Below are 57,671 nucleotides of genomic sequence, written 5' to 3' on the forward strand. Positions count from 1 at the left end.
CCAACGATCATCCCTTCTGGCGCGATCCGCGCGTGCACGTCACGCCGCACATCGCCGCGCGCACGCTGCGTGATGAAAGCATCGAGCAAATCGCCGGCAAGGTCGCGCAACTGATGCGCGGTGAAGCCATCACCGGTGTGGTCGAACGCGCACGGGGCTACTGAGCCGGGGGCGTTGGGGCCTTTTCCAGCCGCTGATACATCGACGGCAGGCGTTGCGACAGAAAATCCAGCAACGTCCTGACCGCCGGCATCATGCCGCGCCGAGACGGATAGATGCAATGCACGATGCCTTCCGGCGATTGCCATTGCGGCAGCACCTGCACCAATTGGCCCCGGCGCAATTCCTCTTGTGTGGCGATGGAGGGCAGCAGGGCAATGCCGCGGCCTCGCACCGCAGCCTCGGTCAGCACGATGAAATCGTTGCACGACAGTTGCGGCTTGAGTTCAATCTGCAACTCTTCGCCCTTGTCATTGCGCAGTGGCCAGCGCACTTCGTTTTGCGGGTCTGAAAAGCTCAGCGTGGTGTGTGACGCCAGGTCCTGTGGGGTGTCCGGCGTGCCATGGCGTTGCAGGTAGCCGGGGCTGGCCACCAAGGTGCCACGCGCCGTGCCCAGGTGGCGCACCACCAGTTCGGCGTCGGTATCCAGCTTGGTCCGCACGCGCAAGGCCAGGTCCACGCCTTCGCGGATCAGGTCCACGCGCCGGTTGGTCACCAGCAACTGCACCGATATCGCTGGCCAAGCGTCCAGGAATTCCGGCAACAAGGGCGCCAGCACATCCTGCGCAATGGAGACGGGGCAACTGACAATCACCGGTCCGGCCGGCTCGGATTGCAATTGGCGCATGGCATCGTCAGCAGCGCGCGCGGAGGCCGCCATTTCGCGGCAGTAATGCAGGTAGCGTTCGCCCGCCGAGGTCAGCCGCAGGCGTCGTGTCGTGCGTTGCAGCAGGCGCACGCCCAAGCTTTCCTCAAGATGTGAAATTCGCCTGGAAAGGCGGGATTTGGGGATGTCCAGTGCCCGGGCCGCCGCGCTGAACCCGCCCTGTTCAACCACTTGGGAGAAGTAGTAGAGGTCGTTTAGATCTTGCATGATTGTTCTATTCCTGGAACGAATAGTTCATCATATCTGGGTTTATGTGAATAATGAACCGGTCTACAGTGACGCCATGCACTCGGGATCTGCCAACGCCACCCGGCGCCCAGCCCCAGTCCGGTACCCCTTATGAATCGGACGTGGCGCTGACGGATCCCTCGCCTGCTCATGGCAGGCCACCACTGGAGAAATTCGCAATGAAGACCCTTGTCATCCTGTCCTCGATTCTTGGCAACCGTTCCCACAGCACGGAATTGGCCGATCATTTCATGGTGCGCGCCAAAGCCGCCCACCCGGCCGATACCGTGAAAATCCGCGACCTCGGCGCGCAGCCCATTCCGTACTTCGACGGCAATACCGCCGGCGCGCTGTTCACCCCTGCAGAGGCCCGTAGCGTGGAGCAGCAACGCATCGTCGAGCTCAGCGATTCGCTGGTTGCCGAACTGATGCAAGCGGACCGCATCGTGTTCGCCGTACCCGTCTACAACTTCAATCTGCCCGCCCAGTTCAAGAGCTATCTGGACCACGTAGCCCGTGCCGGCGTCACGTTCCGTTATACGCCCGAAGGCGTGCCGGAAGGCCTCGTCAAGGGTAAGCAGGTGTTCGTGCTGACGGCGCGTGGCGGCAAAGCCGAAGGCACGCCGTCCGACACGATGACGCCGTACCTGCGTCAGATGCTCAGTTTCCTTGGCATGGACGATGTCACGTTCATCGCCGCCGAAGGCATGGCGATGGGCGAAGTGGCTGCGCTGGAAGGCGTGACGCTGGCCAAGCAGCGTATCGATGCCCTGGTGCTGGGCGTGGCGCAAGACGGCATGGCCGCCTGATCGGCCTTGTTCGCGTGTCAGAAAAAAGGCGAGCCTTGTGGCTCGCCTTTTCATTGCGGCATGTTGAATGCCTAGTCGCGTAGCCGCTTCACCAGGCTGGACGTGTCCCAGCGGCCGCCGCCCATCTTCTGAACATCGGCATAGAACTGATCCACCAGCGCGGTCACGGGCACGCGCGCGCCGTTGTTGCGCGCTTCCGCCAGCACCAGGCCCAGGTCTTTACGCATCCAGTCCACGGCAAAGCCAAAGTCGAACTTGTCGTCGACCATGGTGCCGCCCCGGTTCTCCATTTGCCAGCTTTGCGCCGCGCCTTTGCTGATCACGTCCAGCACCAACTTCATGTCCAGCTTGGCCGCCTGGCCGAAAGCCACGGCTTCGGACAAGCCCTGCACGAGGCCGGCGATGCAAATCTGGTTGACCATCTTTGCCAACTGGCCCGAACCGGGCGCGCCCACCAGCGTCACGGCGCGGCCAAAACACTGGGCCACGGGCTTGATGGCTTCGAATACCGCTTCTTCGCCGCCGCACATGACGGTCAGCGCACCATTGACGGCGCCGGCCTGTCCGCCGGACACGGGCGCATCCACGAAATTCAGGCCCAGCCCCTTGGCTTGCGCGTAAAGTTCGCGGGCCACATCGGCCGACGCGGTGGTGTGGTCGACGAACACGGCGCCGGGCGCCATGCCTGCAAACGCACCGTCGGGTCCGAGCACAACGCTGCGTAGGTCGTCGTCGTTGCCCACGCAAGCAAAGACGATCTGTGCACCTGCCACCGCTTCGCGCGGCGTGCCCGCATGGCGGCCGCCGAACTCCGCAACCCAGGCCTGGGCCTTGGCGGGAGTACGGTTATATACCGTCACGTCGTGCCCGGCGCGGGCCAGATGGCCGGCCATGGGCAGGCCCATGACACCCAGGCCGAGAAATGCGACTTTCTGGGCTACGACCGCGTCGTAGTTTTTGGTTCCGATCGTTGCCATTGCAGGAAGCTCCGCTCAATGTGAGTTAGGTCAATCTTAGGGAAGTAACCTTAACGCAATCCAAAAGCCGGCGGCGAGCCCATCAAAAAAAAACCCCTGGGGCAAGCCTAGGGGTTTTGGAAAGAGGCAAGGCGCCGCGATGGGCGGCCTGACCGCTTTTTATTCTTCTTCGACGAAGGTCTCTTCGCGCTTCTTGCGGATGGCGGGCAACGCCACCAGGATCACAAGGAAGGCCGCCACGGCCAGCAGCGAAGCCGAAAGCGGACGGGTCACGAAGGTGCTGAAATCGCCACGCGACAGCAACAAGGCACGACGGAAGTTTTCTTCCATCATGGGGCCCAGAACCAGACCCAACAGCAGCGGTGCGCCTTCGCACTTCAGCTTCGACCACACGTAGCCGATGATGCCGAAGATGGCGGTGGTGAAGATGTCGAACGCGTTGTAGTTCAACGAATACACGCCAATCGTGCAGAACACCAGAATCGCCGGGAACAGAATGCGGTAGGGCACTTTCAGCAGCTTGACCCACAGGCCGATCAGCGGCAGGTTCAGCACCACCAGCATCAGGTTGCCGATCCACATCGAGGCGATAAGGCCCCAGAACAGCTCGGGGTGGCTCGTCATGACTTGCGGGCCGGGCTGAATGTTGTGGATCGTCATCGCGCCAACCATCAGCGCCATCACAGCGTTACCCGGAATACCGAGCGTCAGCAGCGGAATGAAGGACGTCTGTGCCGCAGCATTGTTTGCCGATTCCGGGCCTGCCAGGCCGGCCGGATGACCCTTGCCGAAGCGTTCCGGATTCTTCGAGATCTTTTTTTCCAGGGTGTAGGAAGCGAACGACGACAGCACCGCACCGCCACCCGGCAAGATGCCCAATGCCGAACCCAGGGCCGTGCCACGCAGCACGGCGGGAGCGGCTTCCTTGAATTCCTGCAGGTTCGGGTACAGCGTGCCGATCTTGTCGGTGATGTCGACGCGGTTTTCCTTCTGCTCCAGGTTGGTCATGATTTCGGCGAAGCCGAACACACCCATGGCCACGATGGCGAAGTCGATACCGTCTTGCAGTTCGGGAATGCCGAAGTCGTAGCGGGCAACGCCTGAGTTGACGTCAGTGCCGACCATGCCCAGCAGCAGGCCCAGGATGATCATCGCGATCGCCTTGGGCAGCGAGCCCGAAGCCAGCACCACGGCGCCGACCAGGCCCAGGCACATCAGCGAGAAGTACTCGGCGGGGCCGAACTTGAAGGCCACCTCAGCCAGCGGAGGCGCGAACGCGGCCAACAGCAGCGTTGCCACGCAGCCGGCAAAGAACGAACCCAGCGCGGCGATGGCCAGTGCGGCGCCCGCCCGGCCATTGCGGGCCATCTGGTGACCGTCCAGCACGGTAACCACCGCGGACGTTTCCCCTGGCAGCGCCACAAGAATCGCGGTCGTCGAGCCGCCGTATTGCGCACCGTAATAGATGCCGGCCAGCATGATTAGGCCGGCAATCGGGGGCAACACATACGTAATCGGCAGCAGCATTGCGATGGTGGGAACCGGGCCGATGCCTGGCAACACGCCAATCAGCGTACCCAGAATGCAGCCCAGCAATGCGTAGGCCAGGTTCTCGGGCGTAAACGCCACCGAGAAACCCAACAATAGGTTGTCAAACAATTCCATGACCGGTTGCTCCTTAGTTCATGCCCAGAAAGGACGGCCACAGCGGGAAAATCAGCCCCAGCCCCTTGACGAATGCCAGATACGAGAACAGCACGAGGAAGATCGCGTTGGCAACGGCGACCTTCAGGCTGAACTCATGGCTGGCCAGGCTGCTGACGACAACCAGGATGAATACCGAAAGATAGATGCCCAGCGGCTTGAGGATGAAGCCGTACAAGACCACGGAACCCACGACGAGAAAGACGATGCGCCAGTCGAACTTGTCGACATGCGTTTCGTGGGCTTTCTTGGAAAGTGAGCCAAGCAGCACGATGGCGCCCAGCAAAGCCAGAACAATGCCTAGCCAGAAAGGAAAATACCCTGGGCCCATTCGGGCGGCAGTACCCATTTGGTAGCTGCTGGCCTGCCAGGCGAATCCCAGTCCAAGGGCGATGAACATCACCCCCGACCAGAAGTCCTGTCGATTGCGTAGCTGCATGATTGGTTGGCTCCTATTTACAGCATGTAGATAAAAAGTTTGTAGCCGGATGGGACTCGCCGAAAGGCGAGTGACAGGCACAAAAAAGGCACTTCGGGGTGCCATTAGTTATTCTGAAAGCGGCGGCGCGGCTTCTTGAAAGGGCGAATGGTAATTGACGCCTGCCATGCTGCAAACCCTGTAAGCTCGGTGAAAGCCTGGGGTTTTCCCTAGAATTCGGGTACTCCCGAGCCTAAGATGTAACGCCGCAGGAAGAATGAGTGCTTTTTGAAAGCTAAGTGAAAGTTTATAGAAAGAAATGCGAAAGCCAGATCGGCCGGATGCGGGGATTTTGGAGGAGGCGCTTTTCTTGTTCTGCCGGAATCGGTTAGTCTCGCGCCGCCCAAATCAACACCGCATTTCCTACCGAATATTGCCGGGTTTCTCACCTTGCGTGAAGTGGCCCGGTTCACCTCAGGATGGTTTACGATAGCGCCCATGCTGCAAGACCTAGACCAACTCGCCGCCCGCATCGGGCAACTGGTGCAACGCACCCGCCAACTCCACGCAGAGCGTGATGCGTTGCGCCTCCGCTTGAACGAATTCGAAGCTGAACAGCGCGTGCTGAAGCAGCGCGCGGCTGAACGCGACGCTGACATCGCCACGTTGCAAAGCAAGCTTCAGGATCACGACGGCGCGGTTACCGCAATGCTTGAGCAAGCCCAGCAGGCTGAGGCCGCCTTGCGCGAGCAGCTTGCCCGAGAATCCGCCGAACGCCAATCGCTTGAAGCGCGTTTCTCTGCCCGCGAATCGGAATTGCAGGGTAGCCTGCAAAGCCGTGATACCGAACTACAGCGCTTACGCGTGGCCGCCGCCTCGGCTCGCGAGCGCATTGACGCCGTGCTGGCCCGCTTGCCTGGCGCGCCGTCTGGAGAGCAACACTGATGGAACGCGTAGACGTAACCATATTAGGGCGCGACTATTCCCTGGCTTGCTCCACCGAAGAGAAGCCCACGCTGATGGCCGCTGTGCGCCACGTTGACCAACTGATGCTGCGCATCCAGGGAACCGGCAAGATTTCCAGCAACGAACGCATTGCCGTCATGGCCGCGTTGCAAGTCGCTGGCGAGCTGCTCGCCATGAAAGCGCCTGATGGTCCGCTAGGGGGTTTGGCGGTTGGCGACTTCAAGCGTAGAATTGAGGACATGAACGCAGTACTCGATGACGCCTTGTCGGGTCAGGAAAAACTGCTCTAAACGTTCATAACGCTGTATTCAAGAATTTTCAGTTTGTCCCTGCCGTGTCCGTGACTAGGCCATACATTCTCTGAACCTATGTCTTTTGGCATATTGGTTGCGGGAGTGCAGAGCTGGAGTGATTGTCTCTCGTAGACGAACCCGACGCTCTTCGGAACGCGACCACCTTGAACCTCAGGGTTCGAGATGCCGGCCTTGACGGCACAGGCGGGGCATCTATCCCAGCGGGCCTGCCAACAGCGCAGGTCCGCGTCGGGTGCGACAACCATCCCCCTCTTTTTCTCTCTGTCCTCCCTCCTAGGACCCGTCCATGTTCAAACACCCTGTTTTCTCGCTGACGAAACTCGGCGCAGCGTGCGCAGCCGTGGCCGCCATTGCTGCGGTTCAGCCCGCATCCGCTCAGGCGCAGGCGCCCAATGCGCCGGCCATGGCGGAATCCACGAACCGTTCGCCGGAAATGACATTGCAAGCGGCGGCCTCGTCGGAGGTCAAGCAGGACACGGTTCGCATTTCCTTGTCTGCCGAGGTTGAGGCGCCTGACCAGCCCGCCGCCGGCAAGAAGTTGACGTCGGTGCTGGACGATGTGGTCAAGCGTGCGCGCGACACCAAGGGCGTGGAAGTCCGCACGGGTGGCTTCAACGTGTGGCCCAACACGAATAGCAAGGGCAAGATTGCATCGTGGCGCGGTCAGGGCGAGATCGTGCTGGAGTCCAAGGACTTTGAAGCAGCCGCTGCCCTGGCGGCCAAGCTGTCGGACAAGACCGCTATTTCCAGCATCGGGTTTTCGCTGTCTCGTCCAGCGCGTGAAGCCGAAGAGCGCAAGCTGCTGAAAGAAGCGGCCCAAGCGTTCAAGGATCGTGCATTGGCTGCTGCCAACGCGTTCGGCTTTTCGGGTTACCGCCTGTCCAAGCTGGAGCTCGGCGGCTCGGGCGGCCCCGTGCCGATGCCGCGCATGCTTGGCGCGGCCATGGCCAAAGACGCCTCTGGCGGCTACAGCCCGGACGTCCCGCTGGAAGCGGGAGACGTCACGGTTAGCGTCGCCGTCAACGGGACGATCGTTTTGCAGTAAGGCTGAACATGATGGCGCCCAAAGCGACCATCGGCAGGGACAGCCACTGTCCCATGCTTAATCCGCCCGCTAGCAGGCCCAGGAAGTTGTCTGGCTCACGGGTGAATTCCACCAGGAAGCGGAACGTCCCGTAACCCATCAAGAACAGCCCGCTCACTTGTCCCAGTGGGCGCGGCTTGCTCGAAAACCACCACAGCAGCGCAAACAGCACAATGCCTTCCAGGCCCAGCTCATAGAGTTGGGATGGGTGGCGCGCCAGCCCGTCGCCGCTGCCGGGAAACACCATGGCCCACGGCACATCGGTTGGTCGGCCCCAAAGCTCGCCATTGATGAAGTTGCCCAAACGGCCGAACCCCAGGCCCAGCGGAATCAACGGCGCGATGAAATCGCTGACCGCGAAAAAGGGCAGCTTCTTCTTCCGCGCAAACAAAAGCATGACGAGGATCACGCCGATCAGGCCGCCGTGGAACGACATGCCGCCTTGCCACAAGTACGCCACTTCCAGCGGATGCGCCAGATAGTAGGCAGGCTTGTAGAACAGCACATATCCAAGTCGTCCGCCCAGTACGACGCCCAGCACACTATAGAAAATCAGGTCTTCCAGGTCGCGCACGTTCAGCGATGTGGTGTGCCCGCTTGTGATGCGCCGGCGGCCAAGCACATACACCAGGGCGAAGCCCGCCAAATACATCAGCCCGTACCAGTGGATGGCGAGCGGCCCGATCTGCAAGGCTACGGGGTCGAATTTTGGATATTGCAGCATGTTCTGCCCGACACAATGAAGTTGAATGATAATAACCGGCGAGCACTGAAGATTCGCATGCATGCAAGCGAGCCAGCTTCCTGGGTGCGTTCGCCATGTCCGCGCCCCGACGGCCGACAGGAGAGACAGACCATGCCGAACAACGAACGTTCCCGCCACATCACTGAAGGCGTAGCACGCGCGCCCAACCGCGCCATGTATTACGCGCTGGGCTACAAAGAAGCCGATTTCAACAACCCCATGATCGGCGTGGCCAATGGCCATTCCACCATCACGCCCTGCAATAGCGGGTTGCAGCGCTTGGCGGATGCAGCCATCGACGCCATCCGTTCGTCCAGCGCCAACCCCCAGGTGTTCGGTACCCCCACCATCTCCGACGGTATGTCCATGGGCACCGAGGGCATGAAGTATTCGCTGGTCTCGCGCGAAGTCATCGCTGACTGTATCGAGACCGCCGCCCAAGGCCAGTGGATGGACGGCGTCGTGGTCATTGGCGGTTGCGACAAGAACATGCCGGGCGGCATGATCGCTTTGGCGCGGACAAATGTGCCGGGCATCTATGTCTATGGCGGCACCATCAAGCCGGGCCACTACAAGGGCAAGGATCTCACCATTGTCTCGGTCTTCGAAGCCGTGGGCGAATATACGATGGGCCGCATGCCCGAGGCGGATTTCAAGCAGATTGAAAAATGCGCGATCCCTGGCTCTGGTTCCTGTGGTGGTATGTACACCGCCAACACCATGAGTTCCGCCTTCGAAGCCATGGGCATGAGCTTGCCGTATTCCAGCACGATGGCCAATGAAGATGACGAAAAAGTCGTCTCGGCCGCCGAGTCGGCGCGAGTGCTGGTCGACGCGGTCCGGCGCAACCTGCGTCCGCGCGACATCATCACGCGCGAATCCATCGAAAATGCGGTGTCGGTCATCATGGCCACGGGCGGGTCCACCAACGCGGTGCTGCATTTTCTGGCGATTGCCCACGCCGCCGACGTGCCGTGGACCATCGATGACTTCGAGCGTATCCGCAAGCGTGTCCCGGTGCTGTGCGACTTGAAGCCGTCTGGCAAGTACGTTGCCACCGATCTGCATCGCGCGGGCGGCATCCCCCAAGTCATGAAGCTGTTGCTCAATGCCGGCCTGCTGCATGGCGATTGCGTCACGATCACGGGCAAGACCATCGCGCAAACGCTCGCCGATGTGCCCGATGCGCCGCGCGCGGACCAAGACGTCATCATGCCGCTGGACCGTGCGTTGTATCCGCAGGGACATCTGGCCATACTCAAGGGCAACTTGTCGCCGGAAGGCTGTGTCGCCAAGATCACGGGGCTGAAGAACCCCGTTATGACTGGTCCGGCGCGCGTCTTCGATTCCGAGGACGACGCCATGACGGCCATCATGGCCCAGCGTATCAACGACGGAGATGTGGTGGTGATCCGCTACGAAGGTCCTAAAGGCGGGCCGGGCATGCGGGAAATGTTGGCGCCCACGTCCGCTTTGGTGGGGCAGGGCTTGGGTGAAACGGTAGGGCTGATCACCGACGGCCGCTTTTCCGGCGGTACCTGGGGTATGGTCGTCGGCCACGTTGCGCCTGAAGCCTTCGTGGGCGGGCCGATCGCCCTGATCCAGGAAGGCGATTCGGTTACCATCGATGCCCACAAGCTGCTGCTGCAGCTCAACATCAGCGACGAAGACCTGGCGGCTCGTCGTCAGGCCTGGGTCCAGCCCAAGCCGCGTTATACACGCGGTGTGCTTGCCAAGTTCGGCAAGCTCGCCAGCACCGCGAGCCGTGGGGCAGTCACCGATGCATTTGAAGATTAGTCTGTGGGCGGCCACCGCCTGCATGTTGAGCGCAGGCGCGGTTCAGGCGCAAACGACCGGCCTGGATCTGGCCAAGAGCAAGGCCTGTATGGCCTGCCATCAGGTAGAGGTGAAGCGCGTGGGACCGCCGCTGAAGAGTGTGGCGGAACGTTATGCGGGGCAGGGCGACGCCATGGTGGATTATCTGGCCGGCAAGATACGTGGAGGTGGTCGCGGCGCCTGGGGGCGGTCCCCATGCCGGCGCAAACCCATGTCAGTCAGGAAGATGCCCGTCTGCTTGCCGAATGGATATTGTCGCTGGCGCCGGCCAAACAGTAGTCTTAATCTTGATCCCCCGGCGTGAAGCCGGGCTTGGGCTGCAAGGCGCGGCCCTTTATGAATGAGGAATTGCCATGACAGAACAACCCTCCCCGGGCAACGAGGTTGCCGTCCTTGGCGGCGGCTGCTTCTGGTGCGTTGAAGCGGTCTTCGTCGATCTGCGCGGCGTGAAGAGCGTGTTGCCCGGCTACAGTGGCGGGCATGTCGACAACCCCAGCTATGAACAGGTGTGCGGCAAGGATACGGGCCATATCGAAGTCGCCAGAATCGAATTTGATCCCAAGGAATTGTCCTTCAGCGACTTGCTGCGGGTTTTCTTCGCCACACACGATCCCACCACGCCGGGCCGTCAGGGTAACGACATCGGTCCGCAGTACGAGTCGGCAATCTTCTGGCAGAACGAGTCTCAGCGTGAGCAAGCTGAAGCGGTCATTGCCGAGGTGGAGGCGCAACAGGTTTACGATGCGCCCATCGTCACCAAGCTATTGGCGCCCGCCAAATTCTGGCAAGCCGAGGATTACCACAGCAACTACTTTGCCCTGCACCCCGAGCAAGGTTATTGCCAGTTTGTGATCGCACCCAAGGTTGCCAAGTTCCGCAAGCAATTCCAGGATCGTCTGCAGCGCTAACTGCCGCGTGGACGCCCGGGTCGGTTCGAACGGGCAAAAAAAACCTCACCATAAGGTGAGGCTACAAAGCCAGTGCCGATGCTAGGGCACTTGGGCACTGGCGGGGAAGCTCTTACTCGACGCTCTTCACCACGCCGCGGCGCATCTGGTCCAGTTCGATCGACTCGAACAGGGCCTTGAAGTTGCCTTCGCCAAAACCGTCGTTGCCTTTGCGCTGGATGATCTCGAAGAAGATCGGGCCGATCTGATTCTCCGTGAAGATCTGCAGCAGCAGTCCGCCGCCCGGCGCGCCATCCAGCAAGATGCGGTTTTTCTGCAGGCGTGCAACGTCTTCGCCGTGGTTCGGAAGACGGCGGTCCAAGAGTTCGTAATACGTTTCCGGCGTATCCAGGAACACCACACCCGACTCGCGCAGCGCCTCAATGGTGCTGTAGATGTCGTCCGTCGCCATGGCAATGTGCTGAATGCCTTCGCCACGGTACAGGTCCAGGTACTCCTGGATCTGCCCCTTCTCCTCGGTGCCTTCCTCATTGATGGGAATGCGGATATTGCCGCAAGGCGACGTCATGGCCTTCGACTTCACGCCCGTGACCTTGCCTTCAATATCGAAATACCGCACTTCGCGGAAGTTGAACAAGCGCTCGTAGAACTCTGACCACTCGGCCATGCGGCCCTTGTGCACGTTGTGCGTCAAATGGTCCACCAGCGTCAGGCCGGCGCCACGATGGTTCAGGTCTGCCTGGGCATTGCCAGGATCCACCGGCACGAAGTCCACGTCATAGATGCTGATATCACCAATCCCGCCATGGCCTTCCTTACCCGTCCAGCGGTCAACCAGGTAGATCAGCGAGTCGCCGATACCCTTGATGGCCGGAATGTTCAGTTCCATCGGGCCGCTGTGCGAATCAAAACCCCAAGCGCCCAGTTCCAACGCCCGCTTGTAGGCTGCATTCGCGTCTTGCACGCGGAACCCGATTGCACAGATGGATGGCCCATGCAGACGCGCGAAGCGCTGGGCGAAGGAATCAGGTTCTGCGTTGATCAAAAAATTGACGCCGCCTTGGCGGTACAGCGTGACGTCCTTGTGGCGGTGTTTGGCGATGGCCTTGAAGCCCAGTAATTCGAACACCTTGCGTAGCGCAGCGGGGTCCGGCGCGGCATATTCGATGAACTCAAACCCCGCTGTGCCCATCGGGTTTTCCCAGGGTTGGAATGCGCTGCTCATAAGTCTGCTCCCTTGCTTCGTTTTCAGGACGACTTGTTGTTCAAGTCTAGAGGAAGATTGTAGGAAGGATTGGCGGGCAGACAATTGCAAATATGGCGTAAAAGTGCAAACGTTGAGCAATAATATAGCCATGAAAATCAAATAAAGGGCAATAAATGTCTGATATCGAGCTTGATAGGACAGATTTAAGGATTTTGGCTGAATTGCAGCGCGATGGCCGGCTCAGCAATCAAGAGCTGGCGGATCGCGTATCGCTGTCACCAAGTCCATGCCTGCGTCGGGTGCGCCGCCTGGAAGAGAAGGGCTTCATCAAGAAGTATGTGGCGCTGATCAATGCCGAGAAGGTGGGGCTCGGCCTGCTTGCGTACGTCAACATCCGCTTGAACAAGCACAGCGGCTCCAGTCACGCCCCGATGAGCGACTTCGCGCGCGACGTGCAGCTCTGGCCGGAAGTGGTCGAGTGCTATGCGATGTCCGGTGACATGGACTATCTACTTCGAATACAAGTCGCTGACCTGGCGCACTTCTCCCGGTTCGCCATGGACACTTTGATGCGACACCCCGCAGTGGTGGACATGCGCTCTTTCTTCGCCCTGCAACAGATCAAGGAGACGACTGAGCTCAGGCTTTGATAACAGGAGTGGGTACGGTGCGTGCCTTCTCTATATATAGGGGGGATCTACATACAGCGGAGACGGATGGGCGTCCTAGGCGGAATATGTAGCAACACCGTGAAAAATTGGAATCGTCCCCATAACTCTTCATCTTTTTGCAAATTGGGTGTCATGAAGATCACCCGTGAGAAATTTCCGTGCTATAGTCTCGCTCCTTCGCAGTTCAGGCAGTTTTTGAACCGCGAAGCCAGGAGTAGCGCAACAGGCCAACAAGCAGGCGATCCGCAAGGAAACCTACCCGGCCTGCCGCAAAGCCACCAGTAGATAGATGTCTGGCAGCCAAGCGGTAATTGCAAGTATTGCAGCAAATCAGGCAAAAGCCAGTTGCGCAAATTGCAAAAATCGTGCTAAAGTCTTGGGCTTGGCTGGTGATAGCGATTCAGGGTTTACCCGAATCAATATTGCAAGCCACCTGAAGTGATGACCGACCTCTGGTTTCCAGAGCCAAAGCAAAGCGAAAGCGAGCGGCGGGGTTGCAAGATGGGATGCAAATTAGGCAAGAGCCGGTTGCATAATCTGCAAAAGTCGTGTTATAGTTTCAGGCTTGGCAGTTGCCGAAAACTTAGGGTTAACCCGGATGGGTGTTCTGATGTTTCGATAGCTGCTAAGAGAGGGTGATCTGAAGAGGTCGCAAGCAAGAAGGCGGTGACGCGAAAGCGAACGAAGCTGACTTGACAAGCGATAAAAACTTCTTCATAATCTCGCCTCTCTGCTGCTGAAAACAGCGAGCGACGCAAGGCGAAAGCCGCAGCGAAGCTGGCGAGTTTGGTAGGTGGCAGCAAGCAGTTGGTAGTACAGAATTTAGCAGTACCGCTCTTTAACAATTAAACAACCGATAAGTGTGGGCGCTTGATGCGATGCACTGTGATTCAGGTCTGGGGTCAAACCTTGGCTTGCTTCACAAGCACAATGAAATCAAGTGCTCACTAGAAGTGAAGTACCTTAGACGTCAAGTTTAAGAACATACCTCACTTCCTTTGAGTAGCGACGTATGACCTGGTTCGGATTTATTCGGACCAAGAATACGAAACAAATACAGAGATTAAACTGAAGAGTTTGATCCTGGCTCAGATTGAACGCTAGCGGGATGCCTTACACATGCAAGTCGAACGGCAGCACGGACTTCGGTCTGGTGGCGAGTGGCGAACGGGTGAGTAATGTATCGGAACGTGCCTAGTAGCGGGGGATAACTACGCGAAAGCGTAGCTAATACCGCATACGCCCTACGGGGGAAAGCAGGGGATCGCAAGACCTTGCACTATTAGAGCGGCCGATATCGGATTAGCTAGTTGGTGGGGTAACGGCTCACCAAGGCGACGATCCGTAGCTGGTTTGAGAGGACGACCAGCCACACTGGGACTGAGACACGGCCCAGACTCCTACGGGAGGCAGCAGTGGGGAATTTTGGACAATGGGGGAAACCCTGATCCAGCCATCCCGCGTGTGCGATGAAGGCCTTCGGGTTGTAAAGCACTTTTGGCAGGAAAGAAACGTCATGGGCTAATACCCCGTGAAACTGACGGTACCTGCAGAATAAGCACCGGCTAACTACGTGCCAGCAGCCGCGGTAATACGTAGGGTGCAAGCGTTAATCGGAATTACTGGGCGTAAAGCGTGCGCAGGCGGTTCGGAAAGAAAGATGTGAAATCCCAGAGCTTAACTTTGGAACTGCATTTTTAACTACCGAGCTAGAGTGTGTCAGAGGGAGGTGGAATTCCGCGTGTAGCAGTGAAATGCGTAGATATGCGGAGGAACACCGATGGCGAAGGCAGCCTCCTGGGATAACACTGACGCTCATGCACGAAAGCGTGGGGAGCAAACAGGATTAGATACCCTGGTAGTCCACGCCCTAAACGATGTCAACTAGCTGTTGGGGCCTTCGGGCCTTGGTAGCGCAGCTAACGCGTGAAGTTGACCGCCTGGGGAGTACGGTCGCAAGATTAAAACTCAAAGGAATTGACGGGGACCCGCACAAGCGGTGGATGATGTGGATTAATTCGATGCAACGCGAAAAACCTTACCTACCCTTGACATGTCTGGAATTCCGAAGAGATTTGGAAGTGCTCGCAAGAGAACTGGAACACAGGTGCTGCATGGCTGTCGTCAGCTCGTGTCGTGAGATGTTGGGTTAAGTCCCGCAACGAGCGCAACCCTTGTCATTAGTTGCTACGAAAGGGCACTCTAATGAGACTGCCGGTGACAAACCGGAGGAAGGTGGGGATGACGTCAAGTCCTCATGGCCCTTATGGGTAGGGCTTCACACGTCATACAATGGTCGGGACAGAGGGTCGCCAACCCGCGAGGGGGAGCCAATCCCAGAAACCCGATCGTAGTCCGGATCGCAGTCTGCAACTCGACTGCGTGAAGTCGGAATCGCTAGTAATCGCGGATCAGCATGTCGCGGTGAATACGTTCCCGGGTCTTGTACACACCGCCCGTCACACCATGGGAGTGGGTTTTACCAGAAGTAGTTAGCCTAACCGTAAGGGGGGCGATTACCACGGTAGGATTCATGACTGGGGTGAAGTCGTAACAAGGTAGCCGTATCGGAAGGTGCGGCTGGATCACCTCCTTTCAGAGCTTAAGTGCTCGTGTTAAGCGTCCACTCTTATCGGTTGTTTTTTGTAGCTGGGGTCAATATTGATTGGCCCGGCGTAGAAGTTAACGCATAGCGCTGCTTGCAGCGCTATGCGTTGGGTTTTACTCAACAGCTATATTCGTTCTTTAACAATCTGGAAGAAGCACAACGAAATGTACTTATTAAGTACTCGGCGCAAGCCGAAGAAGATAAGTACGGGTTGTGATTGCATTATTTTGTTCCAAGTTCTCAAGACTGAGGTGAATAACCTCAGACTGCTTTGAAACTTATGAACGGCACAAACGCTAATACTCAGGTCCTATAGCCTACAGCGTTATAGGATCAAGCGACTAAGTGCATATGGTGGATGCCTTGGCGATCACAGGCGATGAAGGACGTAGTAGCCTGCGAAAAGCTACGGGGAGCTGGCAAACAAGCTTTGATCCGTAGATATCCGAATGGGGAAACCCACCGCAGCAATGCGGTATCCCTAGCTGAATACATAGGCTAGTGGAAGCGAACCGGGTGAACTGAAACATCTCAGTAGCTCGAGGAAAAGAAATCAACCGAGATTCCGAAAGTAGTGGCGAGCGAAATCGGAAGAGCCTTTACGTTTTAGCATGCAAGATAGTCGAACGGAATGGAAAGTCCGGCCGTAGCAGGTGATAGCCCTGTAGATGAAATCTTGTGTGTGGAACTAAGCGTAAGACAAGTAGGGCGGGACACGTGAAATCCTGTTTGAAGATGGGGGGACCATCCTCCAAGGCTAAATACTCGTGATCGACCGATAGTGAACCAGTACCGTGAGGGAAAGGCGAAAAGAACCCCGGAAGGGGAGTGAAATAGATCCTGAAACCGTATGCATACAAACAGTAGGAGCCTCCTTGTGGGGTGACTGCGTACCTTTTGTATAATGGGTCAGCGACTTACATTCAGTGGCAAGGTTAACCGAATAGGGAAGCCGTAGCGAAAGCGAGTCCGAATAGGGCGATTCAGTCGCTGGGTGTAGACCCGAAACCAGATGATCTATCCATGGCCAGGTTGAAGGCACGGTAACACGTGCTGGAGGACCGAACCCACTAATGTTGAAAAATTAGGGGATGAGCTGTGGATAGGGGTGAAAGGCTAAACAAATCTGGAAATAGCTGGTTCTCTCCGAAAACTATTTAGGTAGTGCCTCAAGTATTACTGCGGGGGGTAGAGCACTGTTATAGCTAGGGGGTCATGGCGACTTACCAAACTATGGCAAACTCCGAATACCCGCAAGTACAGCTTGGGAGACAGAGCACCGGGTGCTAACGTCCGGACTCAAGAGGGAAACAACCCAGACCGCCAGCTAAGGTCCCGAATTATCGCTAAGTGGGAAACGAAGTGGGAAGGCATAGACAGTCAGGAGGTTGGCTTAGAAGCAGCCATCCTTTAAAGAAAGCGTAATAGCTCACTGATCGAGTCGTCCTGCGCGGAAGATGTAACGGGGCTAAGCGATAAACCGAAGCTGCGGGTGTGCACTTTTAGTGCACGCGGTAGGAGAGCGTTCTGTAAGCCTGCGAAGGTGGCTTGTAAAGGCTGCTGGAGGTATCAGAAGTGCGAATGCTGACATGAGTAGCGATAAAGGGGGTGAAAAGCCCCCTCGCCGTAAGTCCAAGGTTTCCTGCGCAACGTTCATCGGCGCAGGGTGAGTCGGCCCCTAAGGCGAGGCAGAGATGCGTAGCTGATGGGAAACTGGTTAATATTCCAGTACCGTCGTACAGTGCGATGGGGGGACGGATCGCGGAAGATCATCAGGGTGTTGGATGTCCCTGTTGCTGTATCGAAGATGGCGCTTAGGCAAATCCGGGCGCGTAAATCAAGGGTATGGCACGAGCGAGCATTGCTTGCGAAGTGATTGGAAGTGGTTCCAAGAAAAGCCTCTAAGCTTCAGCTGTACGAGACCGTACCGCAAACCGACACAGGTGGACGGGATGAATATTCCAAGGCGCTTGAGAGAACTCAGGAGAAGGAACTCGGCAAATTGATACCGTAACTTCGGGAGAAGGTATACCCCGGTAGTGTGAAGCGCCTGCGCGCTTAGCATGATGGGGTCGCAGAGAATCGGTGGCTGCGACTGTTTATTAAAAACACAGCACTCTGCAAAGACGAAAGTCGACGTATAGGGTGTGACGCCTGCCCGGTGCCGGAAGGTTAAGTGATGGGGTGCAAGCTCTTGATCGAAGCCCCGGTAAACGGCGGCCGTAACTATAACGGTCCTAAGGTAGCGAAATTCCTTGTCGGGTAAGTTCCGACCTGCACGAATGGCGTAACGATGGCCACACTGTCTCCTCCTGAGACTCAGCGAAGTTGAAGTGTTTGTGATGATGCAATCTACCCGCGGCTAGACGGAAAGACCCCATGAACCTTTACTGTAGCTTTGCATTGATCTGTGAACCGGCCTGTGTAGGATAGGTGGGAGGCTTTGAAGCGTGGTCGCTAGATCACGTGGAGCCATCCTTGAAATACCACCCTGGTTTGTTTGCGGTTCTAACCTTGGTCCGTTATCCGGATCGGGGACAGTGCATGGTGGGCAGTTTGACTGGGGCGGTCTCCTCCCAAAGTGTAACGGAGGAGTTCGAAGGTACGCTAGGTACGGTCGGAAATCGTGCTGATAGTGCAATGGCATAAGCGTGCTTGACTGTGAGACTGACAAGTCGAACAGGTGCGAAAGCAGGACATAGTGATCCGGTGGTTCTGAATGGAAGGGCCATCGCTCAACGGATAAAAGGTACTCTGGGGATAACAGGCTGATACCGCCCAAGAGTTCATATCGACGGCGGTGTTTGGCACCTCGATGTCGGCTCATCTCATCCTGGGGCTGTAGCCGGTCCCAAGGGTATGGCTGTTCGCCATTTAAAGAGGTACGTGAGCTGGGTTTAAAACGTCGTGAGACAGTTTGGTCCCTATCTGCCGTGGGCGTTGGATACTTGACGGAGCCTGCTCCTAGTACGAGAGGACCGGAGTGGACGTACCTCTGGTGTACCGGTTGTCATGCCAATGGCATTGCCGGGTAGCTAAGTACGGAAGAGATAACCGCTGAAGGCATCTAAGCGGGAAACTCGTCTGAAGATTAGGTATCCCGGGGACTTGATCCCCCTAAAGAGTCGTTCGAGACCAGGACGTTGATAGGTCGGGTGTGGAAGCGCAGTAATGCGTTAAGCTAACCGATACTAATTGCTCGTGAGGCTTGATCCTATAACACTGATGGTTATGACCTGGTGATATAGCGTTCCAAGTGTCGTTCAATACAAAATCTGGCTGCCCCGTCAGCAGCCAGCCAACACCAATTACATACCCCTTGTGCGTGACCATCGAGCTTGCCTCTGGTCACCCACACGTTGTGTTTCTTCCAAGATTGGAGCCGTTGCGCTAACCCGCAGCCGCTCAACCCGTTACGCCTGACGACCATAGCAAGGTGGTACCACTCCTTCCCATCCCGAACAGGACAGTGAAACGCCTTCGCGCCGATGATAGTGGACGGACGTCTGTGAAAGTAGGTCATCGTCAGGCTTTTATTGCGCAAAACCCCACAGGTAATCCTGTGGGGTTTTGTTTTATATAAGTGAGAACCTATACTTCTCGCCGCTGTAGGATGAAGAGATTCAGAAAGCAGCAGCGTTGCAAGGCGGTGCAAATGAGGCAGAGGCCGGTTGCACAAGCTGCAAAAATGATGTTATAGTTGAGGGCTTGGCTGCTGCCGAAAATTCAGGGTAACCCCCGATGTTTCGATAGTTGCTAAAAAGAGAAGCCAGCAGAAATGCTGATGAGCGAGGCCTGAAGGAGTTGCAAGTCAGGTAGTGCAGTAGTTGATCCGCGTTAAGCGAAACAAATGCGACACTGATTTGACAAGCGATAAAAACTTCTTCATAATCTCGCCTCTCTGCTGCTGAAAACAGCGAGCAACGCAAGGCGAAAGCCGCAGCGAAGCTGGCGAGTTTAGTAGGTGGCAGCAAGCAGTTGGTAGTACAGAATTTAGCAGTACCGCTCTTTAACAATTAAACAACCGATAAGTGTGGGCGCTTGATGCGATGCACTGTGATTCAGGTCTGGGGTCAAACCTTGGCTTGCTTCACAAGCACAATGAAATCAAGTGCTCACTAGAAGTGAAGTACCTTAGACGTCAAGTTTAAGAACATACCTCACTTCCTTTGAGTAGCGACGTATGACCTGGTTCGGATTTATTCGGACCAAGAATACGAAACAAATACAGAGATTAAACTGAAGAGTTTGATCCTGGCTCAGATTGAACGCTAGCGGGATGCCTTACACATGCAAGTCGAACGGCAGCACGGACTTCGGTCTGGTGGCGAGTGGCGAACGGGTGAGTAATGTATCGGAACGTGCCTAGTAGCGGGGGATAACTACGCGAAAGCGTAGCTAATACCGCATACGCCCTACGGGGGAAAGCAGGGGATCGCAAGACCTTGCACTATTAGAGCGGCCGATATCGGATTAGCTAGTTGGTGGGGTAACGGCTCACCAAGGCGACGATCCGTAGCTGGTTTGAGAGGACGACCAGCCACACTGGGACTGAGACACGGCCCAGACTCCTACGGGAGGCAGCAGTGGGGAATTTTGGACAATGGGGGAAACCCTGATCCAGCCATCCCGCGTGTGCGATGAAGGCCTTCGGGTTGTAAAGCACTTTTGGCAGGAAAGAAACGTCATGGGCTAATACCCCGTGAAACTGACGGTACCTGCAGAATAAGCACCGGCTAACTACGTGCCAGCAGCCGCGGTAATACGTAGGGTGCAAGCGTTAATCGGAATTACTGGGCGTAAAGCGTGCGCAGGCGGTTCGGAAAGAAAGATGTGAAATCCCAGAGCTTAACTTTGGAACTGCATTTTTAACTACCGAGCTAGAGTGTGTCAGAGGGAGGTGGAATTCCGCGTGTAGCAGTGAAATGCGTAGATATGCGGAGGAACACCGATGGCGAAGGCAGCCTCCTGGGATAACACTGACGCTCATGCACGAAAGCGTGGGGAGCAAACAGGATTAGATACCCTGGTAGTCCACGCCCTAAACGATGTCAACTAGCTGTTGGGGCCTTCGGGCCTTGGTAGCGCAGCTAACGCGTGAAGTTGACCGCCTGGGGAGTACGGTCGCAAGATTAAAACTCAAAGGAATTGACGGGGACCCGCACAAGCGGTGGATGATGTGGATTAATTCGATGCAACGCGAAAAACCTTACCTACCCTTGACATGTCTGGAATTCCGAAGAGATTTGGAAGTGCTCGCAAGAGAACCGGAACACAGGTGCTGCATGGCTGTCGTCAGCTCGTGTCGTGAGATGTTGGGTTAAGTCCCGCAACGAGCGCAACCCTTGTCATTAGTTGCTACGAAAGGGCACTCTAATGAGACTGCCGGTGACAAACCGGAGGAAGGTGGGGATGACGTCAAGTCCTCATGGCCCTTATGGGTAGGGCTTCACACGTCATACAATGGTCGGGACAGAGGGTCGCCAACCCGCGAGGGGGAGCCAATCCCAGAAACCCGATCGTAGTCCGGATCGCAGTCTGCAACTCGACTGCGTGAAGTCGGAATCGCTAGTAATCGCGGATCAGCATGTCGCGGTGAATACGTTCCCGGGTCTTGTACACACCGCCCGTCACACCATGGGAGTGGGTTTTACCAGAAGTAGTTAGCCTAACCGCAAGGGGGGCGATTACCACGGTAGGATTCATGACTGGGGTGAAGTCGTAACAAGGTAGCCGTATCGGAAGGTGCGGCTGGATCACCTCCTTTCAGAGCTTAAGTGCTCGTGTTAAGCGTCCACTCTTATCGGTTGTTTGATATAGCTGGGATCAGTTGTAGGCTTGGGTCGAGGGATTCTTCCCTGGGTCTTCAGCTACCTGACTACTGATCCGAGAAGGTTTTGGGTCTGTAGCTCAGTTGGTTAGAGCACCGTCTTGATAAGGCGGGGGTCGTTGGTTCGAATCCAACCAGACCCACCAAGTATTCTGCGATGCAGGATATGGGGGTGTAGCTCAGCTGGGAGAGCGCCTGCTTTGCAAGCAGGATGTCATCGGTTCGATCCCGTTCACCTCCACCATTGATTCTCATAATCGCCCTGGTGGTGATGTAGAGGCTAACTCATAGCGCTGTTGTCAGTGTTATGAGTTAGGTTTTACCTAACAGCTATATTCGTTCTTTAACAATCTGGAAGAAGCACAACGAAATGTACTTATTAAGTACTCGGCGCAAGCCGAGGAAGATAAGTATGGGTTGTGATTGCATTATTTTGTTCCAAGTTCTCAAGACTGAGGTGAATAACCTCAGACTGCTTTGAAACTTATGAACGGCACAAACGCTAATACTCAGGTCCTATAGCCTACAGCGTTATAGGATCAAGCGACTAAGTGCATATGGTGGATGCCTTGGCGATCACAGGCGATGAAGGACGTAGTAGCCTGCGAAAAGCTACGGGGAGCTGGCAAACAAGCTTTGATCCGTAGATATCCGAATGGGGAAACCCACCGCAGCAATGCGGTATCCCTAGCTGAATACATAGGCTAGTGGAAGCGAACCGGGTGAACTGAAACATCTCAGTAGCTCGAGGAAAAGAAATCAACCGAGATTCCGAAAGTAGTGGCGAGCGAAATCGGAAGAGCCTTTACGTTTTAGCATGCAAGATAGTCGAACGGAATGGAAAGTCCGGCCGTAGCAGGTGATAGCCCTGTAGATGAAATCTTGTGTGTGGAACTAAGCGTAAGACAAGTAGGGCGGGACACGTGAAATCCTGTTTGAAGATGGGGGGACCATCCTCCAAGGCTAAATACTCGTGATCGACCGATAGTGAACCAGTACCGTGAGGGAAAGGCGAAAAGAACCCCGGAAGGGGAGTGAAATAGATCCTGAAACCGTATGCATACAAACAGTAGGAGCCTCCTTGTGGGGTGACTGCGTACCTTTTGTATAATGGGTCAGCGACTTACATTCAGTGGCAAGGTTAACCGAATAGGGAAGCCGTAGCGAAAGCGAGTCCGAATAGGGCGATTCAGTCGCTGGGTGTAGACCCGAAACCAGATGATCTATCCATGGCCAGGTTGAAGGCACGGTAACACGTGCTGGAGGACCGAACCCACTAATGTTGAAAAATTAGGGGATGAGCTGTGGATAGGGGTGAAAGGCTAAACAAATCTGGAAATAGCTGGTTCTCTCCGAAAACTATTTAGGTAGTGCCTCAAGTATTACTGCGGGGGGTAGAGCACTGTTATAGCTAGGGGGTCATGGCGACTTACCAAACTATGGCAAACTCCGAATACCCGCAAGTACAGCTTGGGAGACAGAGCACCGGGTGCTAACGTCCGGACTCAAGAGGGAAACAACCCAGACCGCCAGCTAAGGTCCCGAATTATCGCTAAGTGGGAAACGAAGTGGGAAGGCATAGACAGTCAGGAGGTTGGCTTAGAAGCAGCCATCCTTTAAAGAAAGCGTAATAGCTCACTGATCGAGTCGTCCTGCGCGGAAGATGTAACGGGGCTAAGCGATAAACCGAAGCTGCGGGTGTGCACTTTTAGTGCACGCGGTAGGAGAGCGTTCTGTAAGCCTGCGAAGGTGGCTTGTAAAGGCTGCTGGAGGTATCAGAAGTGCGAATGCTGACATGAGTAGCGATAAAGGGGGTGAAAAGCCCCCTCGCCGTAAGTCCAAGGTTTCCTGCGCAACGTTCATCGGCGCAGGGTGAGTCGGCCCCTAAGGCGAGGCAGAGATGCGTAGCTGATGGGAAACTGGTTAATATTCCAGTACCGTCGTACAGTGCGATGGGGGGACGGATCGCGGAAGATCATCAGGGTGTTGGATGTCCCTGTTGCTGTATCGAAGATGGCGCTTAGGCAAATCCGGGCGCGTAAATCAAGGGTATGGCACGAGCGAGCATTGCTTGCGAAGTGATTGGAAGTGGTTCCAAGAAAAGCCTCTAAGCTTCAGCTGTACGAGACCGTACCGCAAACCGACACAGGTGGACGGGATGAATATTCCAAGGCGCTTGAGAGAACTCAGGAGAAGGAACTCGGCAAATTGATACCGTAACTTCGGGAGAAGGTATACCCCGGTAGTGTGAAGCGCCTGCGCGCTTAGCATGATGGGGTCGCAGAGAATCGGTGGCTGCGACTGTTTATTAAAAACACAGCACTCTGCAAAGACGAAAGTCGACGTATAGGGTGTGACGCCTGCCCGGTGCCGGAAGGTTAAGTGATGGGGTGCAAGCTCTTGATCGAAGCCCCGGTAAACGGCGGCCGTAACTATAACGGTCCTAAGGTAGCGAAATTCCTTGTCGGGTAAGTTCCGACCTGCACGAATGGCGTAACGATGGCCACACTGTCTCCTCCTGAGACTCAGCGAAGTTGAAGTGTTTGTGATGATGCAATCTACCCGCGGCTAGACGGAAAGACCCCATGAACCTTTACTGTAGCTTTGCATTGATCTGTGAACCGGCCTGTGTAGGATAGGTGGGAGGCTTTGAAGCGTGGTCGCTAGATCACGTGGAGCCATCCTTGAAATACCACCCTGGTTTGTTTGCGGTTCTAACCTTGGTCCGTTATCCGGATCGGGGACAGTGCATGGTGGGCAGTTTGACTGGGGCGGTCTCCTCCCAAAGTGTAACGGAGGAGTTCGAAGGTACGCTAGGTACGGTCGGAAATCGTGCTGATAGTGCAATGGCATAAGCGTGCTTGACTGTGAGACTGACAAGTCGAACAGGTGCGAAAGCAGGACATAGTGATCCGGTGGTTCTGAATGGAAGGGCCATCGCTCAACGGATAAAAGGTACTCTGGGGATAACAGGCTGATACCGCCCAAGAGTTCATATCGACGGCGGTGTTTGGCACCTCGATGTCGGCTCATCTCATCCTGGGGCTGTAGCCGGTCCCAAGGGTATGGCTGTTCGCCATTTAAAGAGGTACGTGAGCTGGGTTTAAAACGTCGTGAGACAGTTTGGTCCCTATCTGCCGTGGGCGTTGGATACTTGACGGAGCCTGCTCCTAGTACGAGAGGACCGGAGTGGACGTACCTCTGGTGTACCGGTTGTCATGCCAATGGCATTGCCGGGTAGCTAAGTACGGAAGAGATAACCGCTGAAGGCATCTAAGCGGGAAACTCGTCTGAAGATTAGGTATCCCGGGGACTTGATCCCCCTAAAGAGTCGTTCGAGACCAGGACGTTGATAGGTCGGGTGTGGAAGCGCAGTAATGCGTTAAGCTAACCGATACTAATTGCTCGTGAGGCTTGATCCTATAACACTGATGGTTATTGACCTGGTGATATAGCGTTCCAAGTGTCGTTCAATACAAAATCTGGCTGCACCGTCGGCAGCCAGCCAACACCAATTACACCCCCCCTTGTGCGTGATCATCGAGCTTGTCTCTGGTCACCCACACGTTGTGTTTCTTCCAAGATTGGAGCCGTTGCGCTAACCCGCAGCCGCTCAACCCGTTACGCCTGACGACCATAGCAAGGTGGTACCACTCCTTCCCATCCCGAACAGGACAGTGAAACGCCTTCGCGCCGATGATAGTGGACGGACGTCTGTGAAAGTAGGTCATCGTCAGGCTTTTATTGCGCAAAACCCCACAGGTAATCCTGTGGGGTTTTGTTTTATATAAGTGAGAACACGTAGATATGTGGTCATCGGTGGTAGCCATGATCACGAAAGTGTGCCTCGCTCAGTCACTACCAGTCAGTATGCAAAAATTCGAGTGGTTGACGTCTCGGTCAACGCTCAAGCGTTTACGCTTAACGACCATAGCAAGGTGGTACCACTCCTTCCCATCCCGAACAGGACAGTGAAACGCCTTCGCGCCGATGATAGTGGACGGACGTCTGTGAAAGTAGGTCATCGTTAAGCTCTTATTCCTCAAAGCCCCGCCGGTTTCCGGCGGGGCTTTGTCTTTGGCAAAGCGATCATGGATTGGGCGTTGAGAACTCATACGCATCGCCTCGTCAATCAGGCCGAAATCCGCGCCAATGCTGATTGTGCCGAAATAACAACGCCCGTAGATGGGCCGGTTTTGTGCGGTAAGATTGACCGAGTCAATTCGTTGGAGCGTTATCGTGAGTGATCCCCAGACCCCCTTGCCCGGTACAACGTTAGACCTGCGCACACTGACCCATGTGGCTTACGGTTTATTCGCCCTGGGCTTTTTGACGAGTGGAATCCTGGGCATTGCGACGTTGGCCGCGGTGGTGCTGATGTACTTGAAGCGTTCGGACGCTGCGGGTACGGTTTACGCTGCCCACTTTGATTGGATGCTTCGCACGTTCTGGTGGGCGATGCTGTGGTTGGCCATCAGCGCGATTGCCATCTATATCTTCATTGGTTGGATTAGCCTGATCGCGACCATCGTCTGGGTGCTCTACCGTTTGATCAAAGGTTGGTTAGCGCTGCTGGACGGTGGTTCACCGACTACCTACGCCTGACCTGCAAGGTACACAGGGCCAGCAACGGCGGCTCTGTTGAGCATTTGAAAAGCCGGCAGTCTTGCCGGCTTTTTCACGTACGGATAGATGCGTCGACTACGCGAGTCAATTACACCCGCAGCTTTGGTGCGACGCGCTGCTGGGTGTTGCCCCCGGTAATCCCGCTGGTCAAGCATGCACAGCGCAGGCATCAGGTGACGGCTGTTCGTGTACGGAAGTGGGCGCTTGGGAGCGTATGCTCCCCCTTCAGATATGCGCGCAAACAGAAGCTGGGCTGCCGTAAACAGCCGATGCTCTTGCAAGCTCTGTAGGCGCAGCGCCAGTCGAAGATCTTGAAGATCAGGGCGACAGCAAGAAAGATTTTTGACGCAGCCGCGATGTGCGGGCTCGCATGTTGCGCCGGGGGATGGCGTATGCGTGAAGGTAGCGAGCTAGCCCGGCGAAAAGCCAGGGCGTCGCGACAATCCAAGAGGCAGGGACGTACGGGGTACGCCCTTTGCCTGCTTACTTCAGATGTGCGTTGACCAACTTGGTCAATTCGAACATCGTGACCTGATCCTTGCCAAAGATCGGACGCAGCTTGGCATCGGCGTTGATGTTGCGCTTGTTGCTGGCATCTTGCAGGTTGTGCTTCTTGATGTATTCCCAGATCTTCTTGGTGACCTCGGTACGCGGCACGGCTTCCGAGCCGATGACAGCGGCCAATTCGGCGCTGGGGGTCAGGGGCTTCATGAATGCAGCGTTCGGCTTGCGCGCGGTCGCGGGTTTGGAGGTTGTGGCCATAATGCGGCGCTCCTTCTCTGGCTGTTGGAAAAATTGTCCTGCGGCCGGAGCATAACGTGTCTCTCTGGTAAAGACAAAGGCATTTATCCTCTGTAGCAACTAAAATGCGCTGACCGTCCCCTCTATCACGCCATTCTGTAACGTCCTATGTACGCACGATCTGCCTTGGAATCAATTCGGCTTTTTCATGACGAGCTGACTGCGCTGCGGCGCGATTTGCATGCTCACCCAGAACTGGGTTTTGAAGAGGTCCGCACGTCTGGCATTGTCGCCGGCGCGCTTGAGGCGTTGGGCATCGAAGTGCATCGCGGCATCGGCAAAACCGGTGTTGTGGGCGTGATCCGTGGCCGGCGCTGCGACAGCGGACGCATGATTGGCCTGCGGGCCGACATGGATGCCCTGCCCATGACGGAAGACAATGACTTTGGCCATAAGTCGACCAAGCCTGGCCTGATGCACGGCTGCGGCCACGATGGTCATACCGCCGTGCTGATCGGGGCTGCCAAGTACCTGGCGCAGACGCGTAATTTTGATGGCACTGCCGTCCTGATTTTTCAGCCGGCCGAAGAGGGGCGCGGCGGTGCCCGAGCCATGCTGGAGGATGGTCTTTTCGACACTTTTCCGTGTGATGCGATCTATGCCCTGCACAATTGGCCCGGACTGCGACCCGGTACCATCGGTATCAATCCGGGGCCGATGATGGCGGCGGCCGATCGCTTTGAAATTCAGATCACTGGTCGTGGTGGTCATGGTGCGCATCCCTATCAGACGATCGACCCGGTGACCATCGCCGGGCAGATCATCACCGCGTTGCAAACGATCGTGTCGCGCAATGTGAATCCGTTGGATTCGGCGGTGGTATCGATAGGTTCAATGCAGGCCGGACACCCTGGCGCAATGAGCGTGATTCCACGTGAGGCCAAGTTGGTGGGGACCGTACGCACCTTTCGCAAGTCGGTTCAAGAAATGGTCGAAACGCGCATGCGTGAGCTGGTCACTGCCATAGCCGGCGCGTTTGGAGGTGCTGCCGAGCTGATCTACGAACGCATTTATCCCGCAACCCTCAATACGCCGCAGCACGCCAACCTTGTCGCGGATATCGCGACCGAGATGATCGGCAAGGAGAACGTGGTGCGCGACTTGGTGCCTTCGATGGGCTCCGAAGATTTCTCGTTCATGTTGCAGAGCAAGCCGGGCGCGTATTTCCGCCTGGGCCAAGGCGGCGCCGAGTCGGGCTGCGTGCTGCACAACTCTCATTTTGATTTCAACGATGCGGTCATTCCCCTGGGCAGCGCGATGTTTTGCGCGCTGGCCGAGCGGGGCATGCCGTTGGCAGATTAAGAAGCCCTTTACATGTCTACTCAAAGCACGACCCAGCTCACGATTACTCGTCCGGACGATTGGCATCTGCATTTGCGCGATGGCGCGGCGCTGGAGGCGGTGGTGGCGGACACCGCGCGCCAGTTCGCGCGCGCCATCATCATGCCGAATCTGAAGCCGCCAGTTACGACAACCGAACAGGCATTGGCGTATCGAGACCGCATCCTCCAGGCGCTGCGCAAGGCAGGCGGAAATCCGGACGCTTTTACGCCACTGATGACGCTTTACCTGACCGACAACACGTCCGCAGACGAGATCCGCACTGCGCATGCGTCCGGCCAGGTCTATGCGGTAAAGCTCTATCCGGCGGGCGCTACGACTAATTCGGATGCTGGCGTCACGGACTTGCTGGGCAAGTGCACCAAGGCGCTGGAAGCCTTGGAGAAATGCGGGATGCCGCTGCTGGTGCATGGCGAAGTCACCGATCCGGCGATTGACGTGTTCGACCGCGAGGCCATTTTCGTAGAGCGTGTCATGAAGCCTTTGCGCCGCGCGTTTCCTACCTTGAAGGTGGTGTTCGAACACATCACGACGAAAGAGGGCGCGGAATACGTGCGCGACGCCGAAGGGCCGACTGCTGCGACGATCACGCCGCAGCACATGCTGTATAACCGCAACGCGATTTTCCTGGGTGGGGTGCGCCCACATTGGTACTGTCTGCCGATCCTGAAGCGCGAGACGCATCGACTGGCCTTGGTTGAGGCGGCTACCAGCGGTAGTCCACGGTTTTTCCTCGGCACCGACAGTGCACCCCATGCGCGCGGTCTTAAAGAGCACGCCTGCGGCTGCGCGGGTTGCTACACGGCATTGCACGCGATGGAGCTGTACGCGACCGCCTTTGACGCCGTGGGCAAGCTGGACAAGCTGGAAGGCTTTGCGAGTTTCCATGGCCCTGACTTCTATGGTCTGCCGCGTAATACCGGTACGCTGACGCTTGTGCGTGAGACGTATCAGGTGCCTGAAGAGCTGGCGTTCGGCAATACCACGCTGGTGCCGCTCGCGGCGGGCGAATCGCTGGCCTGGCGGGCGCACGTTTGAATAGCCAGGCGCTTGATCTGACGGCGGGGCCGCCAATGTAAACGAAGCGGGGTGGCCGGCATCATGCCGGCCACCCCGCTCCTTTGGCCCGACCGTCGTTGCCGGTGTGCCTATCTATATAGTGATGCCGCTTAGAGAGTGCCGTCGCGGCGTGCTTCCAGCAGTTCCCAGCGGGCAAACTTTTCTTCTAGCTCGCTTTCCAGTTTGGCGAGTTCGCCATTGATGCGCTCAACTTCTGAGGGGGCTTCGCGGTAGAGGCTGCCGTCCGCCAACTTACCCGCCAGCTCGACCTGCTTGGCTTCAAGTGCGGCGATGGCATCAGGAAGGCCTTCAAGTTCACGCAGGTCCCACGCGTTTATCTTGCTGGCCTTGGCTGGCTTCGGGCGGGCGACTTTTGCTCGCGCGGCGCCTTCGTCCACGGGCTTGGACGCCTCGTCCTCGTCGGAAGATGGGGCGACGGGCGCGGGGCGCTGTGCGACCCATTCGTCATATCCACCCACATAATCGCGCCAGCGGCCGTTCCCTTCATACGCGATCGTCTGCGTGACGACGTTGTTCAGGAACGCGCGGTCGTGGCTGACAAGCAATACGGTGCCGGCGTATTCCTGCAGCAGTTCTTCCAGAAGCTCCAGCGTTTCGATGTCGAGGTCGTTGGTGGGTTCGTCCAGAACGAGCACGTTCGCGGGGCGAGCGAACAGGCGGGCCAGCAGCAGACGCGCGCGTTCGCCGCCAGACAGGCTGCGCACAGGGGAGCCGGCACGGGCGGGCGAGAAGAGGAAGTCGCCCAGGTAGGTCATGACGTGCTTGCGGGTGCCACCGATTTCAACCCATTCGCTGCCCGGGCTGATGATGTCCACCAGCGAGGCTTCTTCGTCCAGCTGCGCGCGCATCTGATCGAAATACGCGACCGCCACGTTCGTGCCCAGGCGGGTCGTTCCCGTGTCGGGCTGCATTTCTCCCAGAATGAGCTTTAGCAAGGTGGTCTTGCCGGCGCCGTTGGGCCCGATGATGCCAATGCGGTCGCCGCGCAGGATGGTCGTTGTATAGTCGTCCACCACGATCTTGTCGCCGAACGTCTTGCCCATGTGTTCAAGTTCGGCCACAAGTTTGCCCGAACGTTGACCTTCGGCAAGCGCCAACGAGACGTCGCCGATACGTTCGCGGCGTTCGGCACGCTGAACCCGCAGGCTCTCCAAACGGCGCACGCGGCCTTCGTTACGGGTGCGGCGCGCTTCGACGCCCTTGCGGATCCACACCTCTTCTTGCGCCAGCAGCTTGTCGAAGCGGGCTTGTTCCAGACGTTCCGATTCCAGCCACTGAGCCTTGCGTTCCTGCCATTGAGAGAAGTTGCCGGGAAAGCTCAGCAGGCGACCGCGGTCGAGCTCGACGATGCGGGTGGTGACGGCGTCCAGGAATCGGCGGTCGTGGGTGATGATGACCGCCGCACCACGCCAACTGCGCAACATCTCTTCCAGCCAGGCAATGCCTTCGAAGTCGAGATGGTTGGTGGGTTCGTCCAGTAGCAGCAGGTCGGGCTCTTCGACCAGTGCGCGCGCCAGCGCCACGCGCTTGCGTGTGCCGCCGGACAACCCGGCGATTTGCACGTCCGCCGGCAGGCCCAGCTTTTCCAGGATGGCACGTACGCGCGACGGGCGTTGCCAATCTTCGTGGTCGCCTTCCACGTTGCAGACAACATCGAACACCGTGGCGTTTTCATCCAGCTCTGGTTCCTGTTCGACCGTGGCAACGCGCAACCCCGAACTGCGGGCGATGTCGCCGTCATCGGGCACGGTGCGGCCGTCAAGCAGCCTCAGCAGCGACGACTTGCCGGCGCCGTTGCGGCCGATCAGTCCAATGCGCTCGCCGGCCTGGATGGCGAAGTCGGCGTGATCCAGCAGCGGGTGGTGCCCATAAGCCAGTTGGATGTCGGTAAGAGTGATGAGGGTAGCAAGGGCCATGTAGTCGGTCTTTTCTGCGGCAGACAAGTGAGTCAGGGCGTATTGTCGCAGGAACATTGCCGGCTCGTTGGGCGGGGCGTGGGGACGGCATCATGGGGACAGTGCCGCGACCTGTAATAGAATACGAACCGCAAGGCGGGTCGGGCGATCGCGGTGGATGCGAATTCATCGAGGAAGGTCCGGACTCCATAGGGCAGGGTAACGGCTAACGGCCGTCCGGCCGCGTTTTCGGGCGCGGTTGAGGAATAGGGCCACAGAGACGAGACTGGGAAGCGGGCGCGCATTGCGCGCACCGATACGGCCATCTCCGTATCGCGCGGTTCGGCAACGAATCGCGGCGTCGCAGGGTGAAACGCGGCAACCTCTATCCGGAGCAACATCAAATAGGCATGCGTGTGGCCCTCGGGCCGCGAAGGGCGGCTCCGTCCAAGCATGCGGGTAGGTGGCTAGAGCGGCTCAGCAATGATCCGCGCAGAGGAATGATCGTCCGCCAGGGAAACCTGGTGTACAGAATCCGGCCTATAGATCCGTCTTGCATCGAATTTTCCCTCGGCATGGCTCCGGGGCGTTGATCCCGGGTCGCTCCGTCCGCCGGTCCGCTCATTTTTTAAAGCGGATAAGGCGCGCGATGGGTGGGAAGCCTTGCCAGCCGGGGCGGAGGGGCGCGGCGTAAAACAATGCAAAGGCATCGTTAGCCGCTACTTCTTACTAAGGACTTTTAGAGTGTGTCGCAACCTCCTGATATATCAGGAGGTTTTTCTTTTTGCGGTTTTACATATTGGTCTAAGTCCTTGTTGTGATTGAAAAAATTGCAACCACGCGCTTGACCGCCCCATTGCCATACCGTAGAGTGGGAAATAGTAGGAAATTGTGCAATTAAGTGGGGTAAAAGTGGTGTTTCAGGGAAGCAGCGCACTCACGCTGGATGCGAAGGGGCGGATCTCGATTCCGACCCGGCATCGTGACGCGCTGATGTCGCAGGCCGATGGCCGGCTGACCCTGACCCGCCACCCTGACGGCTGCTTGCTGGTGTACCCGCGGCCTGAATGGGAAAAGAAGCGCGAGCAGATTGCCGCCTTTCCCATGACGGCTCGTGCGTTGCAGCGGCTGTTGCTGGGCAACGCTCAGGACGTGGAACTGGATGGCTCCGGCCGGGTCCTGATCGCGCCTGAACTGCGCAACGCTTCCGGTATGACGCGCGATGTGATGCTGCTCGGTCTGGGCGCGCACTTCGAGTTGTGGGACGCCGCTACTCTGGCCAGCCGCGAGGCAGAAGATTTGGCCAAGGGTATGCCGGATGTGTTGAACCAGTTTTCGTTCTGAAAAATTTTATGGAATTCGAACATCGGCCCGTTCTGCTGGAGCCGACGGTGGACGCACTATTGCTGCCCGATTTTGGTGGCAAAGGCGCGGCACGGTCGCACTCCCAGACCGAGCCGGATACGGCTACGCGGGCGGAACGCGGCGTGTTTGTCGACGGCACTTTTGGCCGCGGCGGGCACAGTCGCGAACTGCTTGGACGCCTGGGCAAGTCCGCGCGGCTGGTGGTGTTCGACAAGGACCCCGAGGCGATCGCGGTAGCCAACGCCCTGGCGGCGGCGGACCCTCGGGTCACGGTAGTGCATGGCGGCTTTGCCTCCATGGCGGAAGAATTGCAGCAGCTTGGCATCGACAAGGTCGATGGCCTGATGCTGGATCTGGGTGTTTCGTCGCCTCAGATCGATGACGCCGAGCGGGGCTTTTCGTTCATGAGAGACGGCCCGCTCGATATGCGGATGGACACCACTCGTGGTCCCACGGTGGCGGAATGGCTGGCGCAAGCCAGCGTGGATGAGATGCGGGAGGTCATAGCGGATTATGGCGAAGAACGGTTTGCTTTTCAGGTTGCAAAGGCGATTGCTGCTCGCCGCGCAACACGGCCGCTGTGCACCACGCTCGAGCTTGCCGAGTGCGTCGCCAGCGCCGTCCGCACGCGCGAAAAGGGGCAGCATCCGGCCACACGCACCTTTCAAGCTTTACGGATTTACATCAATCGGGAACTCGAAGAGCTCGCGCGCACCCTCGCGGCAGCTCTAGACCTGCTTGCCCCGGGAGGGAGGTTGGCGGTGATCAGCTTTCATTCGCTTGAAGACCGCATGGTCAAGCAGTGCATCGTGGCGGCGGCTCGGCCTGCCGCCGCGCATGCACGCCTGCCCCTGCGCGAAAGCGAAATGCCCCAACCCGTCCTGCGGTCGCTGGGACGCGTGCTGGCCGAAGACGAAGAAGTCTCGGCCAATGCGCGGGCCCGATCCGCAGTCCTGCGCGTTGCCGAGCGTACAGAAACGCCGCTGCCCCCCGAGGGCGGTTTTGCTTTTGTGAAAATCGGTTCGCTGCCCGGCAGCGATCTGGCTCCGCCGCCTCGCCGCGGCGGCAAAGGGGGGCGGCGCTAATGGGGCGTGTCAACCTGATCGTTGCGGCTTTATTGATGCTGTCGGCCATTTCCCTGGTCACCAGCCGATACCAGTCGCGCCTGCTTTTCGTTGAGCTGGGACGCGATCAGGCGCAGGCACGCGACCTCGAAACCAACTGGCGCCGTCTTCAATTGGAACGCGCGGAACTCGCTCGCAATGCGCGGGTGGATGCTATTGCCCGCGACGGTCTGAAGATGATTTCCATCGTTCCGGATCGCACGCTGTATGTGAATCAAGCCCCTGCGGCGTCGACCGGAGGCGCGCAATGAAACGCGTTCCCTTCTTCGATAATCCTGTGTTGCGCGGTCAGTTGCCCACATGGCGCGCGCGTCTGGTACTGATTCTGCTGTTCGGCGGATTCGCCGTGCTGGCGGGGCGCGCCCTGTTCCTGCAGGGCTTGTCGACGGAGTTTCTGCAGCAGCAGGGCGAACGCCGTTATGAACGTACATTGACCCTTGCCGCCACGCGCGGCAAGATCCTGGACCGCAACGGCGCCGTGCTGGCGTCCAGCGTGCCCGCGCGAGCCATCTGGGCCATTCCCGAAGATGCCAAGCAGGGCACGCCAGCGCAAATGGATGCCCTGGCGAAGCTGCTGGACACTCCCGTGGCCGATCTGCGTCGTCGCTTGGTGGACGAAGACAAGAATTTCGTCTACCTGAAGCGCCAGGTCTCGATGGATGTGGCTGACAAGGTCAAGCAGTTGAACATGCCAGGCGTGCACCAGCAGCCCGAAACCCGCCGTTACTACCCGGATGGCGATGTGATGGCTCATGTGGTCGGCTTCAACAACGTCGAAGACCAGGGCCAGGAAGGTGTCGAGCTGACCTTCAACGAACAATTGCAGGGCCGGCCGGGCAGTCGCCGCGTCATCAAGGACCGTCTGGGCCGCGTGATTGAAGACGTGCAGGCGGTGACCTTGCCGGTGGATGGCCGCGACCTGCGCCTGTCTATCGATACACGCCTGCAGTACCTTGTGTTCAAGGAATTGAAGGACGCCATGGACAAACACCAGGCCAAGGGCGCCACTGCCGTCATCGTGGACGTGCATACGGGCGAAATCCTGGCGTTGGCAAGCGTGCCGACCTTTGATCCGAACAACCGCGAAACCTTCCACGGGTCCAAGCTGCGCAACCAGGCCATTACCGATACCTTCGAACCCGGCTCGATCATGAAGCCGTTTACGGCGGCGCTGGCTTTGGACCTCGGCCGCATCACGACGTCTACCTTGTTCGAAACCGGCAATGGCCGCTTCAGCTACCAAGGCAGCACGATCAGCGACGTCAGCCGCAACGGCACGCTGGATGTGGCGGGCGTGCTGCGCAAGTCCAGCAATATTGGCATGACGATGATTTCCGAGAAGCTGGAATCCCGGGAAATGTGGGACCGCTTCACCGAATTAGGCTTGGGGCAAGCGCCTCAGGTGGGATTCCCCGGCGCAGCGCCGGGCCGTTTGCGTCCGTGGGATCGCTGGCGCCTGATCGAAAAGGCGACGATGGCCTACGGTTATGGCCTGTCGGTATCGCTGCTGCAGGTGGCGCGCGCCTATACCGTTTTCGCCCGCAACGGCGACATGGTTTCGCTGACCCTGGTCAAGCGCGATAGCGATCCCACCAGCGTCAAGATCTACACGCCGAAAACCACCGCCCTGGTGCGCGGCATGCTTGAAGCCGCCGCTGGCCCCGAAGGCACAAAGGCCGCTCAGGTGCAGGGCTACCGCGTTGCCGGCAAGAGCGGCACCGCTCGCAAGATCGTGGATGGCAAGTACAGCACGCAACGCTACCGCAGCTCTTACGTGGGCTTTGCGCCAGTGTCGGATCCGAAGATCGTCGTGGCCGTGTCCATTGATGAGCCGACGGTAGGCGGCTACTACGGCGGCGCCATTGCCGCGCCCGTGTTCTCCCACATTGTCGGGGGAAGCCTGAGGTTGATGGGGGTGCGGCCGGACGCGCCTTTCGAATCCACAATTGTTGCTGGTATCAAGGAGCCAGGCAGATGAGCGCCACAGGCTTCCTCTTTCCCCCTGTCGCCACGGTTGCTGAAACCGTGGCGTGGTTGCATGCGCATGTGTCGTTGACCGCGCATCTCAAGCTGGACTCGCGCGATATCGAGCCGGGCGACGTGTTTGTTGCCTGCCCGGGCCTGTCCAGCGACGGACGTCTCTATATAGATAAGGCATTGGCGCTGGGCGCCAGCGCCGTGTTGTTCGAAGCACCGGTCAGTGGCGCCGTGCCAGAAGCCGGCGCCGATACGCCCATGCTGCCCGTGAATGGTTTGCGCACGCTGCTGGGCGAATTGGCTGACACCTGGTACGGCCGTCCGTCCGCCGCGCTGGCGGTGGTGGCGGTCACCGGAACCAACGGCAAGACCTCGTCGGTGCAATGGATTGCGCATGCGCTAAGCCGCAATGACAAGCCTTGCGGCACCATCGGCACCTTGGGCGCCGTGTTGCCAGACGGCAGCACGCTGGGGGGCGACCTGACGACGCCCGACGTGCTGACCGTGCATCGCACGCTGGCCGCCATGCGCGACGCCGGCGCTCGGGCCGTTGCCATGGAGGCGTCTTCGATCGGCATCGAGCAAGGCCGCTTGGACGGCGTGCGTGTGGCGTTGGCCGCCTTCACGAACCTGACCCGCGATCACCTTGACTATCACGGCACGATGGAACGTTACGAGGCCGCCAAGGCGCGCCTGTTCAACTGGCCGGGCCTGACCGCCGCCGTCATCAATGCCGACGACGAGGCCGGCCGCCGCCTGATGGCATCCTTGCCTTCGGGCATGGATGCAATGGGCTACAGCCTCAGCGATGCCGCCGATATTCCCGCCGCGATGCGCGCGCGCGATCTTCAGGCGACATCGCAGGGGCAGATCTTTACGCTGGTGTCCCCGCACGGAGAGGCCCAGATCGTGACGCGCCTTCTGGGCGCGCACAACGTGTCGAACCTGTTGCTGGTGGCCGGCGTCCTGTACAAGCTGGGCCTGCCCTTTGCACAGATCGCGCGCGAACTGGCCGCAACGGATCCCGTTGACGGCCGCCTGCAAACCGTTGAAACCGTACCCTCATCAACACAGGCCTCCACGGGCCGGGGCACGTTGGTCGTGGTTGATTACGCACACACGCCGGATGCGCTGTCGCGCGCGCTGACCGCGTTGCGCGCGGTGGCGGTTGCGCGATCGGGCCGCTTGATCTGCCTGTTCGGCTGCGGCGGTGAACGCGACCCGGGCAAGCGTCCCGAAATGGGCCGAATCGCCGCCGAGCTGGCTGACCACGTCGTCGTGTCCAGCGACAACCCGCGTACTGAATCACCCGAAGCGATTGTCGAACAGATCCTTGCCGGCATTCCTGAAGCGGCGCATGCCGACGTCCAGGTCGACCGCGCGCGCGCCATCATGCAGACCATCTGGTCGGCATCGCCCGAAGACGTGGTGCTTCTGGCGGGCAAGGGGCACGAAACCTACCAAGACATCGCGGGCGAAAAGCTGCCCTTTGATGACCGCGAATGGGCGCGCCTGGCGCTGCTGCTGCCACACGTCAAGGGCGTGTCGACGGACACGCGGCGCATTGGTTCTGGCGAATTGTTCGTGGCGTTGGTCGGAGAAAACTTCGACGCGCACAATTATCTGGACCAGGCCGAAGGCCGTGGCGCCTGCGCGGCGGTCGTGGCGCACGTAGTGCCTGATTCCAAGTTGCCGCAACTGGTGTTGGGCGATACCCGACTTGCGTTGATGCGTATCGGCGCGGCATGGCGCGCGCAGTTCACGTTGCCCGTGGTGGCGGTGACTGGCAGCAACGGCAAGACGACCACCAAGGAAATGATCTCGGCCATGTTGGCCGAATGGCAGGGCGAGTCGGGCCGTTTGGCCACCGCCGGCAATTTGAACAATGACATCGGCGTGCCGCTGACGCTGCTGCGTCTGCGCCCCGAGCATCGTGCCGCGGTGTTCGAATTGGGCATGAACCATCCGGGCGAAATCGCCCAGTTGGCCGCCATGGCGGCACCTACGGTCGCACTGGTGACCAACGCGCAACGCGAGCATCAGGAATTCATGCACACCGTTGAAGCGGTGGCGCACGAGAATGGCTCGGCCATCGCGGCGCTGCCTGACGACGGCGTTGCCGTGTACCCGGGCGACGAGCCGTATTCGGAAATCTGGGATGCGCTGGCCGAGCCACGCCGTGTGCTGCGCTTTGGCTTGCAGCCCGGACTGGACGTGTATGCCGAGCAGATTCTGGCGGATGTTGGCTCGACGCGCTGCCGCGTGGTAACGCCGGTGGGGGTCGCCGACCTGGTGCTGCCGGTGCCGGGCCTGCATAACCTGCGCAATGCGCTGGCCGCCATCGCCAGCGCCATCGCCGCGGGCGTGCCGCTGGATAGCGCCGTGCGCGCGCTGGCTGGCTTCGCCCCGGTGGCGGGACGCATGCAGCACAAGCAAATGAGCGACGGAACGCTGCTCATCGACGACACCTACAATGCCAACCCCGATTCGGTTCGCGTTGCCATCGACGTGCTGGCGCGGATCGCCGGCAAGCGCGTCCTGGTGTTGGGCGACATGGGCGAGATCGGGGACAACGGCCCCGCCTTGCATGCCGAGGTGGGCAACTATGCGCGCGAGCAAGGGCTTGATGCGCTCATTACGCTAGGCGAAGCCAGCCGGGCGGCCGCGGCCGCTTACGGTTCTGGCGCGCACGCCTGCGCATCGGTAGACGAAGTGGTTGCCGCCTTGCGCGGCTTGCGCCCGTCCTGCGTATTGATAAAGGGATCGCGCTTTATGCGCATGGAGCGGGTAGTGACGGCTTTTTCCACGAACGACGAACAGGCGGCCAAGACGCAGGGAGAGCAGCATGCTGCTTGAATTGGCCCGGCTGCTTTCCGATGATGTGCGCGCTTTGGGCGTGTTCGAATACATCACCTTGCGTGCCGTCTTGGCATGCGCGACCGCGTTGCTGATCGGCCTGGTAGCCGGCCCGCGTGTGATTCGCAAGTTGACCGAAATGAAGATCGGCCAGGCCGTGCGCGCCTATGGCCCGGAAACGCATCTGGTCAAGACCGGCACCCCCACGATGGGCGGCGTGCTGATCCTTATTTCCATCGCCATCAGCACCTTGCTGTGGGCCGACTGGACCAACCGCTTCGTGTGGGTGGTGCTGCTGGTGACGTTCGGCTTCGGCTGGATCGGCTGGATGGACGATTACCGCAAGGTGGTCTATCGCGATCCCGAAGGCATGCCCGCACGGCAGAAATTCTTCTGGCAAGCCACCATCGGCATGATCGCCGCGGTGTACCTGGCGTTTGCCGTCTCGGCCCCCGCCAACACCGATCTTTGGCCCTTGTTCAAGGCCTGGGTGGGAAGCGGCTTCTCGATGCCGCTGCCGACGCGCGCCGACCTGATCGTGCCGTTCTTCAAGTCGGTGAGCTATCCGCTGGGCGTGCTGGGATTCGTGGCGCTGACGTGGGCTGTGATTGTCGGCACCAGCAATGCCGTGAACCTGACCGACGGCCTGGACGGCCTGGCCATCATGCCCACCGTGATGGTGGGCAGCGCCTTGGGCATCTTCGCCTACGTGGTCGGCCGCGTGGACTATTCGAAGTACTTGTTGTTTCCGTATATTCCCGGCGCGTCCGAACTCATGGTGCTGTGCGCAGCGATAGGGGGCGCGGGACTCGCGTTTTTATGGTTCAACGCGTATCCGGCTCAGGTGTTCATGGGCGACGTGGGCGCGCTTGCGCTGGGTGGCGCGCTGGGCACCATCGCCGTCATCGTGCGCCAGGAAATCGTGCTGTTCATCATGGGTGGCGTGTTCGTGGTGGAGACGCTGTCAGTGATGATCCAGGTGACCTGGTTCAAGTACACGAAGCGACGTTATGGAACAGGTAGACGCATATTCCGCATGGCCCCGCTGCATCATCACTTTGAAGTGGGCGGCTGGAAGGAAACCCAGGTGGTCGTGCGTTTCTGGATCATCAGCATGATGCTGGTGCTGATTGGCCTCTCAACCCTGAAGTTGCGATGAATACGATGGAAACCTCCCGCGCTGACGCGCCGCTCGTCCTGATCCTCGGATTGGGCGAGACGGGTGTCGCCGCCGCACGCTGGTGCGCCCGCCTGGGCGCCCGCTTGCGCGTGGCCGACACACGCGCCGAACCGGGCGGGCTGGCCGCGCTGCGCGACGCGCTGGCGCAAAGCGACGTCGAATACCGTCTGGGCTGCGATGCGTCGTTCGACGCGGCCCTGCTGGATGGCGTGACGCAAGTGGTGCTTAGCCCGGGCCTGGCGCCCACGCAAGCGCCGGCCGCCGACTTGCTGCGCGAGGCCGAGGCCCGCGGCATTGAAGTGGTGGGCGAGATCGAATTGTTTGCCCGCGCGCTGGCCGATCTGGCTGACACGCGCGAATACCGTCCGCGTCTGCTGACGGTGACGGGCACCAACGGCAAGACGACCGTTACCGCGTTGACGCGTGACCTCATCGACGCCAGCGGCCTGTCGGTCGTGGCGGCCGGCAACATCAGCCCGGCCGCGTTGACGGCGCTGATGGACGCGTTGGACAACGATGCGCTGCCGCAAGTGTGGGTGCTGGAGTTGTCCAGCTTCCAACTGGAAACGACACGCTCGTTGATGGCTGACGCGGCCATCGTGCTGAACGTGACCCAAGATCATCTGGATTGGCATGGCGGCATGGACGCCTACGCGGCGGCCAAGGCGCGCATCTTGACGATGGCGCGCATTGCCATCGTCAACCGCGACGACCCGCTTACTGTTGCCATGGTCAAGAGCGTGAACGCCTTGAATGTGCGCAGCTTCGGCCGCGATATGCCCGAGCTGGTTGGTGACATGGGGCTGGAATTGGGCCAGGGCGTTGCTTGGCTGGTGGCCTGCGAACCCATCGATTTCGATGAGCCCGCACCGCCCACGCGCCGCAAGAAAGATGCACCCGAGCCGGTGCGCGCCAATGGCCGCATGAGCCGCCTGATGCCGGTGGACGCGCTGCGCATCCGTGGCATCCATAACGCCCTGAACGCCTTGGCCGCCTTGCAGTTGGCCCGTTGCCTGGACCTGGGTTGGGGCGCCATGTTGCGCACGCTGCGCGAATACGCCGGCGAGCCACACCGCGCGGCGTTTGTGCGCCAGATTGGCGGTGTCGACTACATCAATGACAGCAAGGGCACCAATGTGGGCGCCACGGTGGCCGCGCTGGAAGGTCTGGGCCAGCCCGTGGTGCTGATCGCGGGCGGACAGGGCAAGGGCCAGGATTTCTCGCCGTTGATTCCCGTGGTGTCGCGCCATGCGCGCGCCGTCATGCTGATTGGCGTGGACGCGCCCGAGATTGCGCGCGTGCTGGCGCCCACTGGCGTCAACTGCATCGCCGTTGATTCGCTGCATGCCGCCGTGCGCGGCGCGGCCGAACTGGCGCAACCGGGCGACGCCGTGTTGCTGTCACCGGCCTGCGCCAGCCTGGACATGTTCCGCAATTACCCGCATCGCGGCCAAGTGTTCGTGGAAGAGGTCGAAGACCTGGCCCGCGACCGGGGAGAGGTGGCATGAGCCTGATCGCCGACCTCACCGCCAGCGTCAATGCCGTACGGCCCGGCCGTACCAAGATGCGCAACTTCGATCTGCCGCTGGTCATCGCGGCGTCGACGCTGTTGCTGCTGGGCTTGCTGATGGTGTATTCGGCGTCAATCGCGCTGGCCGACGGCCCGCGCTACGCCTCCTATGGGCGCTATTACTTCGTGATCCGCCATGGCCTGTTCGTCAGCGCCGGCCTGCTGGCGGGCGCGGTGGTGCTGGCCATTCCCATCCGCGTCTGGCAGCGCATGGCGGTGCCGCTGTTCATGTTGGCCATTGTCTTACTGGTGGCGGTCTTGATTCCTGGCATCGGCCGCGAAGTCAATGGCGCGCATCGCTGGATTCCGCTGGGCCCGCTGAACTTCCAGCCTTCCGAATTGATGAAGCTGGCAGCCTTGCTGTACGCCGCCGATTACACCGTGCGCAAGCAGGAACACATGCAGGCGTTTGCCCGCGGCTTTTTGCCGATGGCGTTCGCGCTGGCTGGCGTGGGCATGCTGTTGCTGTTGGAACCCGACCTGGGCGCCTTCATGGTGATTGTCGCCATCGCCATCGGCATCCTGTTCCTGGGTGGCATCAACGGCAAGTACTTCAGCAGCCTGCTGGGCGTGCTGGTCGGCACCTTCCTCACGCTGATCTGGCTGTCGCCCTGGCGTCGTGCGCGTTTGTTCGCGTACCTGGACCCCTGGAACGAAGACAACGCCTACGGCAGCGCCTATCAGTTGTCGCATTCGCTGATTGCGCTGGGCCGTGGCGAATGGCTGGGCGTGGGTCTGGGCGCCAGTGTCGAGAAACTGCATTACCTGCCCGAAGCGCACACCGACTTCCTGATGGCGGTGGTGGGTGAAGAACTGGGTTTTGCCGGCGTCATGCTGGTGATCACGCTGTTTGCCATCATCATCTATCGCGGCTTTGATATCGGCCGGCAGGCCATCGCCATGGAACGCACGTTTGCGGGCCTGGTGGCGCATGGCGTGGCCATGTGGTTTGGCGTGCAGTCGTTCATCAACATGGGCGTGTGCCTGGGCCTGTTGCCGACGAAGGGCCTGACCCTGCCGCTGATGAGCTATGGCGGATCGGGCGTGGTGATGAACCTGTGCGCGCTGGCCATGCTGATTCGGGTAGATGTGGAAAACCGCGTAATGATGCGTGGGGGGCGAGTATGACCGCGGCCCGCACCATTCTGATCATGGCCGGGGGTACCGGCGGACACATCATGCCGGGCCTGGCCGTGGCTGACGTGCTGCGCGAGCGCGGCTGGCGCGTGCTGTGGCTGGGCAACCCGGACAAGATGGAAGGCAAGCTTGTGCCGCCGCGCGGTATAGAACTGGTGCCGCTGCGCTTTCAAGGCGTGCGCGGCAAGGGAATGTCCGCGCTGCTGAAGCTGCCGTTTCTGCTGCTGCGCGCGTTCGCACAAGCTTGGTCGCGGTTGGCGGATGTGCGGCCTGACGTGGTGCTGGGTATGGGCGGCTACGTGGCTTTTCCCGGGGGCGTGATCGCAGCCCTGCGCGGCACGCCGCTGGTAGTGCACGAGCAGAATGCCGTGGCCGGCACCGCGAACAAGTGCTTGGCCAAGATGTCGCGTCGTGTGCTCAGCGGCTTTCCGGGCGTGCTGCCCAAGGGCGAAGCGCTGGGTAATCCCGTGCGTGCCGACCTGTGCGCGCTGCCCGATCCGGCGGTTCGTTATGCCAGCCGTTCCGGCCCGCTGCGCCTGCTTGTCGTGGGTGGCAGCCTGGGCGCGCAGGCGCTGAATACGGTGGTTCCGCAGGCGCTGGGCCGCCTGCCGCAAGATCGCCGCCCGATGGTCGTCCATCAGGCTGGCGAACAGCATCTACCCGCGCTGCAACAGGCCTACGCCCAGACGGGCGTGCAGGCCGATTGCCGCGCGTTCATCGATGACATGGCGGGCGCCTTGGGCGATGCCGACCTGCTGATCTGCCGCGCGGGCGCCATGACGGTGTCCGAAGTGGCCGCAGCGGGCGTCGCCGCGCTGTTCGTGCCCCTGCCGCATGCCATTGATGACCATCAGACCGCCAATGCGCGCTTTTTGAGCGACGCAGAGGCCGCTTGGCTGCAGCCGCAGTCCGCCCTGACGCCCGAGTGGCTGGCGGACTGGCTGGCCCAGCGTACCCGACAAGAACTCGAGGCCGTCGCCGTCCGGGCCCGCGCGCATGCGCAGCCGGAAGCCGCGGTCCATATCGCCGATGTCTGCGAACAAGCAGCGGGGCGTTCATCATGAAACACAGAATTCAACATATCCATTTCGTAGGCATCGGCGGCTCTGGCATGAGCGGCATTGCCGAAGTGCTGCTCAACCTGGGCTACACGATCAGCGGGTCCGACCTGAACGAGTCGGCGGTGACGCGCCGTCTGGCCGGTCTGGGTGCAAAGATCGCAATCGGCCACGTGGCCAGCAACGTCACGGGCGCGGCCGCCATCGTCACGTCCACCGCGGTGGCGGGCGACAACCCCGAAGTGATCGCCGCGAGGGCCGCGCGTATCCCCGTGGTGCCGCGCGCCGTCATGCTGGCGGAGCTGATGCGCTTGAAGCGTGGCATCGCGGTAGCCGGCACGCACGGCAAGACCACGACCACCAGCCTGGTGGCCAGCGTGCTTGCCGCTGGCGATCTGGACCCCACTTTCGTGATCGGCGGACGCTTGAACTCGGCCGGCGCCAATGCACGCCTGGGTCAGGGCGACTACATCGTGGTCGAGGCCGACGAGTCCGATGCGTCGTTCCTGAACCTGTTGCCGGTGATGGCCATCGTGACCAACATCGATGCTGATCACATGGATACCTACGGGCACGACGTGGCCCGCCTGAAAAGCGCTTTCATCGAATTCACGCAGCGCCTGCCGTTCTATGGCAGCGCGGTGCTGTGCTCGGATGACGCGAACGTGCGCGAGATCATGCCGTTCGTGTCGCGTCCGATCACCACCTACGGCCTGAACGAAGACGCGCAGGTGCGCGCCTATGAAGTGCAGCCGGCCGGTACGCGCATGCGCTTCAACGTGCAGCGCACGCACCTCGACACGCTGCTGCCGCCCCTGCAAGTGGAATTGAACCTGCCCGGCCTGCACAACGTGCGCAACGCGCTGGCCGCGATTGCCGTTGCCACCGAGCTGGGCGTGTCCGACGACGCCATCCGCGACTCGCTGGCCGCTTTCAAGGGCGTGGGCCGCCGGTTCACGCAGACGGGCGAATTTCCGGTACCGGCCAGTCATGGCGGCGGCACCTTCACGGTGGTCGACGATTACGGCCATCACCCGGTTGAAATGGCCGCCACGCTGGCCGCCGCGCGCGGCGCCTGGCCTGACCGCCGAATTGTGTTGGCTTTCCAGCCGCACCGTTACACGCGGACGCGCGATTGTTTTGAAGATTTTGTGCGAGTCCTGGGCACCGCCGACGCCGTGCTGCTGACCGAGGTGTACGCCGCCGGCGAGCCGCCGCTGGTGGCCGCCGATGGCCGTGCGCTGTCGCGCGCGCTGCGGGTGGCGGGCAAGGTTGAGCCGGTGTTCGTCGAGGACGTGGCTGAACTGCCGCAGGCCGTGGTCGACTTCGTGCGCAACGGCGATGTCGTCATCGTGATGGGAGCGGGTTCGATCAGCAAGGTCCCCGCCCAAGTAGGAGAGCTGGCATGAGCGCGCAATTCGGCAAAGTGGGTGTGTTGTACGGCGGTCGTTCCGCAGAACGCGAGGTGTCTCTGATGTCCGGCAAGGGCGTGCAGCAGGCGCTGGCCAGCGCAGGCGTGGACGCGCACCTGTTCGACACGGGTGAACGCAGCCTGGCCGAACTGGCTGCCGAAGGTTTCGACCGCGTCTTCATCGCGCTGCATGGCCGCTACGGCGAAGACGGCACGATCCAGGGCGCGCTGGAACTGTTGGGCATTCCGTACACCGGCAGCGGCCCGATGGCGTCCGCGCTGGCCATGGACAAAACCATGACCAAGCGCGTGTGGCTGCAGAACGGCCTGCCGACGCCTGAATTCGAGGTGCTGGACGCCGACACGGAACTGCGCCTGGTGCCCGACCGCCTGAGCCTGCCGCTGATCATCAAGCCGCCGCATGAAGGCTCGACCGTCGGCATCACCAAGGTTGTGGGTTATTCCGACATGAAGGAAGCCTATGCCGCGGCCGCGCGCTTTGACAGCGTGGTGCTGGCCGAGCAGTTCATCACCGGCCGCGAACTGACCGTGGCGGTGCTGGGCTCGGGCAAGGGGGCGCGTGCGCTGCCGGTGATCGAGATCGCCGCGCCCGGCGGCAACTACGACTACGAACACAAGTATTTCTCGGACGACACCCAGTATTTCTGCCCCGCAACGCTACCGGACGGCGTTGCCGAAGAAGTGGCTGATATTGCCGTCAAGGCCTATCAGGTGCTGGGCTGCGAAGGCTGGGGCCGCGCCGACTTCATCCTCGACCGCAACAACCGGCCGTGGCTGCTTGAAATGAATACCTCGCCTGGCATGACCAGCCATTCGTTGGTGCCGATGGCCGCGAAGGCCGTGGGGATCAGCTATGCCGATCTGTGCGTGGCGATTTTGTCCGAAGCCTCGTGCAAAGTGCACAGCGCCTCGCGTAACGCTTGACCTGGATAATCCGTGTGGAACGACGCTCGCACTACCAACCTGATCGCCAACACGCTAGCCGTGCTGGCGGTTTGCGCCATGCTCATTGCGGGCGTGGTGTGGGTAGCGCAGCGCCCGTTTTTCACGCTGACGGCCATCGAACTGGAGTCGATGCCGGACACCGAATTGCACTACGTGTCGCCGCAGGCGGTGCGCTCGGCCATCGCGGGCCGCTTCAAGGGCAACTTCTTTACGGTGGACCTGGACGACGCGCGCGAGATTTTCGAATCGGTGCCCTGGGTACGCCATGCCACGGTGCGCCGCATCTGGCCCAATGTGCTGCGTGTTCGGATCGAGGAACAGCAGCCCCTGGCGCTATGGAACGAGAACCAGATGATCAACACCTGGGGCGAGGCGTTCACGGCGAACACGGGCGAGGTGGACGACGAAACCGTATTGCCGCAGTTCTCCGGGCCCGAGGGCACGGAGTCGCTGGTGGTGCAGCGCTACGCCGAATTGGCGCGGTGGTTTGCGCCGCTGGACATGCATGTCAAACAGTTGGAGTTGAGTCCGCGATATGCCTGGCGCGTGGTGTTGTCCAACGGCATGCTGCTGGACCTGGGCCGCGATCCGGGCGCCGATGCGCCGGACCCGCACGGCCTGCCCGGCGCTTTGCCGTTCGCTGCACGCATTCAACGCTTTGTGCAGGCGTGGCCCAGCGTAGCGGGGCGCCTGGAAGGGCGCACCATCACGCAGGCCGACCTGCGCTATCCGAATGGTTTCGCCCTGGCGCTGGCTCCGTTGCCCGCGTCGGAAACCAAATCCAAATCCACACCGAAACCTCCCAAGAAACGCTAACGCCATGACCCGTGACATCAAGGACCTTATCGTCGCCCTCGATATCGGCACCAGCAAGGTGGTGGCTGTGGTGGCTGAAATTTTGCCCGAAGGGCGATTCGAAGTGCTAGGCCTGGGCCAGCATGAATCGCGCGGCATGCGCAAGGGCGTGGTCGTCAATATCGAGACCACTGTGAATTCCATTCAGCGCGCGCTTGAAGAAGCCGAGCTGATGGCAGATTGCAAGATTCGCGACGTCTACACCGGCATTGCCGGCAGCCATATCCGCAGCTTCAATTCCAGCGGCATGGTCGCTGTGAAGGACAAAGAAGTCACCGCCACCGACGTTGCCCGCGTCATCGAGACCGCCAAGGCGGTCAATATCCCGACCGACCAGCAAGTGCTGCACGTGCTGACGCAGGAGTTCATCGTCGACGGCCAGGAAGACATCCGCGAGCCCATCGGCATGAGCGGCCTGCGCCTGGAAGTGCGCGTGCACATCGTGACGGGCGCGGTCAGCGCCGCGCAGAACATCGTCAAGTGCGTACGCCGCTGCGGCCTGGAAGTGCAAGACCTGATCCTGCAGCCACTGGCCTCCAGCCTGGCCGTGCTGACGGCCGATGAAAAGGAACTGGGCGTGGTGCTGGTGGACATCGGCGGCGGCACGACCGACGTCGCCATCTTCACCGGCGGCGCCATTCGTCATACGGCGGTGCTGCCGATTGCCGGCGACCAGATCACCAACGACATCGCGGCCATGCTGCGCACGCCGACGCCGGACGCCGAAGAAATCAAGCTGCGCTACGGCGTGGCCAAACAGGTGCTGGCCAGCCCGGACGAATCCGTGGAAGTGCCGGGCCTGGGCGACCGTGGTCCGCGCCAGGTCAAGCGCCAGGCGCTGGGCGCCGTGATCGAGCCGCGTGTCGAAGAACTGTTCACGCTGGTGCAGCAGGTGGTGCGCGATTCCGGCTACGAAGACCTGCTGGCGTCGGGTGTGGTGCTGACGGGCGGTTCCGCGCAGTTGCCCGGCATGATCGAACTGGCCGAGGACGTATTCCTCAAGCCGGTACGCGTGGCGGTGCCCGAATACGAAGGAAGCTTGGCCGACGTGATGCGTAACCCGCGCTTTTCGACGGTGATGGGCTTATTGCAGGAAGCACGGATGCAGCGGGTGCGCGGCCGCAAGGTTGCCGCTCAGACAGGTAATTTCAAGAGCCTGCTTGCGCGCATGAAGGAATGGTTCATGAATTAAAGAGGAAGGGGCAGGTTGGGGCCTGCTCCTTGGAACGCGCCGCGGCGGTATGGCGGAGCGGTCCAGAACGGGGAGGCGTCTCAAACCCGTGGCGGGCCATAGCAGTCGGCATCGGCTTTGAGGCGATTCACAAAATATAGGTTGTTGGGGAATTTTTGTGATTTGCAAAATCGGACTTGTGAGGGAGTCATCATGATGAACTTTGAGATGCTTGAGAACAACACCAAAGGGACCGTAATCAAGGTCGTTGGTGTGGGCGGTGCGGGCGGCAATGCCGTCGCGCACATGATTCGCAGCGGCGTGCACGGCGTGGATTTCATCTGCGCCAACACCGATGCGCAAGCACTGGCGGCAACCAATGCCCCGGTGCAAATTCGTCTGGGCCGTACCGGCCTGGGTGCGGGCGCCAAGCCCGAGCAAGGACGTGCGTCGGCTGAAACCGCGCGCGAGGAGATCCGTGCTGCGCTGAACGGCGCTCACATGGTCTTCATCACCGCCGGTATGGGCGGTGGCACCGGCACCGGCGCGGGCCCGGTCGTGGCCGAAGTGGCGAAGGAACTGGGCATCCTGACCGTTGGCGTGGTCACCAAGCCTTTCACGTTTGAAGGCAACAAGCGCCTGAAGATGGCCGAGGACGGCATTGCCGAACTGGCCAAGCACGTGCATTCGCTCATCGTGGTGCTCAACGAGAACCTCTATGAACTGATGGACGAGGACGCGACGCAGGAAGACTGCTTCCGTTCGGCCGACGACATCCTGCACAACGCTTGCGCGGGTATCGCCGAAATCATCAACGTCGAAGGTAACGTCAACGTCGACTTCGAAGACGTCAAGACGATCATGGGCGAGCAGGGCCAGGCCATGATGGGCACGGCATCGGCATCGGGCGCGGACCGCGCACGTGTCGCCGCCGAGCACGCCATTGCTTGCCCGCTGCTGGAAGGCGTGGACTTGAACGGCGCGCGTGGCGTGCTGGTCAACATCACCGCCAGCCGCACGCTGAAGATGCGCGAAACGCGCGAAATCATGGAAACGATCCGCAGCTACGCTTCGGACGACGCAACCGTGATCTTCGGTACCGCCTACGACGAGTCCATGGGTGAAAACCTGCGCGTGACCGTGGTTGCAACCGGCCTGGGCCGTGCGCAGTCGCGTCCGCAATTGGTGCAAAACACCGCTGAGGTGCTGCGCACCGGTACCGACAATATGCCCATGGGCACGATGCCGGCCGGTCAAGGCGGCGATTACCGCAATCTGGACATGCCGTCGGTCATGCGCAATCCGCGCAGCCAGGCGTCGGCTCAAGTGCGTGCTCTGGAAAGCTCGGGAATGGATCATTTCGACATCCCGGCGTTCTTGCGCAAGCAGGCAGATTGAACGAAAGAGCCGATCACAGGCTCTAATCGCACTCCCTCATCTCCGGCTCGCTTGTCCCCGCGGGCGAGTCGGAGGCGGAGCGGTCCGTGTTTCCCTTGCACGGTTTTAAGGGACGGAAGTATCGGTCGATCCGGGTTGCTTGATGGCGCCAGGGATCGGACAGCGTTACAATACGTCAGTTACGCCGGCAATCTGTACTCTTCTTGCCGGCTTCCTGGCTCTAATACCCAAGCACCATGTTCCGACAGCGCAGCATTCAGAATCTAGTCCGCACGACAGGCGTCGGCGTCCACTCCGGACGGCGGGTAGAACTCACTCTGCGTCCGGCACAGCCCAATACGGGCATTGTTTTCCACCGCGTGGACCTGCCTGAAGTCGTGGACCTGCCTGCTCAGGCCACGGGCGTGGGCGATACGCGCATGGCGTCGGTCCTGCAACAGGGCAACGTCCGCGTTTCCACGGTAGAGCACCTGATGTCGGCATTGGCCGGCCTGGGTATCGACAACCTGCATATCGACCTCACTGCCGAAGAAGTCCCCATCATGGACGGCAGTGCGGCAACCTTTGTTTATCTGTTGCGCTCGGCGGGCATCGTTGAGCAGAACGCGCCCAAGCAATTCATCCGCGTGAAGAAAACCGTGGAAGTGCGCGAAGGCGAAGGCCGCAACGAGAAATGGGCCCGGCTGGAGCCGCATGAAGGCTACGCGCTGGCCTTCTCGATTGACTTCCGCCACCCCGCCATTGATTCCACCGCCAATTTCGCCGAGATCGATTTCGCCACGCACTCGTATGTGCGCGAAATCGCCCGCGCGCGCACCTTCGGGTTCGTGAATGAAGTGGAAGCGCTGCGCTCGATGGGCCTGGCGCGCGGCGGCAGCCTGGACAACGCCATCGTCATGGACGAATACCGGGTGCTGAACAGCGACGGGCTGCGCTATGACGACGAATTCGTGAAGCACAAGATCCTGGACGCCATCGGCGACCTGTATCTGTTGGGTAAACCGCTGGTGGCGCGCTATGTGGCGTGCAAGTCGGGCCACGGCCTGAACAACCAATTGGCTCGCGCGCTGCTTGCTCAGCAAGACGCCTGGGAAATGGTCACCTATGAATCGCAGGCAGAAGCGCCGCAGGCCTTCCGCCATGAATGGAAGCTGGCGTAACGCCAGCTTCCCATCTGAACGCGGATAGCGGGGCGTGGCTCCGATTCTTTTTTCCGCGATTCTGCTGAAGGGATGGCGCTAGCCGTCATCCTCTAGCGCAAAAGCCGCCATCCGGTTGCAAACCATTGTCGTAGTCCGGCAAGAACTTGGTTTCGCTTCGTTTCGATGCGCCCCGGGCGCCGGACAAAGCCGGATGGCTTCAGCTACTCTTGTGATGCCTCAAAAGCTTGGCCACCGCGTCGGCCAATGGGCCTGGACGTAGTTTTTCGTGCAGCGTCTCGAATGCGCCCAGCGCGGTGTCGCCCAGGGGTTGCGCCTCTTTGGGAGGGCGAGCCTGACGGGCGCCGGGCTTCGGTAAACCCGCTTGTACCTTGACGGCAATTTCGTTAAGGTTCCAGCCTTGATCGGCCAGGGCACGCGCCACGCGCGGCGCCAATTGACGCATCTTGGCTGCATGCGCGGCGCTGGGCACCACCAGATGCAGGCACTGGTTTTCCAGCTTGCCGACCTGGCACACAGCACCTAGCGGGGCGGGCAGAACCGCCGCCACCGCATACTGAATTTGCAAGTGCTTGCGGGCGGTCGCCAACACACCGGCGCCCCGCATGTCATGACCCAGCCATCCCAGGGCGGTATTTTCCTTCCGCCGGCTGGAACTGGAACGTTGACGGTATGAAGTGGGTCTATTCATCCCGGCTCTATAGAATTAGGAAGCAATCTTGAAGATCGTGATTATGCACGCCCAGGACGGGCGGGACGGGCATTTCACCCTGGGCGGTGCGCGGCTGGCGTTGTTGCTTGGGGCCGCCCTGATGACGGCAGCCATCTTTGGCGCCGCCATTCAGCGATACCTTACTCCGATCCTGCCGTCGGTACACGCCGTGGGTTGGCCATTGGCGCAGCAGCCCGGACGCGACACAGATTTCCTGCGGGGAAACATGAACTTGCTGGCCGCCAAGGTCGGCGCGCTGCAGGCCAAGCTGGTCAGCATCGACGGCCTGGGCCAGCGCGTGGCCAAGGTGGCGGGCGTGGCGTACACGGACCCCGAATTGGCCAAGCAACTGGCCGCGGCGCAGCCCGAGGCGCTGACGCAGCCTGAAGCCACCCACGTCATGGACGACCTGTTTACCGACCACCCGCCGCCCAGCGCGGCCTCGGCCGAGGCGCTGGGTCGGCAACTGGACGAAATCCAGGCGCGCCTGGCGCAGCAGTCGGACAACCTGAGGCTGCTGGACGCGGCCCTGACCAAGCGATCCGCGGACCAGGCGCGCATGCCGACCGCCATGCCGATCACCGATTACCCCTACCTGAGTTCGTCCTACGGCTGGCGCCGCAACCCGGTCACGGGGCGCACCGCCATGCACGAAGGGCTGGATTTCGCGGCTCCGTCGGGCACTCCGATCCTGGCCGCCTCCGGTGGCGTCGTCCTCGAGGCCAAGTACCTGCCGGGGTTTGGCAACATGGTCGAGATCGACCATGGCGATGGTTTGATCACTCGTTACGCCCACGCTTCGTCCTTGATGGTGAAGCAGGGCGAGCTTGTGGAGCGCGGCCAGCAAGTGGCCCGCGTGGGCAGTTCGGGCCGCTCAACCGGGCCGCATCTGCACTTTGAAGTCCGCCTTGCCGGACAGCCGCTCGACCCTCGATTGTTCCTGGGAACTCCACAGAACGCGCCGCCTGCCTTGGCGCAAGCCGCAGGGACTGAACCTGTGGTGCGCTGACCGGTCAAACCGCACAACATAAGTACTCTGGCAATAGGTCCAGGCTATTACGCGCCAGGTGCGTTAAACTGATTCGTTTCCCAGCGGACCCCCGCTCAACCAATAAATCAAAGTCACGGGAGGCGCTGCCCTTGCCTTTTGCAGGCGCGGCGTGGCTCGTGCGGCCGACATACGCATGGTTTCTCTGCTCAAAAAACTCATAGGTAGCCGCAACGACCGGCTGCTTAAGCAGTATCGCAAGCTGGTAACCCAGATCAATGGGCTGGAGCCCAAGATTTCCGCGCTTTCCGACGCGGAGCTGGCGGCCAAGACTGACGAATTCCGATCTCGATACGCGCAGGGCACATCGCTGGACGACCTGCTGCCGGAAGCCTTCGCCGTGGTGCGCGAAGCGGGCAAGCGGGTATTCGGGATGCGACACTTCGACTCTCAGTTGTTGGGCGGCATCGCGCTGCACAACGGCAAGATTGCCGAAATGCGCACGGGGGAAGGCAAGACGTTGATGGCGACGTTGCCGGTTTACCTGAATGCTTGCGCCGGCAAGGGCGTGCACGTTGTCACGGTGAACGACTATCTGGCCCGCCGTGACGCGGAATGGATGGGGCGCCTGTACCACTTCCTGGGCATGACCACGGGCGTGGTGGTGCCGCAGCAGCCCAACGAAGAGAAGAAGGCCGCCTACGCCGCCGACATCACTTACGGCACCAATAACGAGTTCGGCTTCGACTACCTGCGCGACAACATGGAATACCGTGTTGAGGACCGCCGCCAGCGCGTGCTGTTCTACGCCATCGTCGACGAAGTGGACTCGATCCTGATCGACGAAGCCCGTACCCCGCTGATCATTTCCGGCCAGGCCGAAGATCACACCGAGCTCTACATCCGCATGAACGCGGTGCCGCCGCTGCTGACGCGCATGACCAGCGAGCCCAAGCCGCAGGAGCCGGAACCCGAAGGCGATTACTGGGTCGACGAAAAGAGCCAGCAGGTCCATTTGTCGGAAGCCGGGCACGAGAACGCCGAAGCCATCCTGGCCCGTCTGGGCATCCTGCCGGAAGGCGAATCGCTGTACGACCCGCGCCACATTGCGCTGATGCACCACCTGATGGTGGCCCTGCGCGCCAACAACCTGTTCTTCCGTGACCAGCAATATGTGGTCCAGGACGGCGAGGTGGTGATCGTTGACGAATTCACGGGTCGCCTGATGGTGGGCCGCCGTTGGTCTGATGGCTTGCACCAAGCCGTCGAAGCCAAGGAAGGCGTGAAGATCCAGCACGAAAACCAGACGCTGGCATCCATCACGTTCCAGAACTACTTCCGCATGTACGAGAAGCTGTCCGGCATGACCGGTACGGCCGATACGGAAGCGTACGAATTTCAGGAAATCTACGGGCTTGAAACGGTCATCATCCCGACCAACAAGCCGATGATCCGCAAGGACCAGAACGATCAGGTCTTCAAGACCGATCCGGAAAAATACAACGCGATCCTCGAAGACATCCGCGACTGCCACGAGCGTGGCCAGCCCGTGCTGGTGGGTACGACCAGCATTGAAAACTCCGAGCTGCTGTCGGGCCTGTTGAAAAAGGCCAAGCTGCCGCACGAAGTGCTGAACGCCAAGCAGCACGCCCGCGAAGCCGAGATCGTGGCCGAAGCCGGCAAGCCGGGTCATATCACCATTGCCACCAACATGGCGGGCCGCGGTACCGACATCGTGCTGGGCGGCAGCGTGGACAAGCAGGTTGACCTGATCCGCGCCGATGAGTCGCTGTCGGAAGCCGAAAAGAATGCGCGCATCGAGAAGATCCGCGCGGAATGGAAGCCGCTGAACGAGCAGGTCAAGGCCGCGGGCGGCCTGCGCATCATCGGCACCGAGCGCCACGAATCACGCCGTATCGACAACCAGCTGCGCGGTCGCGCCGGCCGTCAGGGTGACCCGGGTTCGTCCCGTTTCTACCTGTCGCTGGAAGACTCGCTGATGCGCATCTTCGCGGGCGACCGCGTGCGCGCCATCATGGAACGCCTGAAGCTGCCCGAGGGCGAGCCGATCGAGGCGGGCATGGTGACGCGCTCGATCGAAACCGCGCAACGCAAGGTGGAAGGCCGCAACTTCGACATCCGCAAGCAATTGCTGGAGTACGACGACGTCGCCAACGACCAGCGCAAGGTGCTGTATTCGCAGCGTAATGATGTGCTGGAAGCCGCGAGCGTGGGCGCCACGGTGAGCAACTTGCGCGATGCCGCCGTGGTCGAGCTGTTCAACACCTACGTGCCCCCGGAATCAGTGGAAGAGCAGTGGGACGTGCCGGGCCTGCAACGGGCGCTGGAAGCGGATTGGAATCTGCACCTGCCGCTGACCGAAATGTTGGACAAGGAAACCACCTTGACCGACGAAGATCTGCGTGAGCGCGTGGTGGCGGCTGCTCGTGATGCCTACCAGGCCAAGGTTGACCAGGTGGGTGCGGAATCGTGGTCGCAGTTTGAGCGTTCGATCATGCTGCAGTCGATCGACACGCATTGGCGCGAACACCTGTCGTCGCTTGATTACTTGCGCCAGGGCATCCATTTGCGCGGTTATGCGCAGAAGAATCCCAAGCAGGAATACAAGCGCGAAGCTTTCGAACTGTTCTCGGGCATGCTGGATCGCATTCGCGACGACGTGGTGCGTGTGTTGATGACGGTGCGTGTGCAGTCGTCCGAGCAGGTCGAACAGGCCGAAGCCGAAGCCGCCCAGTCGCATGTGCAAAACGTGCAATACCACCACTCCGATTACGACGAAGCGCTGGCCAAGACGGAATCGGAAGAGGGTGCGCAGCCCGTGCGCAACGCCATGCCCAAGGTCGGACGCAACGACCCGTGCCCGTGCGGCAGCGGCAAGAAGTACAAGCAGTGCCACGGCAAGCTGGTCTGATCAGGGGATAACGCCATGCTGCATTCCGTCGGCCGTACCGAATTCGACCACGCCGTCGTGATGGTGCGCGATCGGCTGGATGCGCTGGCCCCGCATTTCGAGCGCCAGGGGTTTCACCTGAGCGACAAAGCGGTGCATAACCTGGGGTCGTGCAATCGCCTGATCGTGCTGGAAGGCACGTATGTCGAACTGCTGGGGTGGCCCACGGGCGCCCCGCCAGCCCGCAAGGAAATCGCCGATTCTCCGTTTGGCCTGGAGGCGCTGGTGTTCCGCACGTATGACGCGGATGCGACCTATGAACGCCTGAAGGCGGCCGGCTTTGCGGTGAACCCGGTACAGGAACTGACGCGCCCGGCGATGCTGGACGGTCAGGAAGTACAGGCCCGCTTCCACACCGTGCGCTTTGCCGAGCAGCCTTTGCCCGGCATCCGCATGTATTTCTGTCGTCACCTGACACCCGAGTGTGTCTGGTCACCGGAATTGATGGCGCATCCCAATGGCGCTCGCAGCCTGATGCGCATTGACGCCCGCGCGGCAGATGCCCGTGCCGTGGCCGAACGCCTGGCGCTGGTGGCGGATGTCAGCGCGGAAGCCGCCGAGGGCGGCTGGGACGTTCCCTTGGCCAACCTGCGCATCCACGTGCAACAGGATGACACGTCGCCCACCCCCGCACTGTCCACGTTGACCCTGGAAAACCGCGACGGCGCCCACTACACCCTGGACACCGGGTCGTAGGATGGGTGCAGCGCGCGAATCCCGCCGCTAGAACCCCGACATCACAACGCGCGAAACCCATCAAGCAGCGATCGAATCCTTAGCGGAGTCAGCCATAGCGCAGCGGCTGCTTGATGGGTTTCGCGCGTTCTATACCGGCTTTCTTTTTATCAATTTTTTCGCGCTGCACCCATCCTACGGCCAATTGCCATCGCGGCGGCATCCCCTTTCCCCATGGGGCAAACCCTGCTTGCGTTGAAAAGTGTATGCACTTTAGTATGCACTTCATCCCCGCTGATCTTCCACGCCAATTCGACCAGCCATGACGCCGCCTTCTCCTGCCCCCCGCCCGGCCCCGCGCACCTCCGCTGGGCAGGCCGAGTTGTACGGCGCGGTCAAGGCGATGGCGGTGCGGTTTGATTTCAAGCCGGGCGAGCGCATCAATGAAGTGGACCTGGCGCGGCGCTTGAACGTCAGCCGGACGCCGCTGCGCGAAGTGCTGAACCAATTGATGGTCGAGGGCTTCCTGACTCGTTCGGTGAACCGTGGTTTTATCGCGCGCTTGCTGGACGCCAAGCAGATCCACAGCTTGTACGAATACCGGGCGGTGCTCGAGGCCGGCATCGTGCGGGCCGCCTGCGAACGTGCCAGCGACGAGGAATTGGCCCAACTGCGCCAATTCGTGGAACGGTCTCGCGACGAACCGGAAGACAGCGACGCCACGCGCCTGCTGGATTTGGACGAAGCCTTTCACCTGAATCTGGCGCGCCTGTCTCGTAATGAAGAATTTGTGCGTGCGCTGGAAAGCGTAAATGCCCGCATCCATTTCGTGCGTTGGATCGACATGCAGCAGGGCCGACGCAGCCACACGCAGGGCGAACACCTGCGTATCGTCCAGGCGCTGGAACAGCGCGACATGGACGCCTTGCCCGCGCTGATCGGCGCGCATATCGGGCGCCGCCTGGACCAGATCACCGACGTGATTCGCACCGGATTTTCAACGATTTACATGCGGGACCAGGCCGAACCCGCCACGGTAGCGACGGCCAACACCACAACAGCAGGGGAAAAACAATGAATCACACGATGAAGCGTATTTTGGCGGGCCTATGCACGCTGGCAGCCGCGGGGGGCGCCTTTGTCGCCGCACCCGCCGCCGCCGAGGAACGGCCGTTGGTGCTGGTAGTGCCGTACCCGCCGGGCGGCAGCACCGACATCCTGGCGCGCATTCTGCAGCCGCGCCTGTCGCAGCAAATGGGCGGGCGCACGGTGATCGTGGAAAACCGCCCCGGCGCCGCCAGCCAGATCGCCACTGCCTTCGTGGCGCGCGCCGAGCCCGATGGCAGCACGCTCTTGGTCAGCTTTGACAACCACGGCATCAACCCCGCCGTGAAGCCCAAACTGCCTTACGACACCTTCAAGGACTTTGTCGCCATTTCGCAGACCGTGCGCTTTCCGCTGGTCATTGGCGCCAACCCCAGCGTGCCCGGGGATAACCTGAAGGAGTTCCTGGCGGTGGCCGCGAAGGAATCGCCCAACAAGTTCAACTACGCCTCCACCGGGGTCGGTTCGCTGAACCATCTGGCGCCGGAAGAACTCAAGCGCTTGTCGAAGGTGGAGCTGCTGCATGTGCCGTATGGCGGCGGCGGGCCGGCCATTCAAGCCGTGGTGGGCGGGCAGGCCAATATGACCTGGCTGAGCTTCGCGGCGCTGCGCGGGCAGATCCAGGCCGGCAAGATCAAGGCGCTGGCAGTGGCGGGCGAGAAGCGCCTGCCGGAACTGCCCAACGTGCCTACGGTGGAAGAGTCGGGCTTCCCCGGCTTTGTCGCCTATTCGTGGAGCGGCATGTTCGCACCGAAGGGCACGCCCGAGGCAACGGTGAAAAAGCTGACCGCCGACTTCAAGGCGGTATTGGCCGACCCGGAGATCAAGAAGAAGGTGACGGAAGCGGGCTTCGAGATCGTGGCCTCGGATGGCCCGGCGCTGGATGCCTACGTGAAATCGGAATATGACCGGTGGAGCGCCTTCATCAAGAAGAACAACATCAATCTGGATAACTGAGCGACGGTTGGCCGGACGGTGCGCCGTCCGGCCCTGTGGGCGAATCACGTGGAGATGACATGGAAAACCTGAACGGCGCCGAAGCCATGGTGCGGATGCTGC

41 protein-coding genes, 2 tRNA genes, 7 rRNA genes, 2 other RNA genes and 1 pseudogene (2 of these 53 running past the window's edge) are annotated in these 57,671 nt (G+C 60.1%); 44 read left to right on the top strand and 9 right to left on the bottom strand.

All coding sequences use genetic code 11. The features are described 5' to 3' along the window. A protein-coding gene (locus ELS24_RS04030) for a 2-hydroxyacid dehydrogenase (protein WP_127183455.1) crosses the window boundary here: on the top strand, positions 1 to 164 show its end. Its footprint begins 766 nt before the window's first position; 164 of the gene's 930 nt are visible here — the last part of the coding sequence; its start codon lies off the left edge, out of view; it ends in the stop codon at positions 162 to 164. Here the strand turns inward: ELS24_RS04030 and ELS24_RS04035 are convergent. Next, positions 158 to 1,093 (bottom strand): LysR family transcriptional regulator, encoded by a 936-nt coding sequence (locus ELS24_RS04035; protein ID WP_050449188.1) that lies wholly within the window; start codon positions 1,091 to 1,093, stop codon positions 158 to 160. The two genes, ELS24_RS04030 and ELS24_RS04035, sit on opposite strands and share 7 nt — an antisense overlap. Before the next feature lie 200 nt (positions 1,094 to 1,293). Here ELS24_RS04035 and ELS24_RS04040 point away from each other — a divergent pair, with 200 nt between their 5' ends. Further along, positions 1,294 to 1,923: an FMN-dependent NADH-azoreductase gene (locus ELS24_RS04040; RefSeq protein WP_127183456.1), complete on the top strand. Its 630-nt coding sequence runs from the start codon at positions 1,294 to 1,296 to the stop codon at positions 1,921 to 1,923. A gap of 71 nt (positions 1,924 to 1,994) precedes the next feature. Here the strand turns inward: ELS24_RS04040 and ELS24_RS04045 are convergent, their stop codons facing one another. The 3 genes from ELS24_RS04045 to ELS24_RS04055 form a co-directional block, all read right to left on the bottom strand. After that, positions 1,995 to 2,900, bottom strand: a complete 906-nt coding sequence (locus tag ELS24_RS04045; RefSeq protein ID WP_127183457.1) for an NAD(P)-dependent oxidoreductase — start codon at positions 2,898 to 2,900, stop codon at positions 1,995 to 1,997. 159 nt (positions 2,901 to 3,059) lie between these two features. Further along, positions 3,060 to 4,565 carry a tripartite tricarboxylate transporter permease gene (locus ELS24_RS04050; protein ID WP_050449193.1) on the bottom strand — a complete coding sequence of 502 codons (1,506 nt, stop codon included), beginning with the start codon at positions 4,563 to 4,565 and terminating at the stop codon, positions 3,060 to 3,062. Positions 4,566 to 4,578: 13 nt separating this feature from the next. Continuing rightward, entirely contained in the window at positions 4,579 to 5,043 is a 465-nt protein-coding gene (locus tag ELS24_RS04055; RefSeq protein WP_050449194.1) for a tripartite tricarboxylate transporter TctB family protein, read from the bottom strand. A 477-nt stretch (positions 5,044 to 5,520) separates the two neighbouring features. Between ELS24_RS04055 and ELS24_RS04060 the strand changes: the two genes are divergently transcribed. From ELS24_RS04060 to ELS24_RS04075, 4 genes are all read left to right on the top strand, one after another. Then, entirely contained in the window at positions 5,521 to 5,967 is a 447-nt protein-coding gene (locus tag ELS24_RS04060; RefSeq protein ID WP_050449195.1) for a hypothetical protein, read from the top strand. Further along, positions 5,967 to 6,278: a cell division protein ZapA gene (locus tag ELS24_RS04065; RefSeq protein WP_050449196.1), complete on the top strand. Its 312-nt coding sequence runs from the start codon at positions 5,967 to 5,969 to the stop codon at positions 6,276 to 6,278. The genes ELS24_RS04060 and ELS24_RS04065 overlap by 1 nt, the downstream gene beginning before the upstream one ends. 33 nt (positions 6,279 to 6,311) lie before the next feature. Beyond that, positions 6,312 to 6,496, top strand: a non-coding RNA gene (gene ssrS, locus ELS24_RS04070) — 6S RNA. Between the two features lie 92 nt (positions 6,497 to 6,588). After that, positions 6,589 to 7,347, top strand: a complete 759-nt coding sequence (locus tag ELS24_RS04075) for an SIMPL domain-containing protein (RefSeq protein WP_050449197.1) — start codon at positions 6,589 to 6,591, stop codon at positions 7,345 to 7,347. Here ELS24_RS04075 and lgt read toward each other — a convergent pair. Then, positions 7,322 to 8,110, bottom strand: a complete 789-nt coding sequence (lgt, locus tag ELS24_RS04080; RefSeq protein WP_050449198.1) for a prolipoprotein diacylglyceryl transferase — start codon at positions 8,108 to 8,110, stop codon at positions 7,322 to 7,324. The genes ELS24_RS04075 and lgt overlap by 26 nt on opposite strands. Positions 8,111 to 8,242: 132 nt before the next feature. Between lgt and ilvD the strand changes: the two genes are divergently transcribed. The 3 genes and pseudogenes from ilvD to msrA all read left to right on the top strand — a co-directional run bounded on the left by ilvD (position 8,243) and on the right by msrA (position 10,875). Beyond that, on the top strand, positions 8,243 to 9,928 hold the full coding sequence (ilvD, locus tag ELS24_RS04085; RefSeq protein ID WP_127183458.1) for a dihydroxy-acid dehydratase: 1,686 nt from the start codon (positions 8,243 to 8,245) through the stop codon (positions 9,926 to 9,928). Beyond that, a pseudogene (locus ELS24_RS31185) lies at positions 9,912 to 10,246 on the top strand (c-type cytochrome). Before ilvD ends, ELS24_RS31185 begins: the two are co-directional and overlap by 17 nt. A 74-nt stretch (positions 10,247 to 10,320) precedes the next feature. After that, on the top strand, positions 10,321 to 10,875 hold the full coding sequence (msrA, locus tag ELS24_RS04095) for a peptide-methionine (S)-S-oxide reductase MsrA (protein WP_127183459.1): 555 nt from the start codon (positions 10,321 to 10,323) through the stop codon (positions 10,873 to 10,875). Between the two features lie 112 nt (positions 10,876 to 10,987). Here msrA and hppD read toward each other — a convergent pair whose 3' ends face one another. After that, entirely contained in the window at positions 10,988 to 12,100 is a 1,113-nt protein-coding gene (hppD, locus tag ELS24_RS04100) for a 4-hydroxyphenylpyruvate dioxygenase (RefSeq protein WP_050449202.1), read from the bottom strand. Positions 12,101 to 12,255: 155 nt separating this feature from the next. On the opposite strand from hppD, the gene ELS24_RS04105 reads away from it, so the two are divergent. From ELS24_RS04105 to ELS24_RS04155, 11 genes are all read left to right on the top strand, one after another. Beyond that, positions 12,256 to 12,732, top strand: coding sequence for an Lrp/AsnC family transcriptional regulator (locus ELS24_RS04105; protein WP_050449203.1), 477 nt, complete (start codon positions 12,256 to 12,258; stop codon positions 12,730 to 12,732). Between the two features lie 1,086 nt (positions 12,733 to 13,818). Beyond that, positions 13,819 to 15,349, top strand: a 16S ribosomal RNA gene (locus ELS24_RS04110). Between the two features lie 343 nt (positions 15,350 to 15,692). Beyond that, positions 15,693 to 18,577, top strand: a 23S ribosomal RNA gene (locus tag ELS24_RS04115). A 202-nt stretch (positions 18,578 to 18,779) separates the two neighbouring features. After that, positions 18,780 to 18,892 (top strand): 5S ribosomal RNA (gene rrf / locus ELS24_RS04120). Between the two features lie 705 nt (positions 18,893 to 19,597). Beyond that, positions 19,598 to 21,128: ribosomal RNA gene (locus ELS24_RS04125) — 16S ribosomal RNA — on the top strand. A gap of 132 nt (positions 21,129 to 21,260) precedes the next feature. Beyond that, a tRNA-Ile gene (locus tag ELS24_RS04130) sits at positions 21,261 to 21,337 on the top strand. Between the two features lie 22 nt (positions 21,338 to 21,359). After that, positions 21,360 to 21,435 (top strand) — tRNA-Ala (locus tag ELS24_RS04135). Positions 21,436 to 21,728: 293 nt separating this feature from the next. Then, positions 21,729 to 24,613, top strand: a 23S ribosomal RNA gene (locus ELS24_RS04140). A gap of 204 nt (positions 24,614 to 24,817) precedes the next feature. Beyond that, positions 24,818 to 24,930: ribosomal RNA gene (gene rrf, locus ELS24_RS04145) — 5S ribosomal RNA — on the top strand. A 181-nt stretch (positions 24,931 to 25,111) separates the two neighbouring features. Next, positions 25,112 to 25,224, top strand: a 5S ribosomal RNA gene (rrf, locus tag ELS24_RS04150). The 16S, 23S and 5S rRNA genes sit together here with 2 tRNA genes alongside, the layout of an rRNA operon. A gap of 152 nt (positions 25,225 to 25,376) precedes the next feature. Continuing rightward, positions 25,377 to 25,796, top strand: coding sequence for a DUF4870 family protein (locus tag ELS24_RS04155; protein WP_050450190.1), 420 nt, complete (start codon positions 25,377 to 25,379; stop codon positions 25,794 to 25,796). Positions 25,797 to 26,300: 504 nt separating this feature from the next. Here the strand turns inward: ELS24_RS04155 and ELS24_RS04160 are convergent. Continuing rightward, on the bottom strand, positions 26,301 to 26,579 hold the full coding sequence (locus ELS24_RS04160) for an SWIB/MDM2 domain-containing protein (protein ID WP_006217453.1): 279 nt from the start codon (positions 26,577 to 26,579) through the stop codon (positions 26,301 to 26,303). A 147-nt stretch (positions 26,580 to 26,726) separates the two neighbouring features. Between ELS24_RS04160 and ELS24_RS04165 the strand changes: the two genes are divergently transcribed. Next, the gene (locus ELS24_RS04165) at positions 26,727 to 27,920 is read left to right on the top strand and encodes a M20 aminoacylase family protein (RefSeq protein ID WP_050450189.1); all 1,194 of its coding nucleotides are present in this window, start codon (positions 26,727 to 26,729) and stop codon (positions 27,918 to 27,920) included. Positions 27,921 to 27,932: 12 nt separating this feature from the next. Continuing rightward, positions 27,933 to 28,997: a dihydroorotase gene (pyrC, locus tag ELS24_RS04170; RefSeq protein ID WP_050450188.1), complete on the top strand. Its 1,065-nt coding sequence runs from the start codon at positions 27,933 to 27,935 to the stop codon at positions 28,995 to 28,997. Positions 28,998 to 29,128: 131 nt separating this feature from the next. On the opposite strand, the gene ELS24_RS04175 is transcribed toward pyrC, so the two are convergent. After that, a complete protein-coding gene (locus ELS24_RS04175) occupies positions 29,129 to 30,955 on the bottom strand; it encodes an ATP-binding cassette domain-containing protein (protein ID WP_127186244.1) in 1,827 nt (608 codons plus the stop codon). Between the two features lie 132 nt (positions 30,956 to 31,087). Here ELS24_RS04175 and rnpB point away from each other — a divergent pair. The 16 genes from rnpB to lpxC all read left to right on the top strand — a co-directional run bounded on the left by rnpB (position 31,088) and on the right by lpxC (position 50,162). Continuing rightward, positions 31,088 to 31,493: RNase P RNA component class A (gene rnpB, locus ELS24_RS04180), an RNA gene on the top strand. Positions 31,494 to 31,849: 356 nt separating this feature from the next. Continuing rightward, on the top strand, positions 31,850 to 32,278 hold the full coding sequence (mraZ, locus tag ELS24_RS04185) for a division/cell wall cluster transcriptional repressor MraZ (RefSeq protein WP_006226256.1): 429 nt from the start codon (positions 31,850 to 31,852) through the stop codon (positions 32,276 to 32,278). A gap of 8 nt (positions 32,279 to 32,286) precedes the next feature. After that, positions 32,287 to 33,384, top strand: coding sequence for a 16S rRNA (cytosine(1402)-N(4))-methyltransferase RsmH (gene rsmH / locus ELS24_RS04190; RefSeq protein ID WP_050450187.1), 1,098 nt, complete (start codon positions 32,287 to 32,289; stop codon positions 33,382 to 33,384). Next, on the top strand, positions 33,384 to 33,674 hold the full coding sequence (ftsL, locus tag ELS24_RS04195) for a cell division protein FtsL (protein ID WP_050450186.1): 291 nt from the start codon (positions 33,384 to 33,386) through the stop codon (positions 33,672 to 33,674). The genes rsmH and ftsL overlap by 1 nt, the downstream gene beginning before the upstream one ends. Continuing rightward, on the top strand, positions 33,671 to 35,401 hold the full coding sequence (locus tag ELS24_RS04200; protein WP_050450185.1) for a peptidoglycan D,D-transpeptidase FtsI family protein: 1,731 nt from the start codon (positions 33,671 to 33,673) through the stop codon (positions 35,399 to 35,401). The genes ftsL and ELS24_RS04200 overlap by 4 nt, the downstream gene beginning before the upstream one ends. Next, on the top strand, positions 35,398 to 38,256 hold the full coding sequence (murF, locus tag ELS24_RS04205) for a bifunctional UDP-N-acetylmuramoyl-L-alanyl-D-glutamate--2,6-diaminopimelate ligase MurE/UDP-N-acetylmuramoyl-tripeptide--D-alanyl-D-alanine ligase MurF (protein WP_127183460.1): 2,859 nt from the start codon (positions 35,398 to 35,400) through the stop codon (positions 38,254 to 38,256). Before ELS24_RS04200 ends, murF begins: the two co-directional genes overlap by 4 nt. After that, positions 38,246 to 39,415 (top strand): phospho-N-acetylmuramoyl-pentapeptide-transferase, encoded by a 1,170-nt coding sequence (mraY, locus tag ELS24_RS04210; RefSeq protein WP_050450183.1) that lies wholly within the window; start codon positions 38,246 to 38,248, stop codon positions 39,413 to 39,415. The genes murF and mraY overlap by 11 nt, the downstream gene beginning before the upstream one ends. After that, complete coding sequence (murD, locus tag ELS24_RS04215) at positions 39,412 to 40,944, top strand: UDP-N-acetylmuramoyl-L-alanine--D-glutamate ligase (RefSeq protein WP_127183461.1); 1,533 nt, start codon at positions 39,412 to 39,414, stop codon at positions 40,942 to 40,944. The genes mraY and murD overlap by 4 nt, the downstream gene beginning before the upstream one ends. After that, a complete protein-coding gene (ftsW, locus tag ELS24_RS04220; protein ID WP_050449958.1) occupies positions 40,941 to 42,134 on the top strand; it encodes a putative lipid II flippase FtsW in 1,194 nt (397 codons plus the stop codon). Before murD ends, ftsW begins: the two co-directional genes overlap by 4 nt. Next, on the top strand, positions 42,131 to 43,207 hold the full coding sequence (gene murG / locus ELS24_RS04225) for an undecaprenyldiphospho-muramoylpentapeptide beta-N-acetylglucosaminyltransferase (protein WP_050449959.1): 1,077 nt from the start codon (positions 42,131 to 42,133) through the stop codon (positions 43,205 to 43,207). The genes ftsW and murG overlap by 4 nt, the downstream gene beginning before the upstream one ends. Next, on the top strand, positions 43,204 to 44,610 hold the full coding sequence (gene murC / locus ELS24_RS04230) for a UDP-N-acetylmuramate--L-alanine ligase (RefSeq protein WP_127183462.1): 1,407 nt from the start codon (positions 43,204 to 43,206) through the stop codon (positions 44,608 to 44,610). The genes murG and murC overlap by 4 nt, the downstream gene beginning before the upstream one ends. Next, positions 44,607 to 45,557 (top strand): D-alanine--D-alanine ligase, encoded by a 951-nt coding sequence (locus tag ELS24_RS04235; RefSeq protein ID WP_127183463.1) that lies wholly within the window; start codon positions 44,607 to 44,609, stop codon positions 45,555 to 45,557. The genes murC and ELS24_RS04235 overlap by 4 nt, the downstream gene beginning before the upstream one ends. A 12-nt stretch (positions 45,558 to 45,569) precedes the next feature. Then, positions 45,570 to 46,394 (top strand): cell division protein FtsQ/DivIB, encoded by an 825-nt coding sequence (locus ELS24_RS04240; RefSeq protein ID WP_050449962.1) that lies wholly within the window; start codon positions 45,570 to 45,572, stop codon positions 46,392 to 46,394. Positions 46,395 to 46,398: 4 nt separating this feature from the next. Then, positions 46,399 to 47,625 (top strand): cell division protein FtsA, encoded by a 1,227-nt coding sequence (ftsA, locus tag ELS24_RS04245; protein ID WP_006217473.1) that lies wholly within the window; start codon positions 46,399 to 46,401, stop codon positions 47,623 to 47,625. A 192-nt stretch (positions 47,626 to 47,817) separates the two neighbouring features. Then, positions 47,818 to 49,002: a cell division protein FtsZ gene (gene ftsZ, locus ELS24_RS04250; protein ID WP_050449963.1), complete on the top strand. Its 1,185-nt coding sequence runs from the start codon at positions 47,818 to 47,820 to the stop codon at positions 49,000 to 49,002. Between the two features lie 236 nt (positions 49,003 to 49,238). Then, the gene (gene lpxC / locus ELS24_RS04255; RefSeq protein ID WP_050449964.1) at positions 49,239 to 50,162 is read left to right on the top strand and encodes a UDP-3-O-acyl-N-acetylglucosamine deacetylase; all 924 of its coding nucleotides are present in this window, start codon (positions 49,239 to 49,241) and stop codon (positions 50,160 to 50,162) included. Between the two features lie 199 nt (positions 50,163 to 50,361). Here lpxC and ELS24_RS04260 read toward each other — a convergent pair whose 3' ends face one another. Continuing rightward, positions 50,362 to 50,769: a DciA family protein gene (locus tag ELS24_RS04260; RefSeq protein WP_083447561.1), complete on the bottom strand. Its 408-nt coding sequence runs from the start codon at positions 50,767 to 50,769 to the stop codon at positions 50,362 to 50,364. 127 nt (positions 50,770 to 50,896) lie between these two features. Between ELS24_RS04260 and ELS24_RS04265 the strand changes: the two genes are divergently transcribed. The 6 genes from ELS24_RS04265 to ELS24_RS04290 all read left to right on the top strand — a co-directional run. Continuing rightward, complete coding sequence (locus ELS24_RS04265) at positions 50,897 to 51,883, top strand: M23 family metallopeptidase (protein WP_050449980.1); 987 nt, start codon at positions 50,897 to 50,899, stop codon at positions 51,881 to 51,883. A gap of 175 nt (positions 51,884 to 52,058) precedes the next feature. Beyond that, positions 52,059 to 54,794, top strand: a complete 2,736-nt coding sequence (gene secA, locus ELS24_RS04270) for a preprotein translocase subunit SecA (RefSeq protein WP_050449966.1) — start codon at positions 52,059 to 52,061, stop codon at positions 54,792 to 54,794. Between the two features lie 15 nt (positions 54,795 to 54,809). Then, a complete protein-coding gene (locus ELS24_RS04275; protein ID WP_050449967.1) occupies positions 54,810 to 55,529 on the top strand; it encodes a VOC family protein in 720 nt (239 codons plus the stop codon). Positions 55,530 to 55,830: 301 nt separating this feature from the next. Next, on the top strand, positions 55,831 to 56,586 hold the full coding sequence (locus tag ELS24_RS04280; protein ID WP_127183464.1) for a GntR family transcriptional regulator: 756 nt from the start codon (positions 55,831 to 55,833) through the stop codon (positions 56,584 to 56,586). Beyond that, positions 56,583 to 57,569 carry a tripartite tricarboxylate transporter substrate binding protein gene (locus ELS24_RS04285; RefSeq protein ID WP_050449969.1) on the top strand — a complete coding sequence of 329 codons (987 nt, stop codon included), beginning with the start codon at positions 56,583 to 56,585 and terminating at the stop codon, positions 57,567 to 57,569. Before ELS24_RS04280 ends, ELS24_RS04285 begins: the two co-directional genes overlap by 4 nt. A 59-nt stretch (positions 57,570 to 57,628) precedes the next feature. Beyond that, on the top strand, positions 57,629 to 57,671 hold the 5' portion of the coding sequence (locus ELS24_RS04290) for a thiamine pyrophosphate-binding protein (RefSeq protein WP_127183465.1). 1,652 nt of this gene lie beyond the right edge of the window; only the first 43 of its 1,695 coding nucleotides appear in the window; the start codon lies at positions 57,629 to 57,631; its stop codon lies off the right edge, out of view.

The sequence above is a fragment of the Achromobacter spanius genome (genome assembly GCF_003994415.1).
GTDB classification, from domain to species: Bacteria; Pseudomonadota; Gammaproteobacteria; order Burkholderiales; family Burkholderiaceae_B; genus Achromobacter; species Achromobacter spanius_C.

Bases quoted from the DNA above. Each gene is read 5' to 3' on its own strand.
- rsmH (WP_050450187.1), top strand. From the start codon at position 32,287: ATGGAATTCGAACATCGGCCCGTTCTGCTGGAGCCGACGGTGGACGCA.
- ELS24_RS04200 (WP_050450185.1), top strand. From the start codon at position 33,671: ATGAAACGCGTTCCCTTCTTCGATAATCCTGTGTTGCGCGGTCAGTTG.
- hppD (WP_050449202.1), bottom strand. From the start codon at position 12,100: ATGAGCAGCGCATTCCAACCCTGGGAAAACCCGATGGGCACAGCGGGG.
- ELS24_RS04160 (WP_006217453.1), bottom strand. From the start codon at position 26,579: ATGGCCACAACCTCCAAACCCGCGACCGCGCGCAAGCCGAACGCTGCA.
- secA (WP_050449966.1), top strand. From the start codon at position 52,059: ATGGTTTCTCTGCTCAAAAAACTCATAGGTAGCCGCAACGACCGGCTG.
- ELS24_RS04285 (WP_050449969.1), top strand. From the start codon at position 56,583: ATGAATCACACGATGAAGCGTATTTTGGCGGGCCTATGCACGCTGGCA.
- ELS24_RS04235 (WP_127183463.1), top strand. From the start codon at position 44,607: ATGAGCGCGCAATTCGGCAAAGTGGGTGTGTTGTACGGCGGTCGTTCC.
- ELS24_RS04265 (WP_050449980.1), top strand. From the start codon at position 50,897: ATGCACGCCCAGGACGGGCGGGACGGGCATTTCACCCTGGGCGGTGCG.
- lpxC (WP_050449964.1), top strand. From the start codon at position 49,239: ATGTTCCGACAGCGCAGCATTCAGAATCTAGTCCGCACGACAGGCGTC.
- ELS24_RS04275 (WP_050449967.1), top strand. From the start codon at position 54,810: ATGCTGCATTCCGTCGGCCGTACCGAATTCGACCACGCCGTCGTGATG.
- ilvD (WP_127183458.1), top strand. From the start codon at position 8,243: ATGCCGAACAACGAACGTTCCCGCCACATCACTGAAGGCGTAGCACGC.
- murF (WP_127183460.1), top strand. From the start codon at position 35,398: ATGAGCGCCACAGGCTTCCTCTTTCCCCCTGTCGCCACGGTTGCTGAA.
- lgt (WP_050449198.1), bottom strand. From the start codon at position 8,110: ATGCTGCAATATCCAAAATTCGACCCCGTAGCCTTGCAGATCGGGCCG.
- ELS24_RS04155 (WP_050450190.1), top strand. From the start codon at position 25,377: ATGGGCCGGTTTTGTGCGGTAAGATTGACCGAGTCAATTCGTTGGAGC.
- ELS24_RS04055 (WP_050449194.1), bottom strand. From the start codon at position 5,043: ATGCAGCTACGCAATCGACAGGACTTCTGGTCGGGGGTGATGTTCATC.
- ELS24_RS04050 (WP_050449193.1), bottom strand. From the start codon at position 4,565: ATGGAATTGTTTGACAACCTATTGTTGGGTTTCTCGGTGGCGTTTACG.
- ELS24_RS04260 (WP_083447561.1), bottom strand. From the start codon at position 50,769: ATGCGGGGCGCCGGTGTGTTGGCGACCGCCCGCAAGCACTTGCAAATT.
- ftsA (WP_006217473.1), top strand. From the start codon at position 46,399: ATGACCCGTGACATCAAGGACCTTATCGTCGCCCTCGATATCGGCACC.
- ELS24_RS04280 (WP_127183464.1), top strand. From the start codon at position 55,831: ATGACGCCGCCTTCTCCTGCCCCCCGCCCGGCCCCGCGCACCTCCGCT.
- ftsL (WP_050450186.1), top strand. From the start codon at position 33,384: ATGGGGCGTGTCAACCTGATCGTTGCGGCTTTATTGATGCTGTCGGCC.
- murG (WP_050449959.1), top strand. From the start codon at position 42,131: ATGACCGCGGCCCGCACCATTCTGATCATGGCCGGGGGTACCGGCGGA.
- pyrC (WP_050450188.1), top strand. From the start codon at position 27,933: ATGTCTACTCAAAGCACGACCCAGCTCACGATTACTCGTCCGGACGAT.
- murD (WP_127183461.1), top strand. From the start codon at position 39,412: ATGAATACGATGGAAACCTCCCGCGCTGACGCGCCGCTCGTCCTGATC.
- ELS24_RS04040 (WP_127183456.1), top strand. From the start codon at position 1,294: ATGAAGACCCTTGTCATCCTGTCCTCGATTCTTGGCAACCGTTCCCAC.
- ELS24_RS04165 (WP_050450189.1), top strand. From the start codon at position 26,727: ATGTACGCACGATCTGCCTTGGAATCAATTCGGCTTTTTCATGACGAG.
- ELS24_RS04175 (WP_127186244.1), bottom strand. From the start codon at position 30,955: ATGGCCCTTGCTACCCTCATCACTCTTACCGACATCCAACTGGCTTAT.
- murC (WP_127183462.1), top strand. From the start codon at position 43,204: ATGAAACACAGAATTCAACATATCCATTTCGTAGGCATCGGCGGCTCT.
- ELS24_RS04045 (WP_127183457.1), bottom strand. From the start codon at position 2,900: ATGGCAACGATCGGAACCAAAAACTACGACGCGGTCGTAGCCCAGAAA.
- ELS24_RS04075 (WP_050449197.1), top strand. From the start codon at position 6,589: ATGTTCAAACACCCTGTTTTCTCGCTGACGAAACTCGGCGCAGCGTGC.
- mraY (WP_050450183.1), top strand. From the start codon at position 38,246: ATGCTGCTTGAATTGGCCCGGCTGCTTTCCGATGATGTGCGCGCTTTG.
- ftsZ (WP_050449963.1), top strand. From the start codon at position 47,818: ATGATGAACTTTGAGATGCTTGAGAACAACACCAAAGGGACCGTAATC.
- ELS24_RS04105 (WP_050449203.1), top strand. From the start codon at position 12,256: ATGTCTGATATCGAGCTTGATAGGACAGATTTAAGGATTTTGGCTGAA.
- ELS24_RS04065 (WP_050449196.1), top strand. From the start codon at position 5,967: ATGGAACGCGTAGACGTAACCATATTAGGGCGCGACTATTCCCTGGCT.
- ELS24_RS04035 (WP_050449188.1), bottom strand. From the start codon at position 1,093: ATGCAAGATCTAAACGACCTCTACTACTTCTCCCAAGTGGTTGAACAG.
- msrA (WP_127183459.1), top strand. From the start codon at position 10,321: ATGACAGAACAACCCTCCCCGGGCAACGAGGTTGCCGTCCTTGGCGGC.
- ELS24_RS04060 (WP_050449195.1), top strand. From the start codon at position 5,521: ATGCTGCAAGACCTAGACCAACTCGCCGCCCGCATCGGGCAACTGGTG.
- ftsW (WP_050449958.1), top strand. From the start codon at position 40,941: ATGAGCCTGATCGCCGACCTCACCGCCAGCGTCAATGCCGTACGGCCC.